This window comes from Polyangium sorediatum (assembly GCF_029946465.1).
Taxonomy (GTDB): Bacteria; Myxococcota_A; Polyangia; order Polyangiales; family Polyangiaceae; genus Polyangium; species Polyangium fumosum.
Genome location: NZ_JARZHI010000003.1, coordinates 57,672 through 113,120, shown reverse-complemented (window position 1 = coordinate 113,120; position 55,449 = coordinate 57,672). Strand labels below are relative to the sequence as shown.

Below are 55,449 nucleotides of genomic sequence, written 5' to 3'. Positions count from 1 at the left end.
GCGCTCGGTGGAGGCGGCGGTGCCTGGAGCTGCGTGCCCAGACGATGAGATTCACGCGCCGACCGGATCGCAAGGGATGGACGCCGTGCCGGTGGGCGCCCGCGTGCAAGATCGCGCGGCCCGCGGCGGGCTGCCATTGCCACGCCTCCGCGTCGTTCGCCGGGTCCTCCCGATGCGCGTCGCAACGAGCGCCCCGGAAGTACACCTCGGCCCCTTCGAAGGAGAGCCCGAGGCACGCGTTGAGCGTCACCTCGCTATCGTCGACGTGAAACCCGAGGTCGGTATCGCCGTTCTCCGCATACTCCACGATGAACGCGTGCTGGTGATCGAGGCTCGAACCGTCATGCTCCGGGAATGCCCACTTCGTGAGGGGCGCGAGCCAGGTGTAGAGGAGCTCATCCATCGCGTCTTCGAGCCCGAGCTCCGAAAGCACGACCCCCTGGTGGTTCATGCTGTTCGGCCGGAGCGGGCGCACGCTCCGGTGGCGGCTCGCGTGCTCGAATGCGTGGATCTCCCGCAGGAGGGCCTCCCTGTACTCGGCCGAGAACAGCGGGAATTCGAGCACGCCGGCATGAGGGCGCTCCACGAGCCCTTCGAGGGCCTCAGGCGTCCCGGCCCGCACCGCGCGGACGAAGCCGGGATCGAGGCATCGCTCGGTGAGGTCGGACAGCCACGTCTGGCGGAGCGAATACGAGGGGCGCGTCATGCAAACGCGAGCGTACCACGATAGCCGCTCGCGGGAGCGGCTCAGTCGCGGAGCAGCGAAGGTACGGCGGCGAGGAGGTAGACCGCGGAGGTGCCGGCCATGATCGATTGCGCGATCACCGCCGCAGGCCGCTCGACCGGCTCGCCGCGGAGCAGCGCAGGCAGCTTGCCGAGCCCGCGCGCCGCCCCGGCGAGGCCGAGGCCTGCCACGGCCGTCGCGCCCACGAGCGCGGCCTTCCGGGACGATTCCCGACGGGCGAGCAGGCCGAGCCCGAGCGCCGCCGCGCCCACACCCGCGGGGATCAGCGCCGTCTTGTGCTCCCTGCCTGTCGCGACGAACCCCCCGATGCCGAGCGCGGTCAAGAGACTGCCGTACCCGATCGTCCAGCCTGTCATGACGTCGAACCCTCCTTCGGTCGGGACATGCGGCGCGCCGCGCATCCCGTGCTGCCCATTCATGACACGCCGCGTGGCGCCACGCTCGATACGTCGAGGGCAACGGGACCGGCGGGCGCGACGGACGCGGACGTCAGCCACCCCCGAGGGCCTGCACGGCGCCCCGGGGGTGCGCGCGTCATCCGCGCTTCTTCGGCGCAGGCGCGGCCCGGCCTTCGATTTCCTTCCGCAGCTTCTTCCAGTCGCCCTTCGGCAGCTTGCGGACGGCGTCGGCGATGCGGGCCCGCTCGTCCTCCGCGGGGAAGGCGAGGATGTACAGGGGCGGGATATCGAGCGCGCGGGCGATGCGATCGACGGTCTCGATCGTGATTGCAGCGAAGCCGTGCTCGATGTTCGAGAGGTGGCCCTTCGAGATCGAGCTCGCCTCACCGAGCGCGGGCAGGGACATGTTGCGCTCGAGCCGGAGCTCGCGGATGCGCGCGCCGGCCTTGGAGGAAAAGGGGCTGGGTTCGGTTCGTCGGGGCATGGGTCACCTCTCGTCAGCGAGGATTCCCCCTTACCACAACATGCGCGGAAGACAAACCACCCAGTTCGTCCGACCCGTAGATTTTGGAGAGGGCCTTCGAGAACCAGCCTACACCCCGAGGCGGCGTGGGATCGTTTGGCCCCCCCGTACATAGTTGTTGATCGTTCCCGGGAAAACTGGCAGAGTCCCGGCCGGGCGAGATCCGACCCACGGCCGGAGCGAGGACGGGGAGACGAGGCCGGCGCTCGGGTTCAGAGCCCGACGTTCATCACGGGCAAGAACGGCAGCCCGCCCTCGCTCGAGAGGTTCACGAGGCCGAGCTGCACGCCGCGCAGCCGCGCCGCTCGATTGACGAGCCCGACCTGGAGCCCCGTGACCTCGCCGCCGACGTTCACGACGCCGAACGTCGCGCCCTTCAATTCGCGCGAGAGGTTGACGGCGCCGAGCTGCGCGCCGTACACCTCACCCGAGCCGCTGATGAACCCGGCCTGCAAACCATAGAGGTTCTTGCCCGTGATGTTCACGGCGCCGAGCTGCGCGCCGTGGTGGCTCTTGAACGTGATGTTCACGGCGCCGAGCTGCGCAAGCATATACGCGTCGTCGAGCACGCCATTGAACGCGGCGGCCTGCACGACGCCCCGGAAGTCGTCGCCGACGAGATTGAGGACCCCAGCGACCTGCAAGGCGCCGCGATATTCTTTGAGCGTCGCGTTGAAGGCCGCCCCCACCTGCATGAAGCCGCGGAAGTCCTGCTTGACGAAGCTGGCGAGCCCGACCTGCCCGATGCCGCCGAACGTGCCGGCGCCGTTGTAGCTGCCGACCTGGAGCCCGCCCGAGAAGCCGCCGTTGACGATGTTGCCGAAGCCGAGCTGCAAAATCCCGTAAGAATTGCCCTTGACCTCGTTCACGATGCCCACCTGGGAGGCGCCGTAAAAGTCCTTCGTGTTCCGATTGGCCGCGCCGATCTGGAGGAGCCCGCGGAAATCCCCGTCGATGACGTGGTTGACCGCGCCGAGCTGGAGCAGGCCATAGAAATGCGCGCGCTCGAGTTGATTGAACGCGCCGATCTGCGCCGCGGTGACGATCCTGCTCTCCAAGCCGTCCTCGGGATCATCGAGGACATGGTTGTACGCTCCGAACTGCAGCCCGCCTACGAAATGCGCGGCGTTGTTCCAGGGGCCGAGCTGCCCCAGGCCGTACAACGCGGCCGCCGTGTTTTTCCCGAGCGTGACCTGGAAACCGCCGTGGAAGCTCTCCTCGATCCGCGACGTGACCAGGCCGAGCTGCATCACGCCGACGAATCGTTCGGCTCGGCTCTCGTACGGGGCAAACTGGAGCAGGCCGTAAAATTCTTTCGAGGCGCTCTTCGCGAGGCCGATCTGGGTGAGGCCCACGAAGGCGTCGGCCTCGGGGAAGATCCCCGGATGGACCGCGTACCAGTCCGAGAGCGGCGGAGGCGGTGGAGGCGGCGGAGGCGGCGGGGGCGGCGGAGGTGGGGGCGGGGGCGGGGGCGGCGGCGGGAGATCGCCGCCCGCGACCTCGAGCGGAGGACGTGTCGGCGCCGAGGGTTCCATCTCGGGGCCGGCGATCTCGGCTTCGTCTTCGCCCACGTTCGCCTGCGCGGGCGCGACGAGCGCCACCATGGAGAGGCAGCCTGCGAGGAGCGTGAAACGCAGAGGTCCGGTTTGCATGCCGTGTACCATGGAACGTCGGGAGCGCGGCGATCTTACATGCCTTCGCACCCGAGAGGGCCAGGACGTTCTCTGACCGCCCCTCCCTCTCTCTCCCTTGCGGCCCCGACGAATCCGGAATACTCCGTCGGTATCCGAACGTTTTGCCGGAGGTGCATGCTTGATCTCGAATCGATCCTTCGTCGCCATTTCGTTTGCGGTCGTCCCGCTCGTCCTGTTCGCCTGCGCCAAGGGGAATACCCGTCCCGGCGGTGAAGGCGGTGCAGGAGGCGAGGGGGGCGACGGGTGGGGCGGGCCCGCGCAATCCTCGAGCGGCAGTGGAGGAATGGGCGGCAGCGGCGGCATGAGCGGCGCGTCGAACTCGGGCGCGGGCGCGTCTTCGTCTTCGTCCAGCGCGAGCAGCGGATCGGGTTCGTCCTCGTCCTCCGGCAGCGGCGGCGGCGGAAGCGGCCCTTTGCCCATCGTGCTCCTGCGTATCGGTGACGGCGTGACGGCGCTCTCCTCGGCGGCGTCGCCGGTCACCATCGAGTGGCGCCTCACGGACGGCTCGGCCATGCCAGGCTCGCCGGGGACGACCGCGATGCCGCAAGTGATCTCGGGCTCGAATTACAATCTCACGTTGTCGGGGACGGCGTCCTCCGAAGGACACCTGTCGCTCTCGGCGAATGGCAAATACGTCTTCCTCGCCGGGTATGCCGCCGACGTGGGCGCGCCGAACGTGAGCACGCAGCTCGTGTCGCGCGTCGTCGGCCGGGTGGACGCGTTCGGCAACGTGAACACCTCGACCTTGCTCTCGGGCGCGTTCAACGCCAGCAACGTGCGCGGCGCGACGTCCTCGGACGGCACGTCGATCTGGGTCTCGGGGAACAGCACCACGAGCGGCGGCATTCATTTCATCACGCTCGGCTCCAACGCGCCCACGCAGATCCTCTCGAACCCGCTCAATACACGCTGCGTGCAGATCTCCGGAGGTCAGCTCTACGCCACGTCCGGCGCGGGCACGTTCGTCAACGTCTTCACGGTCGGCTCAGGCCTCCCCACATCGGTCGGACAAACCGCGACGTCGCTCCCGGGCCTGCCCACCGCCAGCGCGAGCCCGTATGGGTTTGTCTTGCTGGATCTTTCGGCCGGCATCGCAGGCCCGGATACGCTTTACATCGCGGACGATCGGAGCCCGGCGAACGGCGGCGGAATTCAGAAATGGACGTTCGACGGCTTCTCGTGGTCGCTCGTGGCGACGTGGAACGACGGCACGGCGGGCGTGCGGGGCCTCGCGGCGACGCCCTCGGGCGGCGGCGTGCGGGTCGTGGCGACGACCGCGGAGAACAACGAAAACCGGGTCCTCACGCTCTTCGACGACGGCTCGGCGTTCCCCGAGATCGTCATCGCCACGATCGCGCCGCCGAATACCGTCTTCCGCGGCGTCGCGTTCGCCCCGCAATAAAAGAGACGGTGTGCGCGGCACTGGGCCTTGACAAGGGCCCGGGCGCCCGGGACCCTTCTGCCGATGTCTCCCCTCCTCGCGCACGGGCCGTCGGATCTCCTCGAAGGACGCTGGGTCCCGCTCCCCGGTGACGCCATCACGTCGCGAAACCCCACGCGTCCGTCCGAGATCGTCTGGCAGGGCAGCCCCGTCCCCGCGCATGCCGACGCGGCCGTCGCGGCAGCGCGGCGCGCCTTGCCCGCGTGGGCGGCGCTCCCTGCCGAGCGGCGTTTCGCGGCGCTCCGCCGCTTCCGCGACCTCTGCAAGGCGCGCGCGGCCGAGATGGCCCGCCTCATCACCGACGAGACGGGAAAGGCGTTATGGGACGCGCGCGCCGAGGCCGATCTGCTCGCGGCCAAGGTCGACATCACGCTCGACGCCTCCGAGCACGGCGGGCTTCGGCGGGTCTCGGGCTTCGAGATTCCGCTCTCGGCCTCGCGCGCCGGGCGCACCTGGTTCCGCCCGCACGGCGTCATGGTCGTGCTCGGCCCCTTCAATTTCCCCGCGCACCTGCCGAACGGGCACATCATCCCCGCGCTCGCGCTGGGGAACACCGTCGTGTTCAAGCCGAGCGACAAGGCCCCGGCGGTTGGACAAACCCTCGCGGCGTGGCTCGTCGAGGCGCTCGACGCCGAGGGCGCGCCGCCGGGCGTCGTGAACCTCGTGCACGGCGGCGCGAGCGTCGCGTCGCGCCTCGTCGCGAACCGCGACATCGACGGCGTGCTTTTCACGGGCTCGTGGCCCGTGGGCCGGCGTATCCTCGAGGCGAGCCTCGATTGGCCGGGCCGCGTGCTCGCGCTGGAGATGGGCGGCAATGCCCCGTCCGTCGTCCTGCCCGACGCGGACCTGCGGCAAGCCGCGATCGAGGTCGCGCGTTCGGCGTTCGTCTCGACGGGGCAACGCTGCACGTGCACGCGGCGGCTCGTCGTGCACAGCGCCGTGGCCGAGCGGTTCGTCCGGACGATCGTCGAGATGGCCTCGAAGCTCCGCGTGGGGGACCCGCTCGCGGATCCGCAGCCGTTCATGGGGCCGATCATCTCGGCGGAGGCGCGCGCGGCCGTGCTCGCGGCGCAGGAGCGGTTCGCGGCCGGGGGCGCCGAGATCCGGCTCCCGGCGCGCGCCCTCGAATCCCCGTCGGGTGGCCATTTCCTTTCGCCGGGGATCGTCCGTGTCGATCGGTTCACGCTCTCCGAGGACGGACCCGGCGCGGACGTCGAGGTGTTCGGGCCGCTGCTCCGGTATGTCGTCGTCGATTCGGTGGACGAGGCGATCGCGCAGGCGAATGCCACGCGGTTCGGGCTCGCGGCCTCGATCTTCACGAAGGACGCGGGCACGATCGAGCGCTTCCTCGCCGAGGCGCGCGCCGGTTGCGTGAACGTCAACACCGGCACCGCGGGCGCGAGCAGCAAGCTCCCGTTCGGCGGGATTGGTTTGTCCGGGAACCATCGGCCCGCGGGGGCCTTCAGCCTGGATTATTGCGCGTATCCGGTGGCGGGGATGATCGAGAGCGGCGCGACGGCGCCGCTGCCGATCGGCATGACGTTCGAGGAGAGCTGGCTCGACGAGGGGGCGAAGCTCAGTTGACGTTCGGATCCGGCGCGGCGTTCGTCGCGTCGGACGCGGCCGCCTTCGCCTCGTCGGCCTTCTTCGGCAGCTTCTCTTCGAGGGTCGCGAGCCGCTCGGCCGCGCGTTCGAGGGCGCGCGCGCTCGTCGTGAGCGCGGTGCGTCCGTACCCGAGGCTGAAGCCCGCCCATTTCACGGAAGCATCGACCACGACGTCGTACACCTCGCGCGCCTTCTGCTCGACGCGGGCCGACGCGGCCTTCACGTCCTTCAGGCTCGGGATCTTCGTCTCGCTTTGGGTTTGCGTCTCGACCATAAGGGATGCCTCCTGTTCGTTGGAAAGCCCTCGTCCGGCAGGACATGCGCCGCGCGCGGCACCGCGGAGGGACCCGCGCGAATCGCGCAACCAAGCGCCGCCCCGCGAGCGTGAAGCTCGCCCCGGACGTGGTTCGGATGTGTCCGTCTATTTATGACGCGACGTGTTACGTGTCAAGACGCGGCGCGTTGATTCTCCAGATTACCCCTGGATCAGCACGGATCAGGCGGCTCGGCGGGCGGAGGCGGCCCGCGTCACGGCGGAGACGAGGGTGTCGACCGCGTGGGGGCAACTCCGGAGGTCGATCGCCTCGCGGAGGAGCGGCTCGTGCTCGTGCTCCGCCGTCGTCGTGAGGACGAACGTGGGGCGCGAGCCGACCTTCGTTCCGCGGAGGAACGTGAGAAACGGGACGCTCTCGTCATGCGGAGAGACGTCGTAGACGACGACGCGTGGATCGTGCTGGGCGAAGAGCGCGAGCGCCTCCTCGGGCGCCACGACGAGCGAGCTCAGCGCGGCCGTGACCGCGCGGAGGCCCGACGCCTCGATCTCTTCGGCGAGCGACCTCGCCACGGCTTCGTCTTCATGAATGATGGCCACGACGGCAGGGTGCTGCATGCACGGGATCCCAGGCAGGGCGCGTGCCTGGCCGCGCCGCGTCGCGCTCGCACGCTCGCGGTGTCCGCCCGGATCGATTATGCTGTGCGACCTCGCCATGCTTTCCCGCCGCGCCATCCTCTCCTCGGGCCTCGTGTTCGCGGGTTCGCTCCTCGTTTCGCGGCGCGCGCTCGCGAAGAAGACCGAAAAAGATCCGATCCCCGCGCTCCCGCTCTCGTTCGCCGTCGCCGAGGAGGACGGCGTCGCCGTGCAAAACGAGACGTGGATCGCCGAGCAGATCGCCGAGGCGACGCGGCTCTTCACGCCGATCGGCGTCACGCTGCGCAAGGCCCCCGCGCGCGTGCTCCCGCCGGCGCTCGCCAGGCTCGAGACGCGCGCCGACAGGGACGCGCTCGCCGCGCACCTCGAAGCAAAGCGGATCAACGTGATGATCGTGGCATCCCTGCGGGACGTGGACGATCCGAAGCTCTTCCGGATGGGCGTGCACTGGCGGCACAGAAAGACGCCCGCGAAGCATTGGGTGATCGTCGCGGCGAGCGCACGACCGAGCACGCTCGCGCACGAGCTCGGCCATTTCTTCGGGCTCGGCCACAGCGACGTGACCGACAACGTGATGAGTTATTCGCGTACGGGGGTTCCCCCCTTCTTCGACGCCAAGCAAGCTGAGCGGATCGAGAGCATGGCGCGGATGTACGTGGGGTCGAAGCTGCTCGAACCCGCGTGAGCCGCGCGCGCTTCGATTCGCTCGCCACGAGGCCCCGGATCGTTTACCCTACGGAGCGCCCGGCCGATCGCGCCGGGGTTCCGGCATGCAAACGCCCCCCCGTCGAACGACCCCCCCGCCGCCGTCCGTCGCCCCGCCCTCCTTGGAGCGCCCGAGTGAGCGTGTGCCCCCGATTCCGCCTCTCAGCAGCGGATTGTCGCGGCCGAGCCGCCCGCCGCCGTCGTCGGGCGAAGGCGCGCTTCGCTTGACGGACACGTGGGGGCCGAGCCGCCCGCCACCGTCATCGGGCGAAGGCACGCCTCGCTTGACGGACACCTGGGGGCCGATCTCTTCGGAGCGCCCCTCCTCGCGCCCCTCGACGCGCCCGCCGACGGCGACGGGCGAGCGCGCTTGGTACCTGGAATTGCCATGTCCCCCGGGGGAGGGCACCTTTCGGAGCAAAGGGATCGCGTATCGGGGGCTCGCCCACCTCGTGACGTCCCGCGTCGAGGGAGGCCCGCCGGCGTTTGCCGCGGCATTGCCGACGCCCGCCTTGCAACGTTTCTTCGACCAGCCTTTTCTCGCGAGCAGCTTCTACGACATGTTCCCGCTCGTGGCGGGCAGCGGCGTCCTCGCCTCGCTCGCGCGCATTCCGCTCGACGTCTTCGCGCATCAGCAGGGGCGCACGCAGGCCGCGCACGACGTGGAGCATGCGTACCGGGCCCTCTTGCAGGGCAAATCGACCGACGACATCCATTCGCGCCTGCGCCCGCTCGCCGGCCGGTATTACGATTTTGGAGAATGGGACGTCGAGCGGCAGGGCCCGGATCGGATCCGCGTCGTCGAGAGCGCGCTGCCCATCTGGATCATGCCGTGGTTCATCCCGATGCAGATCGGCTACTTCTCGGGCCTCATGGCGGCGATGGGCAAGCCGAGCTCCACAGTGACGATGCAATCGTTCCGCCGCGAGGGGCTCGCGGGGGCGATGCCGCTCGTCGTCCTGGAGCTCGCGGTCGTTTTGCGCGACTGATCGGGCGTTTCGCCGGGCGATCGGGGCTTCTCGCGGCCGCCTCGCCGTGGTACGGCGGGCCATGCGGTCCTTCCTCGGTGCTACCTCGATATGCCTCCTTGGGGCCCTCGGCTGCAGCGGCGGCGGCGAGACCCCCAAGCCGCCCTTTTTCGACGTCACCGGCACGATCGTCGATCTCCACCTGACCGAGGGTGGGGACGTCATGAACGTCCGTGATCCCGGGCAATTCGAGATTGCCGCGCTCGTCCCCGGCGAGGACGGCGCGCCGCGGGAGCTCCTCGCCGAGGTGGCCGAGGACGGCACGTTCCGCATTCGTGATCTCCCCGAGGGGCCTTATGATCTCCGCTTCACCGAGCTCTACGGCACGGGGACGAGGCCGCCGCGGTTCATCATGGGCGCGCCGCGCACGATCGATCTCGGGCGCATTTTTGTGGGCCGCCCCGAGGCCGAGCCCATCGCAACGGCGAACACGACGGAGCTCGCGCTCACATTCGATGGATTGAGCGCCTGGGGGGAAGGGGCGAGCATCGAGGTGTTTTCGCTCGGCGCAGGCACGATCGGGACGCTCCCCGCGGCGGACGGCATGCAGCCTGCCCTGGGCGCCACGCAGGTCACCGATTTCCGCGTGGCCACGTCGGAGCTCGTCGTGCCGAACCTCGTCGCGGGCGACGCCGGGGACCAGGCCTATTTCACGCAATGGGTCGGGACGTCCGGCCCCGGGGCGCCTTATCGCTCGGTGCGCAAGGCCTTCGGGCCGGCGACGTTCACGCTCGCCGACGGCGCGACCACGCCCGTCGAGGGCACGTTCGTGGATGCGACCTCGAAGAAGCTCGCCGTTTCCATCGACGACGCTGCTTTCCAGGCCCTCGCCGCGAGCGTGCATCCCGAGGCGACGATCGCGGGCAAGGACGTTCGAATCGGCGTGGAGCCGGGGGGCGCGGATCGAACGAGCGTCTCCCCCACGCCCGATTTGCTTTTGTTCTCCGGCCTTCCTGCGGTGCAGCCCCCGGCTGAGCTCGTCTATGGCAATCCTTTCCCCGAAGGCTGGGCCGAGGTCGCCGCCGTCCAGGTCTCGTACGCCGTGACGCACGTCATGCCCACGGGCGTCCCGAAGACCACGGCCGTCGCCATTGGCCGCACCGGCCCGGTCTCTTCGTTCTCCGGCGCGGTTGCGCCGCCGCTTGGCCCGCCGCTCGACATTCGCGTGAACGATCAGCCTGCGTATGGCGAGCTCCTCGGCATTGGCAAGACGCCCACCGTGACCTGGAGCGCGCCCTCGCTCGGCAAAGCCGCGGCGTATGTCATCACGCTCCGGCGGCTCGACCCCGGCGGGCAGCTCACGCGGACGATGGCTTCGTTCTCGACGAACGAGCCCGTGCTGCGGATTCCGGACGGATTGCTCGACGTCGGGTATTATTATTACCTCCGCATCGGCGTGCGGGACGAGTTCGACAGCACGGCGCCGCTCCAGGCGCAAAGCAGCCGCGCCTATGCCGAGGCGATCACCGGCGTCCTTTCGCCCTGAATTGCGCGCGAGCCCTGCCATGGATGTCCCTACCTTTCAAGTCTCGTCCATTCAGGTCCTCGGGCTCGCTTGTTTCGGGCTCGTCCTCGGCCGAGGAATCCGGCGCGTCTTGCCCGTCTTCGAGCGGCTCAGCATTCCCGCGTCGATCCTCGGTGGCCTCGTATATGCGATCGTCGGCCTCGCCTTGCGAGATCGCGTCTGCAATTTCAAGTTCGACCTCGCGCTGCGCGAGATCCTCATGATCGCGTTCTTCACGACCGTGGGAATGACGGCGAGCCTTCGGCTCCTCGCGCTCGGGGGCAAGCGCGTCGCCATCTTCCTCGGCGCGTCGGTCCTTGGTCTGCTCGCGCAGATGGGCTGGGGCGCGGGGGCGGCGAAGGCGATGGGGTTGCCGCCGCTGCTCGGCGTCATTCCCGGCGCCGTTTCGCTCACGGGCGGGCCTGCGACGGCGCTCGCGTTCGGCCCGGTGTTCGAGCAGGCGGGCGTCCCGGGCGCGACCGCGATTGGCCTCGCGTCGGCGGTCTTCGGGATCATCGTGAGCGGCTTGCTCGGCGGCTTCGTCGGCAGCTTCTTGATTCGCCGCCACTCCTTGCGCCCTGGTGAGAGCGACGCGATGCCCGCGCCCGAGATCGACATCGACGCGGGGCCCTCGGAGAAGCACGGCGATTACCTGATGCATATCATCGTGCTCGGCGTGGCGATGGCGTTCGGCTCGTTGCTCTCGGCGCAGTTCGCGGCCTGGAAGCTCACGCTCCCCGCATACATCGGGGCGATGATCGTGGCCGGCGTGATGCGCAACCTCGACGATCGCCTGCAATTCGCGGGCATCGATCAGAAGAAGATGGAGGAGATCGGCGGCATCGCGCTCGAACTCTTCATCGTGATGGCGCTGCTCACGCTGGAACTCTGGCAGCTTCGGACGCTCGCGCTCCCCGTGCTCTTCATTCTGATCGGCCAGGTCCTGCTCACGATCGCGCTCTGCTGGACGGCCATTTACTGGATGATGGGCCGCAACTACACCTCGGCGGTCATGGCGGGCGGGTACTGCGGATTCATGCTCGGCACGACGGCGAACTCGCTCGCCTGCATGAACGAGATCGTTCGCAAATCGGGCCCAGCGCCCCAGGCGTTTTTCGCGGTGAGCATCGTGGGCGCCTTTCTCATCGATTTCATCAATGCGCTGCTCGTGACGCAGGCCTTGAACGTGCTTCGCTGAGCGCGCGCCGTAGCAGGAGGCCCATGATCCCCGACAGCAGGACCGTTCTCGTCACCGGCGGCGCCGGGTATATCGGCGCGCACGCTGCCCTCGCCCTGGCGGAGCGCGGCTACCGGCCCCTCGTGCTCGACAACCTGAGCAAGGGCCACCGCGAGCCCATCGAGCGAGCGCTCGGCGCGCCCGTGATCCAGGCCGATACGCGGGATCGCGCTGCCCTTGACGCGATCTTCGCGCGGGAGCGGATCGACGCCGTCATGCATTTCGCCGCGTTCATCGAGGTTGGCGAATCCGTCGTCGATCCGCTCAGGTTTTACGAAAACAACGTCCACGGCACGGTCACGTTGCTCCAGGCGATGCAGGCGGCCGGTGTCTCCAGGTTCGTCTTTTCCTCGACGTGCGCGACGTACGGCGTGCCCGAGATCGTCCCGATTCCCGAGGATCACCCGCAGAACCCGCTGAACCCTTATGGCCGGTCCAAGCTCGTCGTGGAGAAGATTCTCGCGGAGTGCGAGACGGCCTGGGGCCTCCGGTCCGTGAGCTTTCGGTATTTCAATGCAGCCGGCGCGCATCCGAGCGGCCTGCTCGGCGAGGACCACGACCCCGAGACACACCTCATTCCGCTCGTCCTCTCCGCGGCGCTCGGAAAACGGCCGTCGATCCGGATCTTCGGGGAGGATTACGACACGTCCGACGGAACGTGCATCCGCGATTACATCCACGTCTCGGACCTGGCGGACGCGCACGTGCTTGGGCTTGCGTATCTGCTCGGCGGCGGGGCGAGCACGGCCGTGAACCTCGGCAATGGGCGGGGTTTTTCCGTGAAGGAGGTCATCGCGGCGGCGACGCGCGTCACGGGCCGCCCGATCGCCGTGGAGAAGGCCGAGCGTAGGCCCGGGGATTCACCGGTGCTCGTGGGATCGAGCGCGCGTGCGCGCAAGCTGCTCGGCTGGTCGCCGCGGTATCCGGATCTCGAAACGATCCTCGCCCATGCATGGGCGTGGCATCAGAGAAAAGCCTAGAGGGCGTCCGGCCGGAGTCCGAGCCCACGGGCGATGTCCTGAAACGTCTCGACCGCGGGCGTGGGCGTGCGCCGTTTGTCGGAGCTATCGAAGTCGACGCGGAAGAGGCCGAAGCGCGGCTCGTAGCCCTCGGCCCATTCAAAGTTGTCGAGGAGCGACCAGTGGAAATATCCGCGCACGTCGATGCCCTCGCGCGCGGCGCGTACGAGCGCCTCGAAATGGGAACGCAGGAACGAGGGGCGGACGTTGCCGTCCTTGTCGGCGATTCCGTTCTCCGTCACATACACGGGCAGCCCGAGCGAGCCATACCGCTTGAGGACTTGGTAGAGGCCTTCCGGGTAGATGTCCCAGCCGAGGTCGCTGACGGGCCGATCCGCGGGCACGTATTGCTTGGAGAGTGAAGGATCACGGAGGTCGGCCCGGACGTGGTCGCGGCCGTAGTAATTGATGCCCATGTAATCGTAGGAGCCGAGCAGGCCCGGGACGGCTTCGTCGATGTCGATGATCCCGGGAATGCCGAGCTCGATGCGACCTGTGAACGACGCGGACGCGATGGCCTCGTTGAAGAACTGGTCCGTGAAGCCTGCGATCAGCCGATCGAGCGGAGAGCGCGTCGCCGGCTGAAAGATGCGGACGTGATGCGCGATGCCGACCCGCGTGGCGTGCCCGTCGCCGTCCGCGTCCGTGGTATCCGTCTCGCGGATCGCCTCGGTCATGCGCGCGTGCGCCTTGAGCATGCGCGCCATCACCCGCACGGCGATTCGTTGATCCGAGAGCCCGGGCGGAAAGATCCCCTTCACATAGGAGAGCGTCGCGAGCACGTTGGGCTCGTTGATCGTGCACCAGAGATCGACCGCCGATCCGAGCTTTTTTGCGACCCTTCGCGAGAAGGCCGCGAGGAGATCGATCGTCCGCTCGTTCATCCATCCACCCTGCGTCGCGACCCAGCGGGGCAAGGTGAAATGGTGGAGCGTGACCATGGGCTCGATTCCGGCCGCGCGGAGGGCGAGCGCCCAGGCGAGGTATCGATCCGCGGCCTCCTCGTTCCAGGCGCCTTCCGTGGGTTCGAGGCGGCTCCATTCGACGCTGAATCGATACGCATTCGCGCCGAGCTGGCGCAGGAGCGTGATGTCCTCGTCGATGCGGTTCCACGAATCACACGCGGCACCCGAGACCGTACGATCCTTGATGTGGGGCGCGCCGCCGCTGAACGCCCCGCGCTCCCAGTCGGTCCAGTCGTTGTCGAGGCCGCCCTCGATCTGGTGCGAGGCCGTCGCGGTACCGAGCAAAAAGCCCGCAGGCAAGGCCGAGCGCAACGAAGAAAGCGCGTCCTCCGCGCCGAGGACGCACGGGGGCGGGTGCGGATCTCGGGTGAGCGCGGCGTAACCGAGGCGGGCGAGGCGAGCGAGGTTCATGCGTCCCGAGGCGTTATAGGTCGGTGGTCCTCGAGCGCAAAGAGGCTTTGCTGTTCAGCCTCGAATTTCCCGGGCGCCTTCCCCGCCGCGCGTGACGAGGAAGCCGGGTTCGATGCCGAAGCGGCTCCGGTAGCCGTCGCGGACCGCAGCCATGACCGCGTCGAGCGCGGATTCGTCGACGAGGGACACGGTCGAGCCGCCGAACCCGCCGCCGGTCATGCGAGCGCCATGGACGCCTGCTTGGGCGACAGCGAGGTCGACGAGTGTGTCGAGCTCCGGACAGCTTACCTCGTAGTCGTGCTGCAAAGATCGGTGCGACGCGACGAACAAGGCGCCGACGGCCGCGACGTCGCCGCGGCGGAGGGCCTCGGCGGCGGATTGCGTGCGGGCATTCTCGGTGACGACGTGACGCACGCGGCGGACGAGGGGCTCGGGAAGGAGCGAGGCATGTTCGGCGAACGCCTCCTCGGTGACGTCGCGGAGCGCGCGGATCCGGGGGAGTGCGCCGCGGAGGAGCGCGACGCCGCGCTCGCACTCCGCGCGTCGCGTGTTGTATTCGGACGTGACGAGGGCGTGTTTTTTGCGGGTATCGCTGACGAGGATCGCGACGGGGCCGCCGGGCAAGGGGACGGCTTCCATCGCGAGCGAGCGGCAATCAACGAGCAGGGCCGCGTCCGCGCGGGCGCACGCGGAGACGAGCTGGTCCATGATGCCGCAGCGCGTGCCCACGAAGGTATGCTCGGCGGCCTGGCCGGCGAGGGCGAGGGCCACACGGTCGACCGTCGTGCCTGCGAGCGAGAGCAACGCGAAGCCGGCCCCGATTTCGAGCGCCGCCGAGGAGGAGAGCCCCGCGCCCCGCGGAACGTCGCCCGCGACGAGGAGATCCGCGCCGCCGAGCGCCTGGACCCTCGCATCGACCATGTGCGCGACGCCCTCGATGTAATCGGTCCACCGGCCGGTTTGTCCGGGGCCGGGGTGGTCGAGGTCGAACTCGACGGTCTGATCGAAATCCAGGCCGTGCACGCGAATGCAGCGGTCGTCGCGGGGCGCAGCGAGGACGGTGACGCCGACTTCGAGTGCGACGGGCAGGACGAACCCGTCGTTGTAATCAGTATGCTCCCCGATCAGATTGACGCGGCCCGGGGCAAAAAACACCCGGGGCGCGGGTCCCTTGTACCCGAAGCGGGCGTGGAACGCGGACCTCAGATCGATGGTGTTTCTCATGCGTGCGTAGACCCAACCCTCGGGCTCAGGTCTTCGATTTGTACAGGTTGAAATCCGCGCCTATGACGAGGATCCAGGAAAAAGCATATTGCCACATCGGGTCGATGAGGTTCGTTCCGACCTGGGCGATGGCGAAGGGCGACATGCGATTCGACAGGAACTTTTTCGGCCACCGGCCGAAGGCGACCGCGTGCAGCCCGAGTTGTTCGAGGCCGGTGCCGAGGACGCGCTGATACCGGCCGCTCACGCCGAGCAAGAGCTCGCCGGGGTTGGGGACGGGGACCGAGTAGGCCACGAGAAGCTCGTGCGCGTGGCTGAAATCCTGGAGCTTGCGCAGGGTGAAGGTGAAGTTGTCGTGATACACATCGTCTGCGCCCGCGCCCGGGGCGGTGTAATAATTCCAGTCGGCCGTGAAGTTGTATTGAAAGGCGATGGGACCGACCTTGCCCTGGAGGGTGGGGAGGACCCGGAGTCGCAAGCCTCCGTGGTTGATGGGGGCGAGGAAATGGGCTGGATTGTCCATTCCCTCGTCGTCGTCTTGGTTCACCCAGTCGATGGCCGTCCGCCTGCCGCGTCGGATCTGCCCTGCCGCAAGGCGCTCGCGGCCGAGCGGGGTCATGACACGGAGGCCGCCGTTGAAAGGTTCCTTGATGAAATAATCGTAGGCACCCTGGACCTGGAGCCGGAAGAAGGCAATCGGGGTGATGTCGACGAAAGGACCGACGGTATTGTTGACGAAGCCGTAGACATCACGCACGCCGACGGTGATGTTCGTCGAATCCCACAAGATCCCTTTCTTTTGCACGAGCGGAATTTTGTAACCGAGCGTCGCGCCGATGGCCGAGCGGGTGTAGTGCATACCCCACGGGACGTAAAAGACCCCGAGGTCGAGCGAGGTCGGGCGGGGCGCGTCGGGCTTCGCCTCGGCGGGTTTGTCTGGGGCTCGTGGCTCGTCGTCCTTTCGGCTCCGCTCGTCGGCGTCGTCGGCGCGCGCGGGCAAGGAGAGCGAGAGCAGGGTGAGCGCCGTGAGGCCGCGGAGGAGGGTTCGCATGACGTTACGCCGTGCGGCCCGCGCGAGGAGGTTTCGAGGTGCGCCGGGCTTGCTCGGGAGAGCATATCGGGAGTCGCGGGGGGTGTATACATCCCGCCACGCGTCGCCCGGCGCGTGCTGGGATCAGGGGTCGGCGCGCCGACAGGCGACGTCGACGATTTCGCGCTGCCAGCCCACGGACGAGCTCGCCTGGATGCGGCGGAACTCGGCGACGGCGCGGACACGCGCGTCATCCTCGTCGGCGGCCTCGATACGGAACGTGCCGCGGAAGGTCCGAGCCTCCTGGCCCGCGTGCTCGGCGAACGTCGGTTCCTTGTACGATATGACGATCTCGTAGAGAGCGCCGCGCGGGGCAGGGGCGCTCTGGGAAGTGCGCTCGGCCCTCTCGCGCTCCAGCGTATCGGGGAGGACCCGCCGTGTGCTCGGGGCGTCGTCCGTCGCGTCGTTTGGCGTCGTCACGAGGGGCATCCTAGCAGAGGGAACACGCCTCCCCCAAGAGGGTTTCGCGCATGGTCCTTGACGCAGAAAGGAGGCAGCGCGAAAAAATCTCGCGCATCACGCGGACACGAAAGGCCGCGATCGAGATGACCCATCGCTCTCCCTGGAAACACGCGGCTTTCGCCGTGTCCCTCGTCGCGTGTGGCGTCGCGGCAAGCAGTTGCACCTCCAACCATCGTAGCGAAGAAAACGTCGGCGCCGCGTCGAGCGCATCCGCTTCTCTAGCCGCGTCCGCGGTGTCCGTCGCGCCGAGCGGCCCGCCGCGTTGCGCGGCGCGATCGCCCCGCCGCTTCGAGCGCGCTGCGGCCGGCGGCGCGAGTTCAGCGGTGACGCTCGTTCGTGCCGGGGGGCACACGCTCGCGCTCGTCGCGGATCACGACGAGCGGGCGCTTCATGTGGTCGACACGAGCTCGATGCGACAGGTGTCGGTGACGCCGCTCGAAGGCCGGCCAGGGCACGTGCTCGCGCTCGAAGGAGGCCTCATCGCAGTGGGGTTGCGCGATACGTCACGCGTGCTCTTGCTCGAGCCTGCCGACGAGGCGCTCGCAAAACCCTTCGAGGAGCGATGTGCGGTGGACGTGGCGGCCGAGCCGTGGGCGTTTGCGGAGGAGGGCGGATCGCTGCTCGTGACGAGCGGGTTCGGCGGGGCGCTGACGGTGCTCGCGACCGCCGATCTCTCGGTTTCACGCGTGATGCCGCTGCCGCGCGAGCCACGCGCGGTGATCGTGGCGAACGCGGGCGGGGCGGCGTTCGTCACGCACGCGGTGGGGGGCGTCGTGTCGGTGGTCGATTGGAAAGACGCGGCGAAGGAGCCTGAAGCGATCTCGCTGCGCGCGGGCCGGCGCGTGGGCGCGGATGGAACGTTCGACGACAAAACACCTCGCGCGGCCTCGCAAGGGTATGCGCTCGCGCGCGTGGTCGGGACGCGCAGCGACGGAACGCGGGACGCGCTCCGGATCTTCGCGCCGCACACGAGCGTGGATCCAGGCGCGCCGGCCGTGGGAATGACGATCGGATACGGCGGATCCGGTCAAGGGCCGCGGACGATGGCGCAGCTCGTGAGCGTCGTCGACCCGGGCGCGAAGCGATCGATCACGAACCACGTGGCGGGCGTATTCAACGCGGCGTTCGGGCAGGATTGTATCCTGCCGCGGAGCGCTGCGGCGGACGAGAATGGCCTCTTCGTCGCGTGTCTCGACATCGACGCGGTGATCGAGATGGATCCATGGGTCGGGGATCCAAGCCTCGCCGAGCGGCGGCGGGCCGCGCTCCCCGCGGGCCCGAGCTCGCTCGTGCTCTCCGACGAAGGAAAACATGTGTTCGTATGGTCGGAGATGGATCGCGCGCTTTCGCGGATCGAGCGTGAATCGTTTGTCGTGACGAGCGTACCGCTCTGGCGGCGATCGGGCGTGGCGCGGGACGCGAAGATCGAGCGAGGCCGGCGGCTGTTTCATACGACGCGGGACGCGCGCCTCGGCATGGGCCGCGGATGCGCGAGTTGCCATCCCGAAGGGCGCGAGGACGGGCTCGCGTGGACGAGCCCCGACGGCCTGCGACAGACGCCGATGCTCGCGGGGCGCGTCACGAGCACGGGGCCGTATGGATGGTTCGGGGAGCACGCGACGGTGCGCGACCACTTGAACGAGACGTTCACGCGGCTCGGCGGGACCGGCCTTGCGAAGCATTCGGAGGAGGACTACAAGGCGCTTCTCGCGTACGTCTCGTCGCTGCCGCCTCCGCCGCCGTCGAAGCCGAAGGAGCAAGAGATCACGGAGCGAGGCAAGCAGGTGTACGTGGCCTATGGCTGCAATGGTTGCCACAAGGACGGGGGCACGGACGGAAAGCCGCACGACGTGGGCAGCGGGCAAAAAGGTGAGCGCCGCGCCGATTTCGATACGCCGTCGCTGCTCGGTGTACGCGGGACCGCGCCCTATTACCACGACGGGCGGTATTCGACGCTCGACGAGATGCTCTCGGCGAAGGATCAACGGATGTTCCCCGGCACGCTGAGCAGCGCGGACAAGAAGGCGCTGCTCGCCTACCTGGAGACGTTGTGATGAAGCGCTCGGCGCGGGAAGGGAGCGAAATGCGAAACGTGGCTGCGTTCGTGTTCGGCGCGGCGTTGCTCTCGACGCAGGGAGGGGCGGCGCGCGCGGCCGACGCGCCCGCGCCGCCGCCGGGCTGGGAGGCGCCTCCGCCGCTCGCCACGAAGCCGGCGAAGGCCCCGAAGGCCCCCGCGTGTTGCCAACACGACGCGATTTGTTGCTCGCGACAAACCTCGATCGACCAAGCGCGGATCCGCCGGATCGTTCGAATGATCGAGGTGCGTATGGCCGACCTGCCGAAGGAGGAGGTACAGGAGGCGCCGAAGGAAGGGCCGGGGATTGCGGGCGTGCGGCCGCTCAAGATCATGGATGGCCGCGGGAGGCCCTATCCGTGGCTCGACGGGCCCGCGGAGGAGATCCGCTTGATGCCGCCGGGACAATGCGGGGAGATGAAGTTCGGGAAGGACGATTGGCCTTCGCCGTTCTACGCCGAACCGGAGTTCCAAGGCATGGGCAGCGGGCAGGTGCGCGGGTATTTCCAGGAGAAATCAGCCGACAAGGGGCGCAGCCTGATTTCGGGGCCCATGTCGTATCTGTCCTTCGACAGGGCGGACGGGGACGGGATCGTCGTGGAGCGCGTGGAAGGGACACTCGAAGGGACGCCCGATCTCCGCGTGATGCGGAGGGCACGCGTGGTGGCCGTGCCGATCCTGCTGGGCCGCGTGAATGCATACCAGGACCAACAGGGGGACGAGGCGCGGGTCGTGTTTGTCTTGCCAGAGGTACTGCTCGGGTTCGAGGCGAAGGAGACGAAGGTCGCAGGCGGATTCCTCAGGGTCCGCGGCGAAACGACGGAGGCGTACACGACGTACACGATCCCGGTGGGATCGGGGCGGAGCGGGGTCGGGACGTTCGTGATCATGAGCCGCTGGCTCCGGAGGTGGTTTCCCCCGAAAAGCCCGGAAAAACTGCCGGCATCGCAGCCGGGAGGCGTCACAGTGAGCCAGACGTCGGTCGAGGCAGAGCCCCGCGCGCGGGTCTTTTTGTACGAGCCGGAGTCCGACGTCTTCGAGTAGGCCCGTCCGAATCGGACGGGCCCATCGGGGGCGAGGTGCGGGGGCGCGCGAGCGCCGCTCGGTCACTGGAGGGCGGGGGTGTTCTCGGCGAAGTATTCGTGGTTGTCGGCGTTGTTCAGCGCCTTCGTAGGATCGGAAAGCGCGAGCGACTTCGCGCCGGATTGGCCGTACACCCAGTCGTCCGTGCCGGCGATGACGTCGAAGTGCGAAAGCTCGTGGATGATGGTGCCGCCCTTGGAGTCCGTGCCGGAGAGCGGCGCGCTCCAGAAGACGCTGCAGAGGTACACGTTGTACGGCTGGTTCGGATACACGTACGCGTAGTACTTCTTCTTGCAGCCGCAATCGAAGTTCAATGACTTCGAATCGACCGCGTCCTTGATGGCCGCGTAATGGCTCTTCGCCGTGCTCCAGCCGTTCGTCGAGAACGCGCCGAACCACGTGGTGTACCGCGGCGTCGCCGAGGGCGAGCCGCCGAGGTAGGCGACCGCGCCGTTCGCCATCGTGCTGGCCGCGCCGAGCGCTTGCGTGACCGTGGTTTGCTGGTCCGCGCTGCACTTGTTGAAGCCGAGGCTCCCGAAGTTCTGCGGCCCCGGGGCGCTGAGGAACTGGGGCGACGGCGCATTCGCGCGGCCCTCGATCCAGAGGCTCACCTCGTTCGAATCGAGCGAGACCGCCTGCTTCGTCACGGGCGTCAGCATGTCGGCCGCGTACTGGACGGTGTAGGTGCCCGTCTGCGTCAGATCGTAGAAGCCCGAGAGCGTGGCCGTGCGCGTCACGGTCTTGCCAGGGCCGAGCACGACGTAATCCTCGTCCGACAACGCCGCCCGCTTGTAATGCGGACCCGTGAACTCTACTGGTTGCCCGCCGCGGGTCACAAGGAACAGATCCTCTTCGAGGTCCTCGCCAGGCGCATACCACGCAGGCAGGTGGATCGCGCGCTTCGTCGTGTTGGTGAGCTTCACCGTGACCGTCACGCTCTCAGCCAGGCTCACGGATACCTTGTCGACGGAGAGCTCGACCGCGATGTCACCCGCGGCGGGATCCATTCCTTCGTCGACCACGATTTCGCTGCCGGCCCCGTCCTCGTCGTCCTGGACGACGCACGCGCCGAGCAGCAACGCGCTCGCAGCACCCAAAGCCAGCCACCTGAAAGGAAGCGTCTTGCTCATGGTTGGACCCCTGGACAGGAGGAACGACCGGCGGTAACAGCCGCGACCAGGTCGACCCTCACTGTTTTATCGACCCTACCATTTTCGCTTTCGAAGTGAAATCTAAAATCGGCTGAAGGAGCAAAAAAGAGGACGTGGCGATGCGGACGGGTGGTCACTCGAGTGACCGAAATGGGCGGGCTCTTGCCATTACGAGGAACGGTTTTGCTTTTCGGCCTTGATGAGCGCGCGTCGCTCCGCGAGCCAGGCGCGGGCCTCGGCTTCGGTCGCGAAATAGCGGGTGGGCACCGCGTCGATTCGCCGGAGGAAGCTACCGGCGCGCACGACGAGGTCCGCGAGGACGCGGATCGCGAAGTGCGCCCCGAAGACGGCCACGCCGAGCACGGGGACGTCGTGCACCTTCTCCGCTCCCGCCCTGCGCGCGCCCGCGCTGACGGTTCCGGTGCGTGAAAGATCCACGAGCTTCAGGAGATAGGGGCGGCCTGCGATGAGGGATTTTTCCCGTGACGTCAGCTCGCGCATGTCCGCCTCGCTGATGTCACCGTTGAACCTCCACACGGCCGTATCCGGCGGCTCGAAAAATACCGTATGCTTCTCCCTCATCGGGTGTCTCGCGACACGATCGAGCGTAGATCGTGCCGAAGCCGATAGGTGAAACCAAGCAAAAACAGCGCGCGAACTGCGCTCGTTCGGGAGAGCCGTATTACCTCGAAGCGGCGCGTCAGCGGGATGACGGAAGTGCCTTGCTTGCGCTCGGCACCGCTGGATACGCGTGCGATCAGCGTCGTGGCATGGCGTGGAGAAATGCTGGAATGGTTGTAGAAGGAAAAACGAGCGGGCGGGGAACGATCAGTACCGTCGCCCTGGCGCGGCGGTATCCCGGGGCGATGCCGGTCTCTCGTCGGAATCGTGCACGGGTGCCATTTCGAGCGTCGATGGATGCACGAGGACAGGCGAGCGGGAAAGGAGCACGTACGCACCGAGCAAACACGTCACGGTCACCACGACGACGGCGAGCGGGTGCGGCTTCGCTTGCAAGAGCGCATGCGGCATGGGGGCCTCCTCGAAGAGAAAAAGGATGGCCGGTCCGGTGCGCCATCGTCCATGAAAAAGAAAACGCGATCGGACATTGCATGTCCCAGGCTTGACAGGGCGTCGGTCCTGTGCCTGTTGGTACTGGCTGGAGAGGATGAGCACGATGGTGGACAAGCTCGACGTCGCCCGAGCGCTTCGCGAGATCGGAGCCCTGCTCCGATGCAAAGGGGAGAGCTCGTTCAAGGTGCAGGCCTACGAGAATGGCTCGGCGGCGGTCGAGGCGATCTCCGAGGACCTCGGCCGGCTGGTCGAGGAGGGGCGCCTGACGCAGGTACCCGGCATTGGCGCGTCGCTCGCCTCCGTCATCACCGAGCTCGTCCGCACGGGGCAATCCGAGCTCCATGTGAAGCTCCGCGCGGAGCTGCCGCCCGGGGTGCTCGAGCTTTGCGAGATTCCCGGGCTCAGCCCGAAAAAAGTCCAGGCGCTCCACGACGCGCTGGGGATCACGAGCGTGGAGGAGCTGCGGCAGGCGTGCCTCGCGGGCCGCGTCCGCTCGGTGAAAGGATTCGGCCTGAAGACGCAGCAGAGCCTGCTCGAAGCCATCGCGCAGCGGGAGACACGTGAGGCGCGAGTGCTGCTCGTCGACGCGCTCGGCGTCGCGGAGCCGCTGCTCGACCACCTCCGCGCCTTCCCGGAGGTAAAGCAGGCGGATCTCGCCGGCGACGTGCGTCGTTTTTGCGAAACGGTCTCCGATGTGCATGTCGTCGTGGCGAGTGACGAGGCCGGCGTGGTGCTCGATCACGCCGAGCGATTTCCGCGGGTGACGCGGGTGCGGTGCCGAGACGCGCAACGGGTCGATCTGTGTCTCGCGGGAGACGTGCCGGCGTCGGTGCACGTGGTCGCGCCGGCCCATTATGCGGGAGCTCTTTTAATGCGCACAGGCTCCTCGGCGCACCTCGCCGAGCTCGGCCGGGTCGCCACGGAGCAGGGCCTCGCGCTCGATGAGGCGCGCGCGCTCGTCCGCATCGAGAGCGATGCGCAGATCTATCGGGCGCTCGGCCTGCATCCCGTGCCCCCTGAGCTTCGCGAGGGAGACGGGGAGATCGAGGCTGCGCGGCAGGACGATTTCGCCGACCTCGTCACGCAGGGCGACATCCAGGGCATGGTGCATTGCCACACGGTCTTTTCCGATGGCAACGACACGATCGAGGACATGGCGCGCGCGGCCGAGGCGATGGGGATGAAATACCTCACGATCACGGACCACTCGCCGACCGCGCATTATGCGAGGGGTGTGGAGCTCGATCGGCTGAAATTGCAATGGGACGAGATCGCGCGCGTCCAGGAGCGCGTAAAGATCAAGCTTCTGCGCGGGACGGAGTCGGACATCCTCGCGACGGGCGCGCTCGATTACCCCGACGCCATCCTGGAGCAGCTCGACGTGGTGATCGCGAGCGTCCATTCACGCATGAAGATGGACGAGGCCGCGATGACGCAAAGGCTCGTGGAGGCGATGCGGCAGCCGATCTTCAAGATATGGGGCCATCCGCTCGGCCGCCTGCTCTTGCGGCGCGAGCCCTTCGCTTGCCGGGTCGAGGAGGTGCTCGACGTGATCGCCTCGTCACGGGCCGCGATCGAGGTCAACGGGGACCCGTACCGGCTCGATATGGAGCCTCGCTGGCTGAAGGAGGCGCGGAAGCGAGGGATTCGTTTCGTCATCTCGACGGACGCGCATTCGACGAAAGGCCTTTCGTCCCTGCGCTTCGGCGTGGGCATGGCGCGGCGAGGCGGGCTCCGCAGGAGCGAGGTGCTCAATGCGCTCGGCCCCGAAGGTTTCGCGGCGGCGGTCAGGCCCATCCATTGATGGTGGGCGCCGAAGTTGCAGGTGCTCCCGGTACGATCCTCGCACCGGCGTATCGGCATGACCCCCAAAGCGAAGAATGACAGCCGCCCCCCGAGCCCGGCCCGTCCGCGGACGCTCCCGGGACGTGCCCCCGCCTCGAACGCCTGCCCGCTGTTTTTCCGTGTCCTCGTGTATGAGGCGCGATCGGGCGAGAAGAGCTTCACCGATTGTGGCTACGAGCTCGGCCGGCAGATCTTCTCCATCGTGGGAAATGAACTCGGAGAAGACGTGCTCGGCGAGCTCGTCGTGCTCATCATGAAGCGCGACACCCTGGCGATCTTGCAATGGCTGAAGAGCCGCGTGCCCCGCATGATGGATATGATTCCGACGCGTGAGTACCGTGCGTTCATGAAGGGATTCATGCAGGCGGTCGTCGAGTAGCCGTCATTTGAGTTCGAGCATGAGCTCGAACTCGCCGGCCTCGTCCATCCACCCGTCGACGATGACGTAATAGGTCGCGTCCGCGTGGACGTTGACTTGATTGACGTCGTGGGCCTCGATCATCGATCCGAACGAGCAATCGAGCACGTCGCCTCCGCTGCCGGGGCAGGTGGTCCACGTGTGCAGCCAGTGGTGCGCATACTGGGGCAGGAGCGTCGCGACGAGCGTGCCCGGCGCCGAGGGCCGGACCGGAAAGACGAGCTCCTTGCCGATTCTCTCGCCAGGCATGCAGCCTTTGAACATCGGGCTCTGCGTGGTCAAGTCCGTCCCCCGGCTCGTGTCGTCGAAGAGGGACAAGGACTCGCCGAGCGCGATCTCGGTGAGCGATGTGCAAGCCTCCTCGTTGTCCTGGTCTGGCGGGGCGGGAGGCGTGTATTCGTCGAGCGTGCAAGCCGAGAGCAAAAGGCCGAGCCCCAGGCAAACCCCGGGACGTACGAGGCGGGAAAGGGTCCGCATGGCCCGCGAGGTTTCCATTGCTGCGCGCCCGACACAAGAGGGAAGTCGGGTGATCAAAAGAAGCTCTTCACCGTTCGCTCCACGCGCGCCGGCTCGAGGAGGTACGTGAGCAAGGCGCCGTAGATCGCGCCGGAGAAATGCGCGTCGTGGTTGATATCGTCGCCCGCGGCGACGGAGTGCCAGGCGCTGTAGGCGAGGTACGCCACGGCGAACACGATGCCCGGCACGGGAATCGGCAGGAACATGAGCTGCAGCTTGAGCTTTGGGACCAGGAGGACGGCGCTGAACATCACGGCGGCCACGGCGCCGGACGCCCCGAGCGAGCTATAATTCGGGTTTCGCATGTGCCGCAGGGTCGTGGGGATGAACCCGACGATCACGGCGGTCACGTACAGCGCGAGGTACCGCGCCACGCCGAGCACGCGAATGGTTTGCTCCGTGAAGAAGTACAGCGAGAACATGTTGAACGCGAGGTGCGAGAAGTCCGCGTGCACCCAGCCTGCGGTGAGCAGGCGATGGACGTGCCCGTTCTTGCGCACCTGATAAGGGCTCAAGATCAGCGCTCGCCGCACGGGCTCGGAGGCCAACCCGAGAAGGCTCACGATCGCCACGGAAGCAATCAGCAAAACAGGAACGGGCAAGGCGAGGAGATGCGCCGGGAGATCGTTCATGACCGGAGGATATCACGGTACGGACGCATCGCGGGCCTCCGCCCGTTGTTGAAAATCACTTGCATTTTCATGATTGTTCCGCTAGAAGCAGGCCATGATGTTAGAGGAAGCACGTGTTTGGGGCCGTTTCGCTGGAGGAACACTCATGATGTTCGGGGGGATGTATGCGTGATTTCGTTCTGCGACGTTACCTGACGAGCATGGTCGTCCCGGCCCTCGTTGTCGGCTTGCCTGCGTGCGCGGCGCTCGATAGCCACGACCAAGCACGCAAAACGGTGGAGGTATTGGACGAGGGCGCGAACGACGACACGAGCGCGAGCGCCGGAGGCGGTACGGGTGGCGCCGGAGGCACCGGCGGCAGTGGCGCGACGACGTCCAGCTCCACGGGCTCGGGGATCTATATGCCGCCCGATGACGACGACGACGATGACGACGATGACGATGACGACGACGACGATGACGATGATGACGATGATGACGATGATGACGACGATGACGATGATGACGATGATGACGACGATGACGACGATGACGACGATGACGACGACGACGACGACGAGGACGAATACGACGGCGAAGGTTGATGTCTTTCAGGCACCGTGAGATCGCGCTCCTCTGCGCTCTCCTTTCGTCAATTCTCTCCCTTCCCCTTTCGTTTGCAGGCGACCCGAAAGCTGAGACGCCTGCGAAGCGTCAGGCCACGTCGGGCCTCGACGCCAGCGCCAGCGCCGAGACGTCATTTTATCTCGATGATACCCATGTCGGCGTCGTGACTCCGACGATTGCGGGCACGATTTCGAGCCCGACGGCAGGCTGGTCCCTGAGCGGTCGTTATCTCGTCGACGTGGTGACCGCCGCGTCGCCCGATATCGTGGCCACTGCGTCGCCCCCCTGGACCGAGGTCCGCCACGCCGGAAACCTCGAAGGGGGCTACGAAAAAGGAGACGTCGGGGTCGGCGCGCATGCGTCGCTGTCGCGCGAGCCGGATTATTTGTCGATATCTGCAGGGCTCCGCGGGACGCTCGAGCTCGACGAGAAGAATTACGGTCTGCTGCTCGGGTATTCGTACCGGCACGATACGGCGGGACGCGCGGGGACCCCGTTCGACGTGTTTGGATGGACACTCGAGCGGCACGACCTGAATGCCGGGCTCACGATCGTCGTGAATCCCTCGACGATCGCGGCGATTCAGCTCGACGCGATGTTCGAGCGGGGCAACCAGGCCAAACCGTATCGTTACGTGCCCCTCTTCGAGGTAGGCGCCGCGGAGGATGTGCCCTCCGGCGCGAGCGTCGAGCTCGTGAGCGCGCTACGCCTGCACGCGCGGCCCCTGGAGGCATTGCCTCTCACGCGGGATCGGTTCGCGCTGACCGGACGTCTCGCGCACCGCCGTTCGCACGGCACGCTGCGCGTCGAGGAGAGGCTCTACACAGATTCGTGGGGAATGGCCGCGAGCACGACGGACGCGCGATATTCGATCGACATCGGGCGGTTCGTCACGATATGGCCGCGCCTTCGCTTCCATGCGCAGACCGGCACCGTGTTCTGGCAGCGCGCGACCGAGGTGGCCGTCGCGGCGGACGGATCGATCACGATTCCAGCGATCCGAACCGGGGATCGCGAGCTCGGGCCGCTCTGGACGCTGACGGGCGGAGGAGGGGTGTCCGTGAAGCTCGGCGCGAGGTTCACGGCAAGCCTCCAGGTGGACGGAGTCTTCACGCATTACCTCGACGCGCTCTACCTCACGCGGCGGAATGCTTTGTTCTCGGCGCTCGCCCTGCAAGCGACATTCGATTGACGTCGGTGGCGCTTCAGAAAGCGTAGGAACAGGAGAGCTCGGGCGAGAGGAGCGTGCCGGTCGAGGGAAAGGGCTTTGTGAACTTCAGGGCGGCGGAGATGCCGAACGAAGGTGAGATCGCATAAGCCGCCGCGACCCCAACGCCAACGAAGCCCGTTCCGGATTTTCGGTACGCGCTGAGCGTCTGCGAGGGGGGATTGTCGAGCTGGCTCGCAGGCGGCGGCTTCGTCGTGTCCTCTTCGACGACGACGCGGTACGCGGTGTCGAATTGAGCGATGCCGGCGGCGACGAAGAAAGAGCCCCGGAACCCCGACCTGGCGAAGGGCCGGACGCCGAACGTATATCCCGCGCGGATCTCGCCGTGAAATGGCAAGAATTCCGGCGCCTCGGCGCCGCTCGGCCGCGGCCCGCCTCCCCGGAGCACCCATCCGGCGCGCAATCCGAGCGTGACGTTGTCGAATACCACGCGGTCGAAGCCGAGCAAGATCCGCGTCGTCGCGATCTGGAGGCCTGGCCGCACATCCCCGCCGCGCGCGACGAGCGGCGTGCCGTGGTATTGCGTACCCGAGTCACGGAAGCAGGCGTAATCGCCGTGGAGCTGGCTCTCCGGCGAGCAGACGTCGTTGCCCGCGTGGATCCCTAGATCCTGGACGAGCGACAATGAGAGGCCATTGTTCAGGCTGGGGATCTTTTTCGGGGGCGTGTCCGCGGCCAGCGTCTCTTTCGGAACGAGCAGGAGCGCCGCGACGAGGAGCCACGCGCGCGCGTCAATTGCAGCCGCAGCCGCCCTCGGCGCTCGCCGACCCGCCGGTCGCGCCTTCGTGGACCGCTTGCATGTGGGATTCGCCGGGGCCGGAGACGGGGCCGACCGCCATCGTCGGATGCGCGAGGCGCCCGCGCTCGTAAGGCGCGACGTGTGTGCAGGCCACGAGCCCGTGCAGGAGCCCGAGCAGGCAAACGAGACGCGTGATGCGCAGGACCATGGAGACCTCTCGTCGAAACGGGGCTGATTGGAGGGAAGGACCCTCGTCAGGGTGTCCAAGAAAGATACCTTCCGATGAATGCCGGCTCGTCCGGCAAGGTCGTCTCCTGGGCGCTCGGGCCCTTGACGAAATCAAGTGTCATCCACGGCCCGGGATCCTCGCCGGAGTCCGACGAGTTCCATTCGGTGAATTCGACGTGCACGCGATACGTGCCATCTGGAGCCTCGAGGCCGGCCGTGTTCGTGCCATTCCAGAACACCGCGTGCTCGATGTGCGATTTCCTCGTGGCGCCGGTGACCGCATCCACGACATTCGTGCCCGATGCAGCTCTCCAGCGCACGAGGTGCTCCACGCGTTTGGCCGCCCATACCTCGAGCGTCTTCACGAACGTATCCTGCGCGTCCGTGACCCAGATGGCGCCAATGTTTTTCGGGGCATACTCGCCGTCGAGGGAGACGGTGGTGACGCGAAATGATAGCGTGCCGCCGGCGGGCGCCCCGCCGCCGGTTCCGCCCGCGCCGCCCATACCCGTTCCCGTGCTGCTTGCCGCTTCGGAGGCCGTGCTGCCTGCGCCGTCATCGCCGGTATAAGGCGTCCAGAACGCAGGGTCGCTGCGGGTCGCGGGACCACAAGCGAGAAGCATGGGCAAGAAGAGGCCTGACGCCCACGCGAGGGCGATACGTTTCGCGTTTCTCGTTGACCTGACCATCGGCGCCGGGTACCCTGTTGATGTTGATTTCTACTTTCATGTTCAGTTTAGAGGAGATCACGCCCTGGAGACAAGAGGAAAGTTGTTCGTGTCGACGCTGACGCAGAAGCCTGCTTCACGAAGGTCGGGTCCTCGCTGGCCCTCCGCGGTGCAATTCGCGGGGGTCTTTTTGGGGATTGCGGGTATGGGATGCACGAACCCGCTCCAGGAGGGCGCCATTGCGGATCTCGGGCCCGAGTCCCCTGCCATTCCTCTCGGCCCCTTGCACCGCCCCGGACAGCCATGCCTCGTCTGCCACGACGGCGCCGAGGCCACCGAGCTCACCGTCGCCGGGACGATCTACGAGCGCGCCGATGCGACAAAGCCGATCCCCGATGTGCTCGTGCATCTCGTCGACGCGCGCGGGACGGCCTATGTGACGGCCACGAACTGCGCCGGGAATTTTTTCGTGAGGCCCGGCGATTTCACGCCCGTATATCCGATGCGGGTGGCGATCGAGCGTGACGGATTTCGTCAGGAAATGGAATCGCCGGTGAATGTCGATGGGTCGTGCGCGAGCTGCCATACCAACGACCCCAGTCCACGCTCCGCCGGCCGCGTCTATTTGCTCTCCGTCGCCGCGACCCTGGAGGACCGTTGTCCGTGAGACGAATGCTCCTGCGCTCGTTGTTCCCGCTCGTGCTCCCCGCGCTCGCCGTCGCCTGCGCGCCCGAAGCGGAACCGACGGATGTCTTGCTCGTCCCGAGCCGGGTCACGTATCCGAGCGTCGGCGGCGCGCTGGAGTACCGGTGCGCGACGCTGGATTGTCACGGAAAACCCGAGCGAAACCTGCGGCTCTACGGGAGCTCCGGGATGCGGCTCGCCGCGGAGGACGTGCCGGGTGACGGCGAGACGACCGACGCGGAGCACGATGCGAGTTATCGATCGGTGATCGGGCTCGAACCCGAGGTGCTCAGCCTGGTCTGCGCGGAGGGCGGCAACGAGCCGGAGCGGCTTTCGTTGATTCGAAAGGCACGCGGCGAGGAGGCGCACAAGGGCGGCGCGCGGATCGTCCGCGGGGACGACGCGGATCGATGTCTGCTAAGCTGGTTGGCGGCCGCGACGGACGAGGCCGCGTGCGCGCGGGCGGCCGAGGATCAATCGGAATGAGCGCCGAGCATGCGGCGGAGTTCGGGGATGGCGGCGCGGGCCTCGGCGAGGTTACGCACGAAGCGAGTGGGGCTCGGGTGCGTGGGGCGGAGCGCTTGGACCGCGCGAAAAAGGAGATCGGCGAGGTTTCGTAACATCGCATTGGCCCCGATCACGACGATGGCCCGCGGAGGCCCCACATTCCGTGTTTCGGCGAATTTGCGGCGAGCCGCCATCGATATCCACTCCAGGCCGGAGACATCACAAAGCACGATGGCATGCGGCCACGTCCCGCCGGCCGCGAGCTGCGCGGCGAGGAGGGGCATCGCCTCCGCCACGTCGACGGTGCCCCGCATTGTGACGTGCAGGAGATCGGGGGGCTCGATCCAGACGTCCGGGTGACTCGTCGGGATGCGTAGGGCGGGGGGCTCCAATTCGTCAGGACTCCGAGGATGCGGCAATGAGCATCCCAGGCTACCGCGAACGAAGGCGTCGCCTCAACCGGATTTTCCCCAGCGGGCGATCGCTGCCTTCAGCCACGCCGGCGCATCGGTCATGGACGGCTGCGGCTCCGTGCGGGTCATTTCTTCCGCGCGGCGAAGCTGCGCGGCGAGCGGCGGCACATCCCACGCAGCGCGCTCCGCGTCGGTCGTCGTCGGGTCCGTATCCCAAAGGCGATGACGCACGCCATCGGGGACGAATTGCGTCCCGTATTTCTGCGGCCGACCCTCGTACATGCACCATCGGTCGTAGGCCGCGGCGGCGAGCCAGCGCGCCTGCGGAAAATCTCGCTCGGCCGCTTCACGCGCGAGTTCGTGCGCGCGCCGCGCCTCGGCGGGGTGATCCCCATGATTGAACAACCACGCGGCGTGAAACAAGTCCTCGGCCGAGGCACCTCCGCGCTCCTGCAAGAGGCTGAGCGACGATTCCGCCTGCGCACGGCGCGCGCGGTCGCGTTCGCGGAGCGCGCGATAATCTGGGGTATCGACCGGAGGAACGGACGCGTGCTCGCGCGTGTCCTCAGCGTGGAGCGCGGCGAGCGTGCGTGACGGGTCGAGGTCCGAGGCGTCACGTTCAGCTTGCTTCGTGGCATGTTCGAGCGCGGCTTTTTTTGTCATCGACCGTCCTGGTTCCGTTCGTCGCGCAAGAATGCAATGGCAAGCGGGCGTCTAAAACGCATAACGCAGGTGGCGAACGAGATTCCGATAAAATGGAAGCCGCCCCATGACGCCGTGCATCACGCCGGAGAACCAGCTCTTCGACAGCCGGTCGACGAGGTCAGGCATCGTCAGAAACGCGACGCTCTCGACGAGCCGAAGCTTCGGGACCTGTTTTTCGAGGTCGTGCGGGTCGTCGATCCCCCAGACGAGTTCGACCTTGGCGCCGCGCACGGTCGCCAGGCGGGAGACCAGGCGCACCATCGCGGCGCTGTAGCCGTCGAAGACGACCTCTCCGCGCGGGAATTGCTCGGTGATCCGTCGTAGCATTGCGGCCCCATCCCTCTCGCGGAGGTACATGAAAAGGCCCTCGGCGACGACGAGGACCGGCGTGTCTCCGGGGATCGTGTCGAGCCAGGCGAGGTCGGTCACGGAAGCGCCGATCCGATGATAACCTTCGCGTTCCGGATAGAGCTTTTCGCGCAGCGTGAGGACGTCGGGAAAGTCGACGTCGTACCAGCGGACCTCCGGGCCCGGATCGATTCGATAGATGCGGGTGTCGAGGCCGCAGCCGAGGTGCAGCACCGTCGACGCGGGGTGTCGGGCGAGAAACGCGCGCGTCCATTGGTCGAAATGTCGGGCTCGCAGCGGCAAGGTGATATGGCCCCCGCTCGGGAGCTTCAACGCCTCGAAATCGTAGTCGATATGCGCGACCGCGTCCGCGGCGAATCGGTCGCCGAGGATCGTATTCGGAGCCGTCGCATCCATCGCTTTGCCGTACAGCGTGGCGAGGTACGTCTCCTTTTCCTTGGTCAGGCGAACCTTTTTCGTTTCCATCGTCGCCTCGGGCCGCGACGCGAGCGCGCGGCCTGGAGATTTACATCAGGCCCGGTCGCCTCGGTCAAGCGACCTGATCGGCGCGACGAGGGCCCCGCATTCCGTGCGCCGAGCCGTTGCTGGGAGCGTCTTGCATAACGGACACGTGTCCTCTATGTAGGATGATGTCCCGGGAGAGGTGCGTCGAAAGGAGTCCAGGATGTCTTTCGTGGTCGCAGGCGTGACGGGTAACGTCGGTTCGGTCGTCGCAGCGGAACTGCTTGCCAAAGGACAGAACGTCAAGGTCCTCGTGCGCGACGCGGCGAAGGGCGCTGCATGGTCCAAGAAGGGCGCGGAGGTCGCGGTCGTCGCGCTCGGGGACAAGGACGCGCTCGCCGCCGCGCTCGCAGGCGCGCGAGGCTTTTTCGTGCTCCTTCCGCCGAATTATGCAGTGCCGGATTTTTATGCTTATCAGCGTGAGACCGCGGATGGCATCGCCGCCGCGGTGAAGGCGAGCGGCGTTCCGCACGTCGTCCTCCTTTCCTCTGTGGGCGCAGATTTGCCGGACGGCACGGGGCCCATCAAGGGCCTTCATTACCTGGAGAATGCGCTCCGCGCGACGGGCACCACGCTCACCGCGATTCGAGCGGGTTCCTTCCAGGAGAACGTCGCGAACTCGCTCGTGCCGGCGCGGAATGCTGGGATCTTCCCGAACTTCAACCCGTCGGCCGATTTCCCCGTCCCGCAGATTGCCACCAAGGACATTGGCGCGTTCGCCGCAACGTCGCTGCTTGAAGGTGGGCAGAAGAGCGAGAACATCGATCTGCACGGGCCCGCGTATTCAGCGCGGCAGATCGCCGAGAAGCTCGGGGCCGCGCTCGGCAAGCCCCTCCAGATCGTCGATGTTCCGCCAGATGCCTATGTGAGTACGCTCGTGCATGCCGGGGTGCCACAGCACCTCGCGGAGGTCTATGCCGAGATGTACCGTGGTTTCGGGAGCGGCGCCATTGCCCCGCGGGGCGACCGCCTGGTCGAGGGAAAGACACCCATCGACGAGGTGATCGTGGCGCTCGCTCGTTCATGAGGAAGGCGTCGTCGCCGATTCCGCGGGCGCGTGTGCGCGGAGAAACGATCCCACACGCGCCCGGACCTTGTCGCGATCGGTAAAAATGCAGACGTGCTCGCCTTGTTCGATGGCGAGGAGTTCGGCCCCGGGAACGCGGGCCGCGAGGATTTGCGCTTGCGCAAAGGGTGCCGCTTTGTCGTTCGTCCCGTGCACGACGAGGAGCGGCGCCGTGATTCGTTCCAGGGCAAACCATTGATCGCGACGGGTTACGGCGACGTCGTTCTCCGAGCCCGGGAGCCGGAGCTGCATTCGATCGAACGAGCTGCGCTGCAACTCGCGCAAGAGCGGGCCCGCCTCGGGATCCGCGAGCGTGCGTGCGCGCACGATCGGATCCGGAATCGAGCGGCGCGCCGATCGTTCCGGATCTTGCTCGGCCTTTCTCCGCATGGCGGCGACGAGCGGGCCGCAGCGCGCGGTGATCCGCATGAGGTACCACGCGAGCGGCAATCGTGTCTCGACGCGGGTGCAGACGGACGAAAGGATGACGAGTCCCCCGCAGCGATCCGGATGGCTGAGGGCAAACTGGAGCGCGGACGGGCCGCCGCCGGAGATGGCCATCACGGCGACCCGTTCGATTCCGAGCGCATCGAGGAGATCGCGGTAGAGATCGGCCTGCTCCGCGGGGCTTCGCCCGAGCGCGAGGCGCGTCCCGAGGTAACCGGGGCGAGAGGGCGCGACATACCGGAAGCCCGGAACCCCCGCGGTGCGCGCGAGGAGCAGCGCCTGATCGTAGCCACCCATGGCACCGTGGAGCGCGAGCACCGGAGGGCCATGGCCGAGAAAGGCGCATTCGACGTCGCCGCGCCGCGTTTTCACCACCACCGGGCGTGAATCACCCGACAGCATTGCCGTTCCCTCCGACGGCTCTCGTTCCTCCGAAGCTTGCATGGGGGTCTCCTTCCGAGCTGGTCGCCCCGTCCTAGCGCGCGCCCGGCGGGCCGTATTGTGAAAATGCGACACGCCGCGCGAGCCCGCGGAGGGCTACGGGCGAACCCGGTGGACGATCCGCGTATCGGCGCGCACGAGCTGCCGGCTCCGGTGCGCGCCTTTCTCGCCGGGAAGGCGATCGGTCAGCGTCTTGAAGTCCCGGATCAGGTGCGGCTGGTCCGCGTAACCGCACGTCTGGGCGAGCTCGGCGAGCGTCGCGAAGGCGCCGCTATGCAGCGCGCCGAGGACGTTGCGGAGGCGGACGAGCCGGGCCATCCGCTTGGGCGTCATTCCAAACTGGTCGAGGAACAGGCGCTCCAGGCTGCGCGTGTGGAGACCGAGTGCGTCCGCGAGCGCGTCGACCCGGAGCTGACCTCCGTGCGCTTCGAGGAGGAGCGTGGCCCTGCGGCAGCGGGCATCCGTGACGAGCGGCGGCGCGGCGTCCCTGACCAGATTCGCAAACGCGCGTTGCCGCGAGCCGAGGTCCGGCAGCGCGCGCAATCGCTCGGCCAGCGATTCGATCGGGATGCCTCGGACCCGCGTCACCTCGACGCATCCGTCGGTGAGCTCCGAGGAGCGAACGTCCGCGAAACGCGGCGCCTGGCCGGCCCGGAAGCGGATGCCAAGGTACTCGCCACCGGCGACGCGTTCGACGGTGGCGCGTTCGGTGGCAGGCCCGACCAGCACCATTCGACAGCCGGCGGGAGAATGGCGGAAGATGAGGTGTGCGCCAGCGTCGGGAAAAAACTCGTGAAACGTCGTGCCCGAACCGCCGCTGCGTTTCGTCGCCCAGCAAAGGTCGATCTGCGTCGAGAGATCAGGGGGCGGAAGCGCGAAGATGCTCGGCGTGGCATCCGCGGTGTGCGGCGTGGGCATGAGGCAAGGCTCCGTGATCGTAATAGCGCAGCGTCGCGCCGGGCGGAAGAGGGCGCTTCAGCGGCCGTCTCGGCGTCGCCCTCGTTGCAGCCTCACGAGAGCCACGGCGAGCAGCAATCCGAGCGCGCCTCCGACATACGAGCCGATGTGCACACGCCACACCCGCACGAACGCCGCGGCGTGTGTCGAGCCGGCGAGCATCTCCGCAACAGTGCTTTGATCCAACGGATCGATGCTCATCGGCGACGTACCGAGCAGCAGCGCGGCGAGCGTCGCCGTCACCATGGGAATGGCCACGAAGTGGAGCAATCGTCGAAGGGGCAGCCGCTGCGGGAGCCGCTCGGACGGCTCGTTTGCGAACCGAAGCGCCATGCCGGCGAGCAGACCCAGCGGCCAGGACGCCTTGGCCGCGAGCGCCGTCACGGCCCATCGGAACGGGCGTGGGTCGCTCGCGAGGTCCTTGCCGAAGAGGAAATACTCCGGCGAGAGCGTCGCGGTCAGGTGGTCGTGCGTGATGCAGTAGGCGAGCGTAATGCTCGTCGTCATGACGAACAGGACGGCGTCCTCGCGCCCGAACCGTGGCAGAACGAACCTCACGCTGAGATCTGCGGTAGCACGCTGGAAGCCAACCGCACGAGCCCTAGCGCGCCAGGGAGACGTTCCGCATCGGGAAGATCGGCGGCACAGGCGTCATCCACAGCGGTGACAGCATCGTCCTCCAGAGCTCGAACGGTAAGTACGCCGCGGCTGAAGGCGGCGGTGGGGGCGAGGTGAACGCGAACTCCGCACGTCGATCCGCCTTCCGCCAGCTCGCGAGGTCCTCACGACGTCAGGCCACCTCGACGTGGTCCTCGGGCCGTCGGGACGGCGCGGATGGCTTCTCCGACGGAGCCATGAGGGCGACTCGAAAATCGAGCCCTTGCGCTTTGACGATTGTGGCGCATGTCGGCGATCGATGCGGCGAACACGTCGATGAAGATGTCGTGCGTTCGAGGACGCATGAACGGGAACACAAAGACGTCGCGGCCCCCCTGGACGGCGTTTTCGCATAAGTCAAAGCGCGCTGACGGTGCAGAGCCCCTCGCCGTTGAGGTGGCCCATCGACGCCGAGGACGCGAGCAGGAAGGACAGGAGGTCCTGAGAGGCGAGCGGAACGCTCCCGGGGTTGTAGACGATAGGCTTGTCCTCGGCGTCCACGAGCGGCATCCCGTCGAGTCCTTTCAGGTCCGACAACTTCTGCGTCGCGAGATCCTCGAGCAAAATTTCTTTGTCGGTCCCGGCGGCCGCCGCGAGCGCATCGAAGCGTAGCGACGCCTCCTCGGTGCCAAGCGTGTCCCAGAAGAGATGGTCGAGGTGAATCGTGATCTCCGCTTCGGTCGTCGTATTGCTCCGGATCACCACCCCGTCCGTCCCGTCGAGCCCATTCGTGCAGTTCGCGTTCCGTGTCGGGTTCGCAAGGCCCCAGGCGAACGTGTATGTGTCGCCCGCCTTCGTCGCGGTCCCCTCGAGCCAATAATTGAATTTTCCGTCGATCATGGCTTGCACTTCGGCCTCGGCGACGCCGCCGAGCGCCACGGCGCTCGCGTCGGGCGCGGCGATCTCGTACCTGAACCGGTCCCAGCGCCTCGCCTCGATCCCCTCGAACACCGGTAAGGATGCGTCTCCGGCGTGGAGATCTGCCACCCACCGCTCCTTCGATTCGATCGCCACCGCGCCGTCCGCGCCGCGCACGTCGAGCGCCCCGAACGAGACGAGCACCTTCGAGAACTGCACGGTCCACCCGTCGGCGAAGGCAATGGCCTCCCCCTCCTCCTCGACAGGGAACCCCGTCTTCGCCGCGTCCTCGCCCGTGATCCGGATGGCGAGCGTGCCTGCGCCGCTCGAGGTGTCCTCACCGCCGCAGCCGATCACCATCGCAGAGAGAAGAGAAAAGACAAAAAACACCATCGTTTTCATCGTATATCCTCCGATAGGACGCGCCGAGGGGCGGCGGATCCGCCTCAACGCGCGTCGCTCGTCTCCGCCGAGAATGCGGAGAAACTCCTGGCGCCCAGGAACCAGGCCGTTCGCACCTGGCTCTCGGGCGTGATCACGAACCGACCCGCCGCGTTTTTCTTCGTCAGCCGGTCGAAATGGGCACCGTCGAACCATGCGCTCGGGTGGATCACGATCCCCACGGCGGCCCCGTCGACGAGCGACACGTCGAGAGGAATGCCGTCGACGCTGCGTTTCGTGCCCTCGTCCTCGATATCGAGCCCCCCTTCGAAGGGGACGACGAGCCCGTCCTTCTGCGCCACGCCGACCACGTACGCGTGATGACCGCGCAAGGCGCCGTCGTCGCCTCCGATGGACGCGCGCGGCGGATCGAGCCGGATCGAGAGGGAACGCGCGCGCCCCTCCGTTCCGGGCACGGGGCCGATATACACGCCGCCGGGGTCGAGCACGTCGAAGGCGAGCTGACCCAGCCATTCCCCTTTGACCTCGCCGCCGTCGAAATGCTGGTCACCCGCGTGGGCGTGCGCGTCGGGGACGAGCACGTCCCACAGCATACCGGACAAACCTTTGCCCCTCGGCGCGCCGAGCTCCGCGAGCGGCGGCGGATTTTCGTGGACGTAGATGGGCCCGAGCGCCACCACGGCCTCGCCGAGCTCGACCTTCCAGCCGGTGCTCGTCTCGAACGAGCCGGGCGGGAGCCCGGGCGATCGCGCCCCGCCGAGCCGCATTTCGAATTCGATCGCGCGCCCGCCGGTTCCGCTCGGCAGGTCACAGCCGGCGGAGCCGAGGCTGCCGAAGGCAAGCACCACGAGCGCGAAACGAGCATCCGGGTTCATCGTCCTGCCTCCTCCTCGCCCTTGGCCGCCTCCAGATGGAAACGGATCGTCCCGAGGATCTGGCGCGGCGACGCCGCTGCGAAATGCGGGTGCGCGAGCCGCGAGGCCGGCGCGTCGGGCAAGCTGAAATTCGACGCGTAATTGAACTCGGCCGCGGGGTTGCGCCGATCGAGCACGTTTGTCGCCTCGATTCCCACCTCGACGAAGCGATACCGGAGGCGCGCCGCGACATCGACCGTAAAGATCTCGTGGCCGAACTGCTCGAGCGGCAGGGGCCGCGGCGCCACGTACGTCGTCCCGAGCGCGCCCGTGGCGCGGAGATGCACGCCCGAGATCCGGAGATCCTTGCGGAGCGAGGTATCGAGCCGCGCCACCCAGCGGGGGATGTAGGGGAGCCGCTTGCCGCTCGTGAGTGCATACCACGGCGCGCCCGCCTCGGGCAGGTAGGCCTCGGCGTACGTCAAGCTCCCTTGCGTGTCGATGCCCGCGCGTGACGTGAGCCTGCCCGAGATCGACGCGCCAAACCGGTTCGACGTCCCCACGAGGACATTCCGCCCGCGCGCCGCATCGAAGACGAGATCCCGATCCACCCGCGTGAAATAGGCGAGGGCGCGCGCCGATACGTCGAGCATCCTCCCCTCGGATCGCTCGAAGACCACGCCCGTCTCGAAGGCATCGACCCGGGCAAACGGCGCACTCTCGCCGTCCGAGAGCGCCTGCGCGTCGCTCGATCGCGATCCGGCGCCGTAACTCGTCATCCACGCGAGCCCCTGCGCGAGGTTGATCTCCACCGAAGCGCGGGGCCCGAGCGTGAGCCCGAAGGCCTCGATCGTATCCGACGGCTCCCGCGGGCCGCTGCGATCCTTGTCGGGCTTGTTCCGATCCTCGACCGCGAAGCCAAAGGTATCGAGCCGGATCCCGCCGCGGAGCGTGAGCCACGATGCGGGCCGGAGCTTGCCCGCTGCGTATCCCGCGATATTCGTGATCGCGATGCCGCTCTCGAAATCCACGCGGTAGGGCACGCCCCCCACCCGCCGGAGCCTCCGTTGCAGGGTGTCGCCCCGATCGTGTCGCGCGAAATAACCGAGCTCCAGCGATTGCCTGTGTCCCCACACGTCCACGGTTCGCGTAAAACTCCCCCGCGCGCCGAACGTCGTCGTATCGTACATTTGCTCGACGCCGTCTCCGCGCTGCGGTTCTCCCGAGGGACGCACGTCCGTGACGAACCCGGTGAAGTTTTCGCGGAGCCGGGTCTTTCGGATCGTGGTGAAGACCTGGTGTGTATGCTCCTCGCGGGTGCCCTTGTGCTCGAATCGGAGGGACGCGTCGAGCCGCGCCGTCGCCCCGCCCTGGTTCGGGTCGTAGGTGCAGAAGAACTGGCTGTCGTGGTCCTTGGGGCAGTCGAGCCTGCGCGCCTCGAAATCGTCCTGACGCACCACACCGGCGCCGTCGAAGCGCGTGGTGTACGCCGAGACGAGCGCGACGAGCCGCCTCCCCGCGCCGAGACGATGCTCGTATTGCGCCATCGCGCGGGCCGCCGTGCTCGCGCGGTTTCGCCCGAACCCGTCGCTGTCGGTCACGGAGAAGCCGACGAACGTGCCGCGCGGCGCGCCCCCGGGGCCCCAGAGCAGGAGGAGCCGCTTCGCGCCGAACGAGCCGAGCCCCGCCTGCGCGACGATCCCCCGCTCCGCGAGCCCGAGCGTGTATTCGACCGAGCCCGCGACCGCGAAATCACCCTGACGCGGGTCGAAGGGACCTTCTACCACGCGCAGCTCCTCCACGAGCTCCGGGATCACGAAATGCGTATCTGCGTATCCGTGGCCGTGCGCGTTCGATGGCTCGTTCAGCGGGACGCCGCCCACGGACATCTCGAGGTCCTGCCCCTCGGCCGCGCTGAATCCCCGCAGGAAGATGGCCGACGGATGCCCTTCGCCGCCGTGGTTTTGCAGGAGAAACCCGGGCGCCAGCGTCAGCAATTGCTCGGCCGAGCGCCGCGGCACGTCGACGAGCTGCCCCACGCGGACGCGGTGATCCCCAGCCGCGCTGGGCGGCGGGGGCCGGGACGGGCCGAGCACAACCACCTCGCCGCGCTCGTCCGGCCTGCTCGTCGCCGCCGGCAACGCCGGCTTTTTCGGCTCGCTGATGGGCGCATTCGTGCTCGCATTCTTGCGCGGCGGCCCCACGTACACGCCGGCCGGCACGTTCGTCGCGAGGGGCGCGGACAGAGCGCGGGGTTCTTCTCCGACGAACCGCACGGCGACCTTGATCTTCGCGGCGATGGGCCGGCCCCCTCGCGTGGCGGGCTCGAACGTCCAGCGCAGGGCGGCCTGGATCGCGGCGCTTTCGAGCTCGGGATCGCCGCTCGCCTGCGCCTCGACCTTCCCGACGGTCCCGTCCGCCTTCACCGTGACCAGGAGCGGGACGATGGCCTCGCTGCGGTCTACGCGCGCCGCGGGCCACGCCGGCTCGGGCGCGTCCTTCACCCGCGGCGACGACAGCTCGTCCGCAGACGCGAGCCCGGGCGCGCAGGCGAGCACCAGTGGCACGAACCGGCACGCGCAGCGCCTCGCGACACGAGCCCAGATCGAGGCCTGTCCTTTCCCAGACGAACCGAGGGTCACGGTGGATGCTCTGTACTGTTGAAGTATCAAAGTTGCAACAACAATCCGTGCGTGATAAGACCGGACGAATGTTTGACCGGTTTTGTCACGCAAAACGTGCGGGTTTGTCGCGCTCCGGGTTCGTCCTGGCAGCGCTCATGGGGGCGGCGTGTGGCCCCGACGACGAAGGTGCGGGCCCCGCGGTGGCCGTCGAGGCCCGCCACCCGTCGTGGCGTCGCGCGCGGGTGGCCGTCGCGGACGGCGTTTCGGGCGCAGTCTCGATCTTCGACGTCGAAGAGGACGCGTGGATCGCCGCGCTCCCAGGGGACGGCCCCGTATCGATGCATGCGACGGAGTCCGGCGATTTCGCGGCGCTGATCTCCCCAGGGCGCGACGAAGGGTACTTCCTGCGCGCGGGCGTGTCCGTCGCGCCGCACGACGACCACCTCCACATCTACAAATTCGAGCCGAGCCGGCACGAGCTCACGATCGAGGGCGCGGCGCCGGGGGCCGTTGTCTCCAGCGCAGGGCAGGTCACGCTCTTCTTCGAGGGATCGGCGGCGGACGGGACACCTGCGCAAGCCGCCGTGGTCTCGGAGGAGGAGCTACGGATTCGCGGCGAGACGCCGGTGCCGAGGTGGTTTGTCGCTGAGGCACCCCACCACGGGGCGGCGGCGGCCGTGGAAGGAGGCGCCCTCCTCACGCGCCCCCTTCCGGGCGATCCGGAAGGGCAAGCCGAGGGCGTCTCGTTCGTGAACGACAGCGGCAGCGCGGAGGTGATCATGCCGGGCTGCCCCGCGCTTTCGGGGGCGGCGCCCATCGACCGCCGCGTGGCCTTCGCATGCGAGGACGGCGTGCTCGTCGTGGAGCCTGCCGAGGGCGGCGGGGGCATGGTCGGCACCAAATGGCCCTATCCCGGAGACGGGCGCGCGCGCACATTGGTGGGGCATGGCCCGAGCGGCTTCGTCACCGGCGATCTCGGCCCCTCGGCGGTGTTTCGTATCGATGCAGCCACGGGAGCCTCGGCGCGCTTCGACGTGGGCGCAGAGATGTGCCTCTTCGGGACCGAGCCGCGCGGCGAGGCGCTCTTCGCTTTGACGAGCGACGGCGCCTTTCGGCGGATCGAGTTCGCGACAGGCGCGATCACGTCGCTCGACGGCGTCGTTTCGCCGTTTGCCTGCGAGGGCCAGGGGCCGAGGCACGGGCTCGCGCTCACGCCCGATCGCGCGTTCGTGACGGCGCCTGGCTCGGGGGAGGTCCTGGAGATCGACGTCGCGCCGCTCGTGATGGTCGAGCGGCACGTCCTCGGAGGCGCGCCGAGCGGGGTCGTGGTGCTCGGGCTCGACGCGAGGAACATCGACCTCGCGCCCGGCGCGCACTGAGGAGCCGCTCAGTGGCAATGATCCACGTGGCAATCCATCGAGCAGCAATCCTCGGGCTTCTGGCACGGCCCGCCCGCGGGTGAACAGGCGTTCGGATCACGGCAGAAGCCGAGGGTCCCGAGCGCCGCGTCGAACGGCTCGCACGTCTCGCCCTCGGCGCACTCGGTGCTTGCGCAGCAGAACTTCTTGCACGTGCCGTAGCAATGCAACGTCGGCGCGCAGAACGGGCCGCTGGCATTGCTACACGCCTCCCCCTCCTTGGCCTCGTTCGGAGGTGGGTAACAATAGAACCCTGGCTTCCCTTGCTTCTCGCCGAAGTCGCAGGCTTCGCCGGCACCCGTGCACCCCTGGTTTGTCAGAGGATTGCATGTTGCCGTGCCCGTGAAGCACGCAGGCGCGACGGCTCCGCCGCCTGCGCCACCCTCGCCGCCGGCTCCGCCCTGGCCGCCTTGGCCGCCGGCGCCGCCGTGGCCGCCTGTCCCACCCTCGCCACCGGCGCCGCCCTGGCCATTGCTCCCACCGTCCCCGCAGCCAAAAGCGATGACGAGGGACACGACCAGCATCCACCTGAAAGTTCGCATGACGCTCCTTTGGAAAAGAAAAGGGCGCGGACGTCACCATCGCTCGCTGAGGAGGGCCGAGCGTGGAGGAGGGAGACGTCCGCGTCCGGGGCAGACCCTAGCAGTCGTAAGTTGCAGTTGCAACTAAGATGCGACTTGCTTCATCAAACCCAGGACGTACCGATGCGGTTCTCGGCGGGAGCGAGCGCGATCACGAGTCCTTGTCGTAGGTCGTCGCGACGAGCGCCACGCGAGCGAGTCCGAGCGCCTGGATCGGCGGAGATCGATGTCCCGCCGTCCGTTCCTTGCCCGGATAACGCTCCCCTTTGAGGAGCACGATGTCGCCCGCGTTTGCACGGCGAATCTTGCTGGTGACGAGGCGGAGGCGCACGATCGCGTGATCGCCTGCAGCGCAGGATGGGAGGGTGCCCCCTAAGCCGCGACGCGGCGCACGACGGCGCTGCTCGGCCGGGGAGCTGGCTCGAGCGGGAGGGCCGCAAGATTCGTCATGAGGGCGCTCCAGCGTGCACCGGCAGGATCGGCGCCCAGGTGAGCTTCGTGAGTAGCTCGTCGCTCACGAGCACCCCGCGGTCCGAGAAGACGAGCACGTTGTGCGGCTCGCCTTCGTGGTCCTCAGCGACGAAGAGGATCCCGCGCCCCTCTCCGTTGTATCCGAGCTGCACGATCGCGTTCTTCAGCCAGCGCCCGCCGCCGTCGAGCGTGAGGTCGTGGGGGAGCGTGTAAAAGCCCTCCGAAGGCAGGCGCATCAGCGACTCGGCCCAGCTCGCGGAGCGGAGGACGTAGGTGGGTTTGCCCCAGAACCAGCGGTTCCGGCGGTTCTGGCCGGGGCGAACCACGAAGGCGACGCCGTCCTCGGCGCCGACGTACACGAGGACGCCGGCAGGGATCGCCTCCTCCTGGCCTGGGTAAGGTTTCGTGGTCCGGTAGAGGCCGGGCTCGGGCAGCTTGATCATGCGAGCGCTTCTATATTGCAAATGTATATTTATTGCAACTAAAGTTGTCCTCGCAGTCGCCATGCCGCAGGAGGCCCCGTGATGCCACAGGAACAGGGGCTTTGGGCAGAGGGCGCTCGCTACGGCGTGCGCTCAGGCGGCTTGCTTTCCCAAGCGCGCGTGGCTCGGCGAGGCGTGATGCTGCCAGATGGACGCCGCCACGAGGACCCCGATCGACGCCCAGGCGAGGGCTTCGATTTCTCCGAGGAGGTGGCTCGCGACGAGGCCGACGGAGCCGGCGAGCGAGAGCGCAAGCGGGCCTTTGCGATGTGTCCGCACGTAACGACGGACGCTCACCACGAGCGTCACCGCGACCGCGACGACGAGCAGGGCGTGATGCTGAGCCTCGGTGACCACGAAGCCGACGCCGAGGGCGGAGAGCGCCTGCGCCCAGGCGCCGAGGCACGTGGGGCAGACGGCGCAGGCGAGGACCGGGAGCACCACGCTGAGGAAGGACGAGCGGCCAGACCCGCCCTTCACGGCATGACGATGAGGATGGTGGTGGTGGTGCGCGCAGCAAGCTTCATGGGCGTCCTCGGCGTGCGCTCGATGCTCCGGACGGGCGGGCTCGGCGCATGCGGCCTGCGTGACGTCCGACGGAAAGCTTGCTCGTACGTTCATGGGGGCCATCATGAACGTGTCTATCTGATGTTGCAACATAGATGTATCTGCTACGAGGCGCCCACGCGCTCGTACACACCCTAGCTAAAAAGTTCCTGGAGCCCGCGCGCGGAACATCCTTGGCGCGCGCATCGCCGCAGCGGCTCGCGCAGGTGGCGTGATTCGAGGCTGCTCGTTTCCAGGCGAACCTCCCCGGCTTCCAATACACGCCCTCCTCGAACTGCGCGCCCTCGACGAAACCCGTCGCCCGCTACCGCCACTGTGACCTCGGCTTAACCGAGCACAGCCAGAAGCCTCGCGGCGCTCGGCCTCGCCTCGCTCCTCCTTGCGCGGCGGCGCCGTCGCGTCTAGAGAGTTCATGGATCGAACCAACACCCCCGCGGGACCGGAAGAAACATGCTCGACGTCGTGTGGGACATGGAGACGGGGGATCCGGATGATTTCATCACGCTGCTCCTCCTGCTCGGCCACCCCGAGGTCAACCTCAAGGCGGTGACCATTACGCCGGGCACCCCCGATCAGGTGGGGGTGGTGCGCCAGGCCCTCCGCTGGTTTGGCCGGGACATCCCGGTGGGGGCGTACAACCTCGACCATCAACCGAAATCGGTCCGGGAAGGCACGGGCCCGGGGGAGGGGCGGCATGGGCCACGGGGCGTGTGTGTCTCTTCGTGGCATTACAAAGCCTACGGCGAGATCCCGCCCTCGCGAGACGCCGCGCCCGGCCCCGAGGTCCTGCGCGCCGTCTGTGACGCGTCGACCACCTTGATCACAGGCGCTCCGCTCAAAAACCTGGGCGGCGCCATGAAGCTCCCCGGCTTCCAGGTCGGACGCATCGTCGTCCAGGGAGGCTTCGCCGGCGAGGGCGTCGTGCCGCCCGAGCGCCAGCTCCCGAAGTTTCGTGGGATGGTCACCTGTCCGACCTACAATCTCAATGGCGATCCCAAATCCGCGCTGGAGGCGCTGCGATATCCCGGGATCGGGGCCCGTCGATTCGTCTCGAAGAACGTGTGCCACGGCGTGATTTACGACCACGAGATGCACGATCGGATCGAGACGTTGAAGGACAAGAGCCCATCCCTCCGCCTGATCTGGCAGGGGATGGATGTCTATCTGGAAAAGAAGGGGGAAAAGCGCCAAAACCGCCCCTCGCCGCCCGAGGTCGAAGAGTCGGCGCCGGAGGCCATGGGGGGCAAGGCGTTCCATGATCCTTTGGCGGCCTGCTGCGCGATCGAGCCCTCGATCGGTGAGTGGGCCGAGGTCGAGCTTTATCGTGAAAAAGGCGCCTGGGGCTCCCGGCTTGCTCCGGGGTCGGGCACGTGGATCATCACCGGATACGATCGGGAGAAATTCCTCCGAACCCTGACCGCCCTGCCGGTCGGGTGAAACGAGCATCGAGGTATCGTTTGGAAACGCCCACATCGCTTCCCCTCGGCAAACAGGTCGTCGTCGCCGAATTCGGCGAGACCCCGCTCGAAGCCCTCGAGCGCCATACCTCGCTCGTGGACATGCCTCCGCCCGATCCCGCGACGCTCTCGGCGCGTGACGTGATCGTGTCCGTCAAAAGCGCGTCCGTCGGCTGGGTCGATCTCCTGATGATGAGCGGTCAGTACCAGCACATGGCGCAACCGCCGTACTGTCCTGGCCTCGAGTATGCGGGCGTCATCGCCTGGATGGGCGAGGAGGCCGCAGCGGCGGAGCGTTTCGCTATGGGGGATCCCGTCCTCGTGGACGGCTTGCTCGCCGGTCCGCGTTCCCTGGGCGCATATCAAAAATACGGGGGGTTTGCCTCGTACGCCGTCGCGCCGATCGAGGCCGTGCACCGGATCCCCCAGGGGCTCGGGTTCGACGAGGCGTGTAACCTGCTCGGAAACTACGAGACGGCATACCATTGCCTCGTCACGCGCGGGCGCCTCCGCGCGGGCGAGACCGTGCTCATCCACGGCGCGTCCGGCGCGACCGGGCTCGCTGCGGTGCACATCGCCAAGCTCCTCGGCGCGAAGGTGATCGCGACGGGTCGCTCCGACGAGAAGCTCGCCCTCGTGGCCGCGCAAGGCGCGGATCACGTCGTCAACTGCAAAGGCGAAGGCGGCGGCATTCGAGCCTTTCGCGCCGACGTGAAGGCGTTGACGGGCGGCGAGGGCGTGGACGTCGTGTACGACGGCGTCGGGGGTGAGATATCGGTCGAGAGCTTGAAATGCGTGCGTTTCGGCGCTCGGTTCCTCATCGTCGGATGGGCCTCGACGCCTTTCGTGGCGCGGGGCAAGGGGCAACGCGGCGCGCCGAACGTCAACGTGCTCCCGACGAACCTCATCATGATGAAGGGCCTCGACGTGCTCGGTTGCCCGGCGGCCATCTCGACGTTGCACGATCCCTCGATTCGCGCCCCGCGGCTCGAGCAGATTTTGCGCTGGGCGAACGAGGGCAACATCCGGCCGCTCGTCGCGAAGCATTCTCCGTTGGAGCAATACGTCGAGGCGATGCGATCCAAATGGAACGCGGAGTTCGTCGGTGGGATCGTGCTCCATCCGTGACCCCATGCCGGGCGAGGGGGCTCGGGTGACTTCGGCGGCCCGTACTGCGGCCCACGTCTGCCGGCCACCTTCCCCCCATCCTCTTCATGGCTGCGGCGAACGTCCGGAACACGTGCTAGGTCGGGCGCCGCGATGATCACGCTCGACAAGCTCTCCAAGCGCTTCGGCCCGAAAATTCTCTTCGAAAACGTCTCGATGCGGTTCGATCCGGGCAAGCGGTACGCGCTCGTCGGGGCCAACGGCGCGGGAAAGTCGACGCTGCTCAAGGTCATCTCGGGGGAGCACGAGTCGGATCAAGGCTCGGTCGAGATCCCGAGCAAGCTCAAGGTCGGCGTGCTCTCGCAGGACCACTTTGCCTACGAGTCCGTTCGCATCCTCGACGCCGTGCTCATGGGCAACCGCGTGCTCTGGGACGCGACGCAAGAGAAGGAGCGGCTGCTCGAAGGCGAGATGGACGACGAGGTCGGCATGCGCCTCGCCGAGCTCGAAGGGACGATCGGCGAGGAGGACGGCTACACGGCCGAGGCCCGCGCCGCGGAGATCCTGGAGGGTCTCGGAATCACGTCGTCCCGGCACCTCGACACCGTGAGCACGTTGGCAGGCGGGTACAAGCTGCGCGTGCTCATCGCGCAGACGCTCTTCGCGGGCGCTGACGTGCTCTTGCTCGACGAGCCGACGAACCACCTCGACCTCGACTCCATCCGGTGGCTCGAATCGTACCTGACGCACGACTTCCGCGGGACGCTGCTCGTCGTGAGCCACGATCGCCATTTCATGAACGCGATCGCGACGCACGTCGCCGACGTCGATTACCAGACGGTCACCGTGTACACGGGCGACTACGACGATTTCATCGAGCAGAAGACGACCGGGAAGCGCCAATCGGAGGCCGACGCGGCGCAGAAAAAGAAGAAGATCGCCGAGCTCAAGGACTTCGTGGCGCGCTTCGGCGCGAGCGCGAGCCGGTCGAGCCAGGCGCAGTCGCGCGTCAAGGAGATGGAGAAGCTCGAAAGCAGCATCCAGGTGCGGCGATCGAGCGTGGTGCGGCCGTACATCAAGTTCGAGATCGAAAAACCTTCCGGCCGCGACGTGCTCCGCGTGGAGGGGCTGTCGAAGAGCTTCGAGGATCTGCGGGTCATCGAGGGGCTCGGTCTGAACCTGAACCGCGGCGACAAACTCGCGGTGATCGGGCCGAGCGGCATCGGTAAGTCGACGCTGCTCAAGCTGCTCGTCGCAGAACACGCGCCGGACGCGGGGACCATCGTATGGGGCCACGACACGAGCGTGGGGTATTTCGCCCAGGATCATCACGAGGCGCTCGAGCCCGGCTTCTCGGCGTACGAGTGGCTGCACCGCTTCGATCCGGACGCGCAGCTCGAAGACGTGCGTTCGGTGCTGGGGAAGCTGCTCTTCAGCGGAGAAGCGGGGCTCAAGAAGACGGAGAGCCTGTCGGGCGGGGAAGCTGCGCGGCTGGTCCTGGCCAAGCTCATCCTGCTGAAGAACAACGTGGTGGTGCTGGACGAGCCGACGAACCACCTCGACGTGGAGAGCATCGACGCGCTCTTGCAGGCGCTCATCGCCTTCAAGGGGACGGTGGTGGTGACGAGCCACGATCGGCATTTCATCGGCAAGCTCGGGACGCGCGTGCTCGAGCTATCCCGCAAAGGGCCGCGGCTCTTCAATGGGACGTACGACGAGTTCCTGGAGCGGTTCGGGGACGAGCAGGGAAATCGTTGACATGTGCGTGCTGTTCCTGGGTTTTCGGGCGCATCCGGATCACGACGTCGTGCTGGCCGCCAACCGCGACGAGTTTCACGCTCGTCCGACCCGGGAAATGCACGCTTGGGACGATCATCCCGACATCCTGGCCGGGCGTGACCTGCAGAGCGGCGGGACCTGGCTCGGCGTGACGCGGTCCGGGCGCTTCGCCGCCATCACGAACTTCCGGGACCCCGCGGCGCAGCGCGGGGACGCGCAATCACGCGGCGCGCTCGTGGTGGAGTATCTCCTGGGCGACGGCGCGCCGCATGCGTTCACGGAGAGCCTGCGCCCGCGCGCGGGCGCGTTCAACGGGTTCAACCTGATCGTGGGCACGCGTCGCGAGGCGGCCTATTTGGCGAGCCTGACGGGCGAGTCGCGTGTCCTCGCGCCCGGCGTGTACGGGCTCAGCAACCATCTCCTCGACACGCCCTGGCCGAAGCTCGTGCAAGGCAAGGGCGCCTTCACGAAGCTCCTCGAATCACATCCGCTCCCGGAGCCCGAGGCGTTTTTCCAGATGTTGCGTTCGGATCAGGGCGCACCGGATGCGGAGCTCCCGGACACGGGCGTGGGGCTGGAGATGGAGCGGATGCTCGCGCCGCTGTTCATCGAGGATGCGCGGCGGCCGCCCCATTACGGGACGCGGTCGAGCTCCGTGGTCACCTTTTCGAAAACCGGCGAGGTCAGGTTTTGGGAGCGGAGCTACCTGCCGGGGACCGAGCCTCGGCAGGTGGAGAGGTCGTTCCGGACGCTCGACGCGTCGTCAGAATAGGACCGGCAGCTCGCGGAATCCGCGCAGTCCGGCCGCGCCGCCCCAGCGCAGCGTCTCGGCCGGCACGGCGAGGCGCAGATCGGGGTAACGCCGGAACAGGGTTTCGAAGGCGATTTGCCCCTCGATGCGCGCCAGCGGCGCCCCGAGGCACAGGTGAATCCCCTTGCCGAAGGCGATGTGCCGGTGGGCGCCTTCGCGCCCGATGTCGTACGCGTGGGGATCGGCGAATTGCTCGGGATCCCGATTGGCCGAGCCGAGGCCGATCATCACCTGCCCGCCCTTCGGGATCGACACCCCGGCAATCTCCAGGTCCTCCCTGGCGGTGCGCACGGCGCCCAGGTAATCGACCGGCCCCCAGTAGCGGAGCGTCTCCTCGACGACGCCCTTGGCGAGCACCGGATCCGCCTTGAAGCGCGCGAGCTGCTCGGGGTGGGTCAAGAGCGCGACGACCCCGTTGCCGATGAGGTTCACCGTCGTCACGTGCCCGGCCAAATAGAGGAGGAAGACCATCGAGAGCAGCTCTTTGTCGTTGAGTTTGTCGCCGTCCTCCTGGGCGTGGATCATTTGGCTTATCATGTCGTCGCCCGGCGCGCGCCGCTTCCGCTCGAAGAGATCGACGAGGTAGTGGCTGAACGCCACGAGCATCTTGCGGGTCTCCTGCATGACCACAGGGTCCCGATTGTCGATGCGGAGCTCGCCCAATCGGCTGACGGTCTCGCGGTCTTCCTCCGGAATCCCGAGCATGTCGCTGATCACCGTCACCGGCAGGGGGTACGCGAAGGCCTTGACCAGATCCATCCGCCGCTCCGGCGCCGATTCGCCGCGCGCGGCGGCCTCCTGCTCGGCCTTGTCGAGCAGATCGTCGGTGAGGCGCTGGATGCGCGGCCGGAGCGCCTCCATCGCGCGGGCATTGAAGCTCGGCTGGACCAGCTTGCGCAGCCGCGTGTGGTCGGGCGGATCGAGCATGAGGAGCGAGTAGGCGATCGGCCGGAGCTCCTCCGGCACCGGCGGCACGTGCGCGCGTTGCTCCGGCGTCATCCGCGCGAAGGGGTCGGACGCGAGGCGATCGTCGAGCAGCGCGCCCGCCGCCTCTTCGTAATGGCTCACGAAGAGCACCTCGCCGATGGGGCGCTCGCCCGCCATGATGCTCTTCCGCTCCTCCTCGTCTCGCGGGAAGGGGTAATGACGGGCGCGCACGACGGGCCCTTTGGCCCGCGCCTCTTCGTAGATTTCGGGGGACCTCGCGAGAAAATCCGGATCGGATCGGTCGAGCACCACGGATCCGAGCACGGGCGCTTCCTTCGTGGTGCCCCGCGTGTCCTCGTTGCCCTCGCGCTGCGCGCGCGTTTCGTTGGATTGTATGGTCATATCGTCCTCTCTTGGTTCCTTCTGCTGTGGCTCGTTCTGCAGGCGCGCCGAGCCCGCGCAGGCGCCCGCGAGCACGGTGTCGATCGCCGCGGCGGCGTAGTCCTCGCGGATGTCCTCGCCGCGATGGATGAGGCGCGCATAGATCCCCCCGAGGATCAGATCGAGGAGGAGCTCCGGATTCACGTCCGCGGGCAGCTCGCCACGCGTGATGCCTCGCTCGACCAAGGCCCGATTGCGCTGCCAGCGTTGGTCGCGCAGGCTCCTCGAAAGGGCCTCGACGTCCGGGTCCGCGCGCTCCGTTTGAAGCATGCGCACGATGCCCCGGCCCGTGGGCGTCTTGCACGTCCGCACGGTCCGCATCACCACCACCAGGAGATCCCCGCGCAGCGTGCCCGTGTCCGGCTGCTCCTGCTCCTCGTTGGCCGCGCGCAAGGACGCCGCGACGAGCTCCGCTTTGGTCGGCCAGCGCCGGTAGATGGTCGTCTTGTTCACCCCCGAGCGCGCGGCCACGTCTTCGACGCGCAGCGCGCCGTAGCCCACGCGCCCGAGCTCCTCGTGTGTCGCGGCGTGCACGGCCGCGACCACGCGCTCGGCGCGCCCGCGTACACGCGTGCCTTCGGTGCGGCGAGTTCGAGGAACGGGCGGGGGGGTGTTCGCGCGGTGCATGGGCTCTCGGTCGATCGAAGGGATCCTCCGAAGTTTTTGTGCTGATCTGCCTCAAAGGCAACTTGTTGTTGCCAATGTACCCACCGATGGGTACTATGGCAACAACAAGTTGCCTTGAGGGTCACGCATGAGCACCGCGACATCCGCTTCCGACGTCGTTCCCCAAGCCCCCTCCGTCGAGGGGAGCGCTACCGCGGGCGCCTCCGCGAAGCCGAAGAGCAAGGGGCGCACGCTCCTGTTCGTCCTGCTGCTCGTCGCCGTCGTGGGCGGCGGGGGGTACTGGTGGACGCACCGCACCGTGGAGAGCACGGACAACGCGCAGGTGGACGGCGAGGTGATCGCGGTGCCGGCGCGCACGGGCGGGACCATCGCGCAGGTGCTCTTCACGGAGAACCAGCAGGTCAAAGCCGGCGATACGCTGGCCGTGCTGGATGACGAGAGCGCGAAGGCGAAGGTCGCGCAGGCCGAGGCAAACGTGGAGGCGGCCGAGGCGGCGGCCGAGGCGGCGGAAGCGGACGCGCGCGTGGCCGCGATCAACGCCCTCGGCAACAAGTCCGTGGCCGAGGCGTCGCTGCAAACGGCGCAGGGCGGCGTGGTGTCGGCGGCCGATCAGCTCAAGGAAGCCGAGGCTTCGGTGAAGTCCGCGGACACGGCCTTCAAGCAGGCCGAGACCGATCGCAACCGCAACCGCAAGCTGCTCGAGCAGGGCGCGCTTCCGCAAGCCTCGTTGGATCAGGCGGAGACGAGCTTCGCCGTGGCGCAGGCGAACCTGGAAGCAGCGCGGGCGCGGCTCTCGACGCTGCGGGCGAACATCGCCGTGGCGCGGAGCCGCACGACGGAGGCCTCGGCCAAACTGGAGCAAACGAGCAACGTGGACGCGCTCGTGGCGCAGGCGCAGGCGCGCGCGAAGACGGCGCGGGCGCAGGTGGCCATCGCCAAGGCGACGCGGGATCTGGCGAAGCTCGAGCTTTCGTACACGCGCATCGTGGCCCCCGCGGACGGCGTGGCTTCGAAGAAGACGATCGCCGTCGGGCAACAGGTCGCGTCGGGGCAGGCCATCGTGCAGCTCGTGACGCCGCTCCTGTGGGTGACGGCGAACTTCAAGGAGACGCAGGTCGAGAAGATGCACGCGGGCCAGCCTGCGCGTTTGGTGGTCGACGCGCTGCCGGGCGTCACCTTGCACGGTGAACTCGAGAGTTTGTCCGGCGCGACGGGCTCGCGCTTCACGCTGCTGCCGCCGGACAACGCGAGCGGCAACTACACGAAGGTGGTGCAGCGCGTGCCCGTGCGCGTGAAGCTGCGCGACGTGCCGCAGGGCCTCGTGCTGCGGCCGGGCATGAGCGTCGAGCTGTCGATCGATACGCGCGGTTAGGAGGTTCGTCGTGGCCCAGGCTCAGCTCGCCCTCGCACCGCCCGCGCTCGCCGTCGCCGCGCCTCAGAACAACAAGTGGGCCGTGGCCATCGCGGTGGCCATCGGCGCGCTCCTCGAGGTCATCGACACGAGCATCGTCAACGTGGGGCTCGCCGACATGCAGACCTCGCTCGGCGCGTCGCTCAGCCAGGCGAGCTGGATCGTATCGAGTTACGCCGTCGCGAACGTCATCATCCTGCCGCTCGCCGCGTGGCTCGGGCACAGGTTTGGCAAGAAAAAGTATTTCATCTTCTCGCTCGTGGGCTTCACGGTGGCCTCGCTCCTGTGCGGGCTCTCGACGAGCCTGCCGATGCTGGTCGTCGCGCGTGTGTTGCAGGGGATCACGGGCGGCGGCCTGATGGCCAAGGCGCAGTCGATCCTCTTCGAGACGTTTCCCAAGGAGGAGCAGGCGACGGCGCAATCGTTTTTCGGGGCCATCGTCATCGCGGGCCCCGCGATCGGCCCCACGCTGGGCGGTTACATCGTGACGAACATCGGCTGGCGGTGGATCTTTTTCATCAACCTGCCGCTCGGCGTGCTCGCGGTCCTGCTTTGCCTCTCGGCGCTCCCGCCCGACGAGCCGCACAAGACGCCGCCGAAGGGCATCGATTGGGCCTCCATCGCCATGCTGGCCCTCGGGCTCGGTTGCCTGCAGACGTTCCTCGAGGAGGGAAACTCCCACGACTGGTTCGATGATCCGATGATCGTCATCCTGTGCGTCACGTCAATCGTGTCGCTCGTGCTCTTCGTGCGTCGCGCGCTCGCGTCGGACGAGCCCGTCGTGGACCTGCGCGTGCTCCGGTATCGCTCGTTATGGGCAGGCAGCATCCTCTCGGTGGTCGTGGGCATGGCCCTGTATGGCGGGCTCTTCGCGGTGCCGATCTTCGCGCAGACGAACCTGCGTTACACGTCGCAACAAACGGGCCTCATGATGCTGCCCGGCGCGCTGGCCACGGCGGCGATGATGCAGGTCGCGGGGAGGCTGGCGCGCAAGATGGACCCGCGGCTCATGCTGGTGATCGGGGCGCTCATCCTGGCGGGCTCGCTCGTGATGTTCTCCAACATGAACCCGATGACGAGCGGCGACGATCTCTTCTGGCCGCTCATCGTGCGCTCCCTGGGCACCGTGTTCATGTTCTTGCCGCTCTCGATGGCCTCGCTCGGTCCCATTCCGCGCAAGGACGTCGCCTCCGCGACGGGATTCTTCAATTTGACGCGCATGCTCGGGGGCAGCGTCGGCGTCGCGCTGCTCTCGATGATGCTGACCCGCCGGCAGGCCTTTCACGCGGCCGTCGTGGCAGAGAAGCTCGTGTCGAACGATCCCGCGACGATCGAGCGGGTCAACATGCTGACGGGCGCGATGATGGCCAAAGGCGCGTCCGCGGTGGAGGCGAAGCAACGCGCGCTTTCGTTGCTCTCCGGGACGGTGGCGCAGCAGGGCTCGATCATGTCGTTCGCGGACACGTTCTGGCTCGCCGGTATGCTCATTGTGCTGTTTTTGCCCCTCGTGATGCTGCTCGGCAAACCGCAGCAAGGGGTCAAGGTGGACGCGGGGCATTGAGGGCAAGCGGCCCCGCGAACGTTCAACGAGAGGAGCTGTCTCTTGCGCGACGGAGAGAAAGAATGGCGCCGAAGGATGGGCGCAGCGCCGCGACCCGACGCGCTGTCGATGTACCGCGCGGAGATCGCGAGGCGCCGGATTCTGACCGCGGAGGTCGAGCGCGATCTCGCGATCCGCTGGAAGGCAGGCGATCGCGAGGCCGGGCGGCTGCTCATCGAGGCGTGCTTGTCGTACGTGATGACGATCGCCCGCGAATACCAGCGCTGGGGCGCGCCGTTCGAGGACATCGTGCAGCAGGGCAACATCGGCTTGCTCCAGGCGGCCGAGCGCTTCGATCCGGCGCGCGGATATCGGCTCGCGACGTTCGCGAATTACTGGATTCGCGCCGAGATCCGCGATTACGTGACGCGGAATTACAGGATCGTGCGCCTCGGCACGTCGAAGGCGGAGCGGCGGGCGGTGCGCTTTTTTCGCCGGGTGTTCGTAAAGGATGCGACGATGCTCGCCGAAAAGACGGGCCTGTCCGAGCAGCGCGCCCACGAATTGATCCCCTTGCTCGCGGGGCCGGACGCGCCGCTCGATACCTCGACCCACAGCGACGGCCTGGCGGACGGCGCGCCCTCGCCCGAGGCAGAGGTTTGTCTGGCCGACGAGCGCGCGCGCCTGCAATGCGCCGTGAAAACAGCGCTGGCCGAGTTATCGCCTCGGGAGCAGCAGGTGCTCGAGCGGCGCCTGATGTCGGACGAACCCGCGACGCTGGCGGAACTCGGGGTGGCGTTCGGCGTGAGCAAGGAGCGCATCCGCCAGGTCGAGGAGGCCGCCAAGCAGCGTGTACGCGGTCGCCTGCGAATGTTCGCGGGCGAGGCCCCGTTGTAGCCCGCGCGTCTGTCCGGTCTGGCACGCGGCCGTCAACGTCCCGGTCTCCGCGGCCGTGCGTGCGCGGTTGTACAGATAGACATGGTCGAACGTCGCTCGGGGGCGCGTCCTCGGCGGCAACACCCCGTATCGCCCCGTGGGCCTCTTGACAATTGGGCTGGAGCCTGCGCTTCTGTCCTTTGGCGAAGCGCGATTCCGCAGACGCCT

Annotated in this window: 56 protein-coding genes (1 of these 56 cut by a window edge); 24 read left to right on the top strand and 32 right to left on the bottom strand. The window is 67.6% G+C overall.

Translation table 11 applies throughout. The features are described 5' to 3' along the window. From QHF89_RS04660 to QHF89_RS04645, 4 genes are all read right to left on the bottom strand, one after another. Positions 1–706 carry the 5' portion of a hypothetical protein gene (locus QHF89_RS04660; protein ID WP_136967316.1) on the bottom strand. It extends 47 nt beyond the left edge of the window, so 706 of the gene's 753 nt are visible here — the first part of the coding sequence; the start codon lies at positions 704–706; the stop codon falls past the left edge of the window. 41 nt (positions 707–747) lie between these two features. Continuing rightward, entirely contained in the window at positions 748–1,101 is a 354-nt protein-coding gene (locus tag QHF89_RS04655) for a hypothetical protein (protein ID WP_136967317.1), read from the bottom strand. Positions 1,102–1,279: 178 nt separating this feature from the next. Then, positions 1,280–1,627 carry a helix-turn-helix domain-containing protein gene (locus QHF89_RS04650; protein WP_136967318.1) on the bottom strand — a complete coding sequence of 116 codons (348 nt, stop codon included), beginning with the start codon at positions 1,625–1,627 and terminating at the stop codon, positions 1,280–1,282. Positions 1,628–1,878: 251 nt separating this feature from the next. Next, positions 1,879–3,318, bottom strand: coding sequence for an LA_2272 family surface repeat-containing protein (locus tag QHF89_RS04645; protein ID WP_284720058.1), 1,440 nt, complete (start codon positions 3,316–3,318; stop codon positions 1,879–1,881). Between the two features lie 160 nt (positions 3,319–3,478). On the opposite strand from QHF89_RS04645, the gene QHF89_RS04640 reads away from it, so the two are divergent. Together QHF89_RS04640 and QHF89_RS04635 are read left to right on the top strand one after the other, a co-directional pair. Further along, positions 3,479–4,762, top strand: a complete 1,284-nt coding sequence (locus QHF89_RS04640; RefSeq protein WP_136967321.1) for a hypothetical protein — start codon at positions 3,479–3,481, stop codon at positions 4,760–4,762. Between the two features lie 63 nt (positions 4,763–4,825). Further along, the gene (locus QHF89_RS04635; protein WP_136967322.1) at positions 4,826–6,385 is read left to right on the top strand and encodes an aldehyde dehydrogenase family protein; all 1,560 of its coding nucleotides are present in this window, start codon (positions 4,826–4,828) and stop codon (positions 6,383–6,385) included. Here QHF89_RS04635 and QHF89_RS04630 read toward each other — a convergent pair. After that, on the bottom strand, positions 6,378–6,680 hold the full coding sequence (locus QHF89_RS04630) for a hypothetical protein (protein WP_136967323.1): 303 nt from the start codon (positions 6,678–6,680) through the stop codon (positions 6,378–6,380). The two genes, QHF89_RS04635 and QHF89_RS04630, sit on opposite strands and share 8 nt — an antisense overlap. Before the next feature lie 222 nt (positions 6,681–6,902). Further along, positions 6,903–7,295, bottom strand: a complete 393-nt coding sequence (locus tag QHF89_RS04625; RefSeq protein ID WP_136934230.1) for a hypothetical protein — start codon at positions 7,293–7,295, stop codon at positions 6,903–6,905. Positions 7,296–7,392: 97 nt separating this feature from the next. Between QHF89_RS04625 and QHF89_RS04620 the strand changes: the two genes are divergently transcribed. From QHF89_RS04620 to galE, 5 genes are all read left to right on the top strand, one after another. Continuing rightward, positions 7,393–8,019 carry a M10 family metallopeptidase domain-containing protein gene (locus tag QHF89_RS04620; protein ID WP_136967324.1) on the top strand — a complete coding sequence of 209 codons (627 nt, stop codon included), beginning with the start codon at positions 7,393–7,395 and terminating at the stop codon, positions 8,017–8,019. Between the two features lie 472 nt (positions 8,020–8,491). Next, positions 8,492–9,028: a hypothetical protein gene (locus tag QHF89_RS04615; RefSeq protein ID WP_136967325.1), complete on the top strand. Its 537-nt coding sequence runs from the start codon at positions 8,492–8,494 to the stop codon at positions 9,026–9,028. Positions 9,029–9,089: 61 nt separating this feature from the next. Beyond that, positions 9,090–10,553: a hypothetical protein gene (locus QHF89_RS04610; protein WP_284720057.1), complete on the top strand. Its 1,464-nt coding sequence runs from the start codon at positions 9,090–9,092 to the stop codon at positions 10,551–10,553. 19 nt (positions 10,554–10,572) lie between these two features. After that, entirely contained in the window at positions 10,573–11,769 is a 1,197-nt protein-coding gene (locus QHF89_RS04605) for a sodium/glutamate symporter (RefSeq protein WP_170229708.1), read from the top strand. 23 nt (positions 11,770–11,792) lie between these two features. Further along, the gene (gene galE / locus QHF89_RS04600; RefSeq protein WP_136967327.1) at positions 11,793–12,788 is read left to right on the top strand and encodes a UDP-glucose 4-epimerase GalE; all 996 of its coding nucleotides are present in this window, start codon (positions 11,793–11,795) and stop codon (positions 12,786–12,788) included. Here the strand turns inward: galE and QHF89_RS04595 are convergent. From QHF89_RS04595 to QHF89_RS04580, 4 genes are all read right to left on the bottom strand, one after another. Further along, positions 12,785–14,203 (bottom strand): glycoside hydrolase family 1 protein, encoded by a 1,419-nt coding sequence (locus QHF89_RS04595; RefSeq protein WP_136967328.1) that lies wholly within the window; start codon positions 14,201–14,203, stop codon positions 12,785–12,787. The two genes, galE and QHF89_RS04595, sit on opposite strands and share 4 nt — an antisense overlap. Positions 14,204–14,257: 54 nt before the next feature. Then, a complete protein-coding gene (gene galK, locus QHF89_RS04590) occupies positions 14,258–15,427 on the bottom strand; it encodes a galactokinase (RefSeq protein WP_136967329.1) in 1,170 nt (389 codons plus the stop codon). Positions 15,428–15,452: 25 nt separating this feature from the next. Further along, on the bottom strand, positions 15,453–16,478 hold the full coding sequence (locus tag QHF89_RS04585; protein WP_136934238.1) for a hypothetical protein: 1,026 nt from the start codon (positions 16,476–16,478) through the stop codon (positions 15,453–15,455). A gap of 123 nt (positions 16,479–16,601) precedes the next feature. Beyond that, complete coding sequence (locus tag QHF89_RS04580; RefSeq protein ID WP_136934239.1) at positions 16,602–16,937, bottom strand: hypothetical protein; 336 nt, start codon at positions 16,935–16,937, stop codon at positions 16,602–16,604. Positions 16,938–17,302: 365 nt separating this feature from the next. Between QHF89_RS04580 and QHF89_RS04575 the strand changes: the two genes are divergently transcribed. Then, on the top strand, positions 17,303–19,033 hold the full coding sequence (locus QHF89_RS04575) for a c-type cytochrome (protein WP_284720056.1): 1,731 nt from the start codon (positions 17,303–17,305) through the stop codon (positions 19,031–19,033). A gap of 29 nt (positions 19,034–19,062) precedes the next feature. Then, a complete protein-coding gene (locus QHF89_RS04570) occupies positions 19,063–20,097 on the top strand; it encodes a hypothetical protein (RefSeq protein WP_284720055.1) in 1,035 nt (344 codons plus the stop codon). Positions 20,098–20,159: 62 nt separating this feature from the next. Here the strand turns inward: QHF89_RS04570 and QHF89_RS04565 are convergent, their stop codons facing one another. The 3 genes from QHF89_RS04565 to QHF89_RS04555 form a co-directional block, all read right to left on the bottom strand. Next, complete coding sequence (locus tag QHF89_RS04565; protein ID WP_136967331.1) at positions 20,160–21,266, bottom strand: M35 family metalloendopeptidase; 1,107 nt, start codon at positions 21,264–21,266, stop codon at positions 20,160–20,162. A gap of 189 nt (positions 21,267–21,455) precedes the next feature. Then, the gene (locus QHF89_RS04560) at positions 21,456–21,869 is read right to left on the bottom strand and encodes a SpoIIAA family protein (protein ID WP_136967332.1); all 414 of its coding nucleotides are present in this window, start codon (positions 21,867–21,869) and stop codon (positions 21,456–21,458) included. A gap of 246 nt (positions 21,870–22,115) precedes the next feature. Beyond that, a complete protein-coding gene (locus QHF89_RS04555; protein WP_136967333.1) occupies positions 22,116–22,319 on the bottom strand; it encodes a hypothetical protein in 204 nt (67 codons plus the stop codon). A 136-nt stretch (positions 22,320–22,455) separates the two neighbouring features. Between QHF89_RS04555 and QHF89_RS04550 the strand changes: the two genes are divergently transcribed. Beyond that, positions 22,456–24,165, top strand: coding sequence for a DNA polymerase/3'-5' exonuclease PolX (locus QHF89_RS04550; protein ID WP_284720054.1), 1,710 nt, complete (start codon positions 22,456–22,458; stop codon positions 24,163–24,165). A 57-nt stretch (positions 24,166–24,222) separates the two neighbouring features. Next, positions 24,223–24,585 (top strand): hypothetical protein, encoded by a 363-nt coding sequence (locus QHF89_RS04545; protein WP_136934245.1) that lies wholly within the window; start codon positions 24,223–24,225, stop codon positions 24,583–24,585. A 3-nt stretch (positions 24,586–24,588) separates the two neighbouring features. Here the strand turns inward: QHF89_RS04545 and QHF89_RS04540 are convergent, their stop codons facing one another. Beyond that, positions 24,589–25,101, bottom strand: coding sequence for a hypothetical protein (locus QHF89_RS04540; protein ID WP_136967334.1), 513 nt, complete (start codon positions 25,099–25,101; stop codon positions 24,589–24,591). A 53-nt stretch (positions 25,102–25,154) separates the two neighbouring features. Continuing rightward, entirely contained in the window at positions 25,155–25,772 is a 618-nt protein-coding gene (locus QHF89_RS04535; protein WP_136934247.1) for a rhomboid family intramembrane serine protease, read from the bottom strand. Positions 25,773–25,972: 200 nt separating this feature from the next. Here QHF89_RS04535 and QHF89_RS04530 point away from each other — a divergent pair, with 200 nt between their 5' ends. Both QHF89_RS04530 and QHF89_RS04525 read left to right on the top strand, forming a co-directional pair. Then, complete coding sequence (locus QHF89_RS04530; protein ID WP_284720053.1) at positions 25,973–26,356, top strand: hypothetical protein; 384 nt, start codon at positions 25,973–25,975, stop codon at positions 26,354–26,356. Positions 26,357–26,541: 185 nt separating this feature from the next. Continuing rightward, positions 26,542–27,570, top strand: coding sequence for a DUF3570 domain-containing protein (locus QHF89_RS04525; protein WP_284720052.1), 1,029 nt, complete (start codon positions 26,542–26,544; stop codon positions 27,568–27,570). Between the two features lie 13 nt (positions 27,571–27,583). Here QHF89_RS04525 and QHF89_RS04520 read toward each other — a convergent pair whose 3' ends face one another. From QHF89_RS04520 to QHF89_RS04510, 3 genes are all read right to left on the bottom strand, one after another. Next, entirely contained in the window at positions 27,584–28,231 is a 648-nt protein-coding gene (locus QHF89_RS04520) for a hypothetical protein (protein ID WP_136934250.1), read from the bottom strand. Between the two features lie 106 nt (positions 28,232–28,337). After that, positions 28,338–28,553, bottom strand: a complete 216-nt coding sequence (locus QHF89_RS04515; RefSeq protein WP_136967336.1) for a DUF4266 domain-containing protein — start codon at positions 28,551–28,553, stop codon at positions 28,338–28,340. A gap of 46 nt (positions 28,554–28,599) precedes the next feature. Continuing rightward, entirely contained in the window at positions 28,600–29,262 is a 663-nt protein-coding gene (locus QHF89_RS04510) for a DUF2271 domain-containing protein (RefSeq protein ID WP_136967337.1), read from the bottom strand. Positions 29,263–29,350: 88 nt separating this feature from the next. Between QHF89_RS04510 and QHF89_RS04505 the strand changes: the two genes are divergently transcribed. Next, complete coding sequence (locus QHF89_RS04505) at positions 29,351–29,908, top strand: carboxypeptidase-like regulatory domain-containing protein (protein ID WP_136967338.1); 558 nt, start codon at positions 29,351–29,353, stop codon at positions 29,906–29,908. Beyond that, a complete protein-coding gene (locus QHF89_RS04500; protein ID WP_136967339.1) occupies positions 29,905–30,411 on the top strand; it encodes a hypothetical protein in 507 nt (168 codons plus the stop codon). The genes QHF89_RS04505 and QHF89_RS04500 overlap by 4 nt, the downstream gene beginning before the upstream one ends. Here QHF89_RS04500 and QHF89_RS04495 read toward each other — a convergent pair. From QHF89_RS04495 to QHF89_RS04485, 3 genes are all read right to left on the bottom strand, one after another. Further along, on the bottom strand, positions 30,399–30,824 hold the full coding sequence (locus QHF89_RS04495; RefSeq protein WP_136967340.1) for a hypothetical protein: 426 nt from the start codon (positions 30,822–30,824) through the stop codon (positions 30,399–30,401). The genes QHF89_RS04500 and QHF89_RS04495 overlap by 13 nt on opposite strands. 63 nt (positions 30,825–30,887) lie before the next feature. After that, positions 30,888–31,508 carry a hypothetical protein gene (locus QHF89_RS04490; RefSeq protein ID WP_136967341.1) on the bottom strand — a complete coding sequence of 207 codons (621 nt, stop codon included), beginning with the start codon at positions 31,506–31,508 and terminating at the stop codon, positions 30,888–30,890. 51 nt (positions 31,509–31,559) lie between these two features. Continuing rightward, the gene (locus tag QHF89_RS04485) at positions 31,560–32,384 is read right to left on the bottom strand and encodes a class I SAM-dependent methyltransferase (RefSeq protein WP_136967342.1); all 825 of its coding nucleotides are present in this window, start codon (positions 32,382–32,384) and stop codon (positions 31,560–31,562) included. Between the two features lie 199 nt (positions 32,385–32,583). Here QHF89_RS04485 and QHF89_RS04480 point away from each other — a divergent pair, with 199 nt between their 5' ends. After that, positions 32,584–33,447, top strand: coding sequence for an NmrA family NAD(P)-binding protein (locus tag QHF89_RS04480; RefSeq protein WP_136967343.1), 864 nt, complete (start codon positions 32,584–32,586; stop codon positions 33,445–33,447). Here QHF89_RS04480 and QHF89_RS04475 read toward each other — a convergent pair. The 6 genes from QHF89_RS04475 to QHF89_RS04450 all read right to left on the bottom strand — a co-directional run bounded on the left by QHF89_RS04475 (position 33,442) and on the right by QHF89_RS04450 (position 40,744). Beyond that, on the bottom strand, positions 33,442–34,377 hold the full coding sequence (locus QHF89_RS04475) for an alpha/beta fold hydrolase (protein ID WP_284720051.1): 936 nt from the start codon (positions 34,375–34,377) through the stop codon (positions 33,442–33,444). The two genes, QHF89_RS04480 and QHF89_RS04475, sit on opposite strands and share 6 nt — an antisense overlap. A 93-nt stretch (positions 34,378–34,470) precedes the next feature. Beyond that, a complete protein-coding gene (locus QHF89_RS04470) occupies positions 34,471–35,292 on the bottom strand; it encodes a helix-turn-helix domain-containing protein (protein WP_136967344.1) in 822 nt (273 codons plus the stop codon). A gap of 57 nt (positions 35,293–35,349) precedes the next feature. Then, positions 35,350–35,838 carry a hypothetical protein gene (locus QHF89_RS04465; protein ID WP_284720050.1) on the bottom strand — a complete coding sequence of 163 codons (489 nt, stop codon included), beginning with the start codon at positions 35,836–35,838 and terminating at the stop codon, positions 35,350–35,352. Between the two features lie 507 nt (positions 35,839–36,345). Continuing rightward, the gene (locus QHF89_RS04460) at positions 36,346–37,248 is read right to left on the bottom strand and encodes a hypothetical protein (RefSeq protein WP_136967346.1); all 903 of its coding nucleotides are present in this window, start codon (positions 37,246–37,248) and stop codon (positions 36,346–36,348) included. 44 nt (positions 37,249–37,292) lie between these two features. Next, positions 37,293–38,123 (bottom strand): hypothetical protein, encoded by an 831-nt coding sequence (locus QHF89_RS04455; RefSeq protein ID WP_136967347.1) that lies wholly within the window; start codon positions 38,121–38,123, stop codon positions 37,293–37,295. Continuing rightward, complete coding sequence (locus QHF89_RS04450; protein WP_284720049.1) at positions 38,120–40,744, bottom strand: TonB-dependent receptor domain-containing protein; 2,625 nt, start codon at positions 40,742–40,744, stop codon at positions 38,120–38,122. Before QHF89_RS04450 ends, QHF89_RS04455 begins: the two co-directional genes overlap by 4 nt. Before the next feature lie 68 nt (positions 40,745–40,812). Between QHF89_RS04450 and QHF89_RS04445 the strand changes: the two genes are divergently transcribed. After that, positions 40,813–42,105, top strand: coding sequence for a YncE family protein (locus tag QHF89_RS04445; protein ID WP_136967349.1), 1,293 nt, complete (start codon positions 40,813–40,815; stop codon positions 42,103–42,105). Between the two features lie 8 nt (positions 42,106–42,113). On the opposite strand, the gene QHF89_RS04440 is transcribed toward QHF89_RS04445, so the two are convergent. From QHF89_RS04440 to QHF89_RS04425, 4 genes are all read right to left on the bottom strand, one after another. Beyond that, on the bottom strand, positions 42,114–42,686 hold the full coding sequence (locus tag QHF89_RS04440) for a hypothetical protein (protein WP_284720048.1): 573 nt from the start codon (positions 42,684–42,686) through the stop codon (positions 42,114–42,116). Between the two features lie 190 nt (positions 42,687–42,876). Then, positions 42,877–43,056, bottom strand: coding sequence for a DUF1826 domain-containing protein (locus QHF89_RS04435; protein WP_284720047.1), 180 nt, complete (start codon positions 43,054–43,056; stop codon positions 42,877–42,879). Between the two features lie 115 nt (positions 43,057–43,171). After that, positions 43,172–43,639: a hypothetical protein gene (locus QHF89_RS04430; protein WP_136967351.1), complete on the bottom strand. Its 468-nt coding sequence runs from the start codon at positions 43,637–43,639 to the stop codon at positions 43,172–43,174. Positions 43,640–43,771: 132 nt separating this feature from the next. Then, a complete protein-coding gene (locus QHF89_RS04425) occupies positions 43,772–44,299 on the bottom strand; it encodes a hypothetical protein (protein WP_284720046.1) in 528 nt (175 codons plus the stop codon). A gap of 396 nt (positions 44,300–44,695) precedes the next feature. Between QHF89_RS04425 and QHF89_RS04420 the strand changes: the two genes are divergently transcribed. From QHF89_RS04420 to QHF89_RS04405, 4 genes are all read left to right on the top strand, one after another. After that, a complete protein-coding gene (locus QHF89_RS04420) occupies positions 44,696–45,682 on the top strand; it encodes a nucleoside hydrolase (protein WP_136967353.1) in 987 nt (328 codons plus the stop codon). 20 nt (positions 45,683–45,702) lie between these two features. Next, a complete protein-coding gene (locus tag QHF89_RS04415) occupies positions 45,703–46,830 on the top strand; it encodes an NADPH:quinone oxidoreductase family protein (protein ID WP_136967354.1) in 1,128 nt (375 codons plus the stop codon). A 132-nt stretch (positions 46,831–46,962) separates the two neighbouring features. Further along, complete coding sequence (locus tag QHF89_RS04410) at positions 46,963–48,567, top strand: ABC-F family ATP-binding cassette domain-containing protein (protein ID WP_136967355.1); 1,605 nt, start codon at positions 46,963–46,965, stop codon at positions 48,565–48,567. Further along, on the top strand, positions 48,512–49,360 hold the full coding sequence (locus QHF89_RS04405) for an NRDE family protein (RefSeq protein ID WP_342763957.1): 849 nt from the start codon (positions 48,512–48,514) through the stop codon (positions 49,358–49,360). Before QHF89_RS04410 ends, QHF89_RS04405 begins: the two co-directional genes overlap by 56 nt. Here the strand turns inward: QHF89_RS04405 and QHF89_RS04400 are convergent. Next, on the bottom strand, positions 49,352–51,394 hold the full coding sequence (locus QHF89_RS04400; protein ID WP_136967357.1) for a cytochrome P450: 2,043 nt from the start codon (positions 51,392–51,394) through the stop codon (positions 49,352–49,354). The two genes, QHF89_RS04405 and QHF89_RS04400, sit on opposite strands and share 9 nt — an antisense overlap. Before the next feature lie 127 nt (positions 51,395–51,521). Between QHF89_RS04400 and QHF89_RS04395 the strand changes: the two genes are divergently transcribed. The 3 genes from QHF89_RS04395 to QHF89_RS04385 all read left to right on the top strand — a co-directional run bounded on the left by QHF89_RS04395 (position 51,522) and on the right by QHF89_RS04385 (position 55,242). Continuing rightward, positions 51,522–52,766, top strand: a complete 1,245-nt coding sequence (locus QHF89_RS04395; RefSeq protein ID WP_136967358.1) for an HlyD family secretion protein — start codon at positions 51,522–51,524, stop codon at positions 52,764–52,766. A 10-nt stretch (positions 52,767–52,776) separates the two neighbouring features. Further along, positions 52,777–54,366 carry a DHA2 family efflux MFS transporter permease subunit gene (locus QHF89_RS04390; protein ID WP_136967359.1) on the top strand — a complete coding sequence of 530 codons (1,590 nt, stop codon included), beginning with the start codon at positions 52,777–52,779 and terminating at the stop codon, positions 54,364–54,366. Between the two features lie 75 nt (positions 54,367–54,441). After that, positions 54,442–55,242 carry a sigma-70 family RNA polymerase sigma factor gene (locus QHF89_RS04385; protein ID WP_136967360.1) on the top strand — a complete coding sequence of 267 codons (801 nt, stop codon included), beginning with the start codon at positions 54,442–54,444 and terminating at the stop codon, positions 55,240–55,242. The last annotated feature ends 207 nt before the right edge of the window (positions 55,243–55,449 follow it).

Coding starts and splice junctions, on each gene's coding strand:
- QHF89_RS04650 (WP_136967318.1), bottom strand. CDS start 1,627: ATGCCCCGACGAACCGAACCCAGCCCCTTTTCCTCCAAGGCCGGCGCG.
- QHF89_RS04510 (WP_136967337.1), bottom strand. CDS start 29,262: ATGGTCAGGTCAACGAGAAACGCGAAACGTATCGCCCTCGCGTGGGCG.
- QHF89_RS04485 (WP_136967342.1), bottom strand. CDS start 32,384: ATGGAAACGAAAAAGGTTCGCCTGACCAAGGAAAAGGAGACGTACCTC.
- QHF89_RS04550 (WP_284720054.1), top strand. CDS start 22,456: ATGAGCACGATGGTGGACAAGCTCGACGTCGCCCGAGCGCTTCGCGAG.
- QHF89_RS04475 (WP_284720051.1), bottom strand. CDS start 34,377: ATGCAAGCTTCGGAGGAACGAGAGCCGTCGGAGGGAACGGCAATGCTG.
- QHF89_RS04460 (WP_136967346.1), bottom strand. CDS start 37,248: ATGAAAACGATGGTGTTTTTTGTCTTTTCTCTTCTCTCTGCGATGGTG.
- QHF89_RS04595 (WP_136967328.1), bottom strand. CDS start 14,203: ATGAACCTCGCTCGCCTCGCCCGCCTCGGTTACGCCGCGCTCACCCGA.
- galK (WP_136967329.1), bottom strand. CDS start 15,427: ATGAGAAACACCATCGATCTGAGGTCCGCGTTCCACGCCCGCTTCGGG.
- QHF89_RS04455 (WP_136967347.1), bottom strand. CDS start 38,123: ATGAACCCGGATGCTCGTTTCGCGCTCGTGGTGCTTGCCTTCGGCAGC.
- QHF89_RS04605 (WP_170229708.1), top strand. CDS start 10,573: ATGGATGTCCCTACCTTTCAAGTCTCGTCCATTCAGGTCCTCGGGCTC.
- QHF89_RS04555 (WP_136967333.1), bottom strand. CDS start 22,319: ATGCCGCATGCGCTCTTGCAAGCGAAGCCGCACCCGCTCGCCGTCGTC.
- QHF89_RS04620 (WP_136967324.1), top strand. CDS start 7,393: ATGCTTTCCCGCCGCGCCATCCTCTCCTCGGGCCTCGTGTTCGCGGGT.
- QHF89_RS04625 (WP_136934230.1), bottom strand. CDS start 7,295: ATGCAGCACCCTGCCGTCGTGGCCATCATTCATGAAGACGAAGCCGTG.
- QHF89_RS04535 (WP_136934247.1), bottom strand. CDS start 25,772: ATGAACGATCTCCCGGCGCATCTCCTCGCCTTGCCCGTTCCTGTTTTG.
- QHF89_RS04645 (WP_284720058.1), bottom strand. CDS start 3,318: ATGCAAACCGGACCTCTGCGTTTCACGCTCCTCGCAGGCTGCCTCTCC.
- QHF89_RS04570 (WP_284720055.1), top strand. CDS start 19,063: ATGCGAAACGTGGCTGCGTTCGTGTTCGGCGCGGCGTTGCTCTCGACG.
- QHF89_RS04420 (WP_136967353.1), top strand. CDS start 44,696: ATGCTCGACGTCGTGTGGGACATGGAGACGGGGGATCCGGATGATTTC.
- QHF89_RS04430 (WP_136967351.1), bottom strand. CDS start 43,639: ATGATCAAGCTGCCCGAGCCCGGCCTCTACCGGACCACGAAACCTTAC.
- QHF89_RS04465 (WP_284720050.1), bottom strand. CDS start 35,838: ATGACGACGAGCATTACGCTCGCCTACTGCATCACGCACGACCACCTG.
- QHF89_RS04545 (WP_136934245.1), top strand. CDS start 24,223: ATGACCCCCAAAGCGAAGAATGACAGCCGCCCCCCGAGCCCGGCCCGT.
- QHF89_RS04480 (WP_136967343.1), top strand. CDS start 32,584: ATGTCTTTCGTGGTCGCAGGCGTGACGGGTAACGTCGGTTCGGTCGTC.
- QHF89_RS04395 (WP_136967358.1), top strand. CDS start 51,522: ATGAGCACCGCGACATCCGCTTCCGACGTCGTTCCCCAAGCCCCCTCC.
- QHF89_RS04470 (WP_136967344.1), bottom strand. CDS start 35,292: ATGCCCACGCCGCACACCGCGGATGCCACGCCGAGCATCTTCGCGCTT.
- QHF89_RS04585 (WP_136934238.1), bottom strand. CDS start 16,478: ATGCGAACCCTCCTCCGCGGCCTCACGGCGCTCACCCTGCTCTCGCTC.
- QHF89_RS04540 (WP_136967334.1), bottom strand. CDS start 25,101: ATGCGGACCCTTTCCCGCCTCGTACGTCCCGGGGTTTGCCTGGGGCTC.
- QHF89_RS04490 (WP_136967341.1), bottom strand. CDS start 31,508: ATGACAAAAAAAGCCGCGCTCGAACATGCCACGAAGCAAGCTGAACGT.
- QHF89_RS04385 (WP_136967360.1), top strand. CDS start 54,442: ATGGGCGCAGCGCCGCGACCCGACGCGCTGTCGATGTACCGCGCGGAG.
- QHF89_RS04405 (WP_342763957.1), top strand. CDS start 48,512: ATGGGACGTACGACGAGTTCCTGGAGCGGTTCGGGGACGAGCAGGGAA.
- QHF89_RS04635 (WP_136967322.1), top strand. CDS start 4,826: ATGTCTCCCCTCCTCGCGCACGGGCCGTCGGATCTCCTCGAAGGACGC.
- QHF89_RS04565 (WP_136967331.1), bottom strand. CDS start 21,266: ATGAGCAAGACGCTTCCTTTCAGGTGGCTGGCTTTGGGTGCTGCGAGC.
- QHF89_RS04400 (WP_136967357.1), bottom strand. CDS start 51,394: ATGCACCGCGCGAACACCCCCCCGCCCGTTCCTCGAACTCGCCGCACC.
- QHF89_RS04655 (WP_136967317.1), bottom strand. CDS start 1,101: ATGACAGGCTGGACGATCGGGTACGGCAGTCTCTTGACCGCGCTCGGC.
- QHF89_RS04410 (WP_136967355.1), top strand. CDS start 46,963: ATGATCACGCTCGACAAGCTCTCCAAGCGCTTCGGCCCGAAAATTCTC.
- QHF89_RS04630 (WP_136967323.1), bottom strand. CDS start 6,680: ATGGTCGAGACGCAAACCCAAAGCGAGACGAAGATCCCGAGCCTGAAG.
- QHF89_RS04445 (WP_136967349.1), top strand. CDS start 40,813: ATGTTTGACCGGTTTTGTCACGCAAAACGTGCGGGTTTGTCGCGCTCC.
- galE (WP_136967327.1), top strand. CDS start 11,793: ATGATCCCCGACAGCAGGACCGTTCTCGTCACCGGCGGCGCCGGGTAT.
- QHF89_RS04610 (WP_284720057.1), top strand. CDS start 9,090: ATGCGGTCCTTCCTCGGTGCTACCTCGATATGCCTCCTTGGGGCCCTC.
- QHF89_RS04425 (WP_284720046.1), bottom strand. CDS start 44,299: ATGAACGTACGAGCAAGCTTTCCGTCGGACGTCACGCAGGCCGCATGC.
- QHF89_RS04560 (WP_136967332.1), bottom strand. CDS start 21,869: ATGAGGGAGAAGCATACGGTATTTTTCGAGCCGCCGGATACGGCCGTG.
- QHF89_RS04440 (WP_284720048.1), bottom strand. CDS start 42,686: ATGCGAACTTTCAGGTGGATGCTGGTCGTGTCCCTCGTCATCGCTTTT.
- QHF89_RS04530 (WP_284720053.1), top strand. CDS start 25,973: ATGGTCGTCCCGGCCCTCGTTGTCGGCTTGCCTGCGTGCGCGGCGCTC.
- QHF89_RS04515 (WP_136967336.1), bottom strand. CDS start 28,553: ATGGTCCTGCGCATCACGCGTCTCGTTTGCCTGCTCGGGCTCCTGCAC.